This is a genomic window from Anaerotruncus sp., assembly GCF_057433415.1.
Window position 1 is genome coordinate 1 of the sequence record NZ_DBMDHH010000008.1, and the last position, 55,583, is coordinate 55,583.

General features: G+C 62.8%; 56 protein-coding genes and 1 pseudogene (1 of these 57 running past the window's edge). 46 read left to right on the plus strand and 11 right to left on the minus strand.

Annotation, left to right across the window (positions count from 1 at the left end):
* Positions 1–163 precede the first annotated feature (163 nt).
* Positions 164–2,503: a diguanylate cyclase domain-containing protein gene (locus ACZO3G_RS03625; RefSeq protein ID WP_276870674.1), complete on the minus strand. Its 2,340-nt coding sequence runs from the start codon at positions 2,501–2,503 to the stop codon at positions 164–166.
* A gap of 209 nt (positions 2,504–2,712) precedes the next feature.
* Here ACZO3G_RS03625 and ACZO3G_RS03630 point away from each other — a divergent pair, with 209 nt between their 5' ends.
* The 9 genes from ACZO3G_RS03630 to ACZO3G_RS03670 all read left to right on the plus strand — a co-directional run bounded on the left by ACZO3G_RS03630 (position 2,713) and on the right by ACZO3G_RS03670 (position 11,051).
* The gene (locus ACZO3G_RS03630) at positions 2,713–3,105 is read left to right on the plus strand and encodes a competence protein CoiA family protein (protein ID WP_276870676.1); all 393 of its coding nucleotides are present in this window, start codon (positions 2,713–2,715) and stop codon (positions 3,103–3,105) included.
* Positions 3,106–3,185: 80 nt separating this feature from the next.
* The gene (locus tag ACZO3G_RS03635; protein ID WP_276870678.1) at positions 3,186–4,454 is read left to right on the plus strand and encodes a DUF1576 domain-containing protein; all 1,269 of its coding nucleotides are present in this window, start codon (positions 3,186–3,188) and stop codon (positions 4,452–4,454) included.
* Between the two features lie 35 nt (positions 4,455–4,489).
* Positions 4,490–4,822, plus strand: a complete 333-nt coding sequence (locus tag ACZO3G_RS03640) for a hypothetical protein (RefSeq protein ID WP_276870681.1) — start codon at positions 4,490–4,492, stop codon at positions 4,820–4,822.
* Positions 4,823–5,048: 226 nt separating this feature from the next.
* On the plus strand, positions 5,049–6,233 hold the full coding sequence (locus tag ACZO3G_RS03645) for an acetyl-CoA C-acetyltransferase (RefSeq protein ID WP_101551565.1): 1,185 nt from the start codon (positions 5,049–5,051) through the stop codon (positions 6,231–6,233).
* 88 nt (positions 6,234–6,321) lie between these two features.
* On the plus strand, positions 6,322–7,098 hold the full coding sequence (locus tag ACZO3G_RS03650) for an enoyl-CoA hydratase-related protein (protein WP_276870684.1): 777 nt from the start codon (positions 6,322–6,324) through the stop codon (positions 7,096–7,098).
* Positions 7,099–7,133: 35 nt separating this feature from the next.
* Positions 7,134–7,973, plus strand: coding sequence for a 3-hydroxybutyryl-CoA dehydrogenase (locus tag ACZO3G_RS03655; protein WP_121586494.1), 840 nt, complete (start codon positions 7,134–7,136; stop codon positions 7,971–7,973).
* Positions 7,974–8,075: 102 nt separating this feature from the next.
* On the plus strand, positions 8,076–9,215 hold the full coding sequence (locus ACZO3G_RS03660; protein ID WP_101551559.1) for an acyl-CoA dehydrogenase: 1,140 nt from the start codon (positions 8,076–8,078) through the stop codon (positions 9,213–9,215).
* Between the two features lie 16 nt (positions 9,216–9,231).
* Complete coding sequence (locus ACZO3G_RS03665) at positions 9,232–10,014, plus strand: electron transfer flavoprotein subunit beta/FixA family protein (protein ID WP_101551557.1); 783 nt, start codon at positions 9,232–9,234, stop codon at positions 10,012–10,014.
* Between the two features lie 17 nt (positions 10,015–10,031).
* Positions 10,032–11,051: an electron transfer flavoprotein subunit alpha/FixB family protein gene (locus ACZO3G_RS03670; protein WP_101551555.1), complete on the plus strand. Its 1,020-nt coding sequence runs from the start codon at positions 10,032–10,034 to the stop codon at positions 11,049–11,051.
* 156 nt (positions 11,052–11,207) lie between these two features.
* Here the strand turns inward: ACZO3G_RS03670 and ACZO3G_RS03675 are convergent, their stop codons facing one another.
* On the minus strand, positions 11,208–11,936 hold the full coding sequence (locus ACZO3G_RS03675; RefSeq protein WP_276870700.1) for a GntR family transcriptional regulator: 729 nt from the start codon (positions 11,934–11,936) through the stop codon (positions 11,208–11,210).
* Positions 11,937–12,171: 235 nt separating this feature from the next.
* Between ACZO3G_RS03675 and ACZO3G_RS03680 the strand changes: the two genes are divergently transcribed.
* The 9 genes from ACZO3G_RS03680 to ACZO3G_RS03720 all read left to right on the plus strand — a co-directional run bounded on the left by ACZO3G_RS03680 (position 12,172) and on the right by ACZO3G_RS03720 (position 21,953).
* Positions 12,172–13,131, plus strand: a complete 960-nt coding sequence (locus tag ACZO3G_RS03680; RefSeq protein ID WP_101551551.1) for an SIS domain-containing protein — start codon at positions 12,172–12,174, stop codon at positions 13,129–13,131.
* A 53-nt stretch (positions 13,132–13,184) separates the two neighbouring features.
* Entirely contained in the window at positions 13,185–14,036 is an 852-nt protein-coding gene (locus tag ACZO3G_RS03685) for a PfkB family carbohydrate kinase (RefSeq protein WP_101551548.1), read from the plus strand.
* Positions 14,037–14,082: 46 nt separating this feature from the next.
* Positions 14,083–15,423 (plus strand): ABC transporter substrate-binding protein, encoded by a 1,341-nt coding sequence (locus ACZO3G_RS03690; RefSeq protein ID WP_101551547.1) that lies wholly within the window; start codon positions 14,083–14,085, stop codon positions 15,421–15,423.
* 77 nt (positions 15,424–15,500) lie between these two features.
* Positions 15,501–16,385 carry a carbohydrate ABC transporter permease gene (locus ACZO3G_RS03695; RefSeq protein ID WP_172439243.1) on the plus strand — a complete coding sequence of 295 codons (885 nt, stop codon included), beginning with the start codon at positions 15,501–15,503 and terminating at the stop codon, positions 16,383–16,385.
* Between the two features lie 10 nt (positions 16,386–16,395).
* Complete coding sequence (locus tag ACZO3G_RS03700; protein WP_101551543.1) at positions 16,396–17,226, plus strand: carbohydrate ABC transporter permease; 831 nt, start codon at positions 16,396–16,398, stop codon at positions 17,224–17,226.
* A 10-nt stretch (positions 17,227–17,236) separates the two neighbouring features.
* Positions 17,237–18,073, plus strand: coding sequence for a sugar phosphate isomerase/epimerase family protein (locus ACZO3G_RS03705; protein ID WP_101551541.1), 837 nt, complete (start codon positions 17,237–17,239; stop codon positions 18,071–18,073).
* A 20-nt stretch (positions 18,074–18,093) separates the two neighbouring features.
* Entirely contained in the window at positions 18,094–19,125 is a 1,032-nt protein-coding gene (locus ACZO3G_RS03710) for an alcohol dehydrogenase catalytic domain-containing protein (protein WP_101551539.1), read from the plus strand.
* A 78-nt stretch (positions 19,126–19,203) separates the two neighbouring features.
* Entirely contained in the window at positions 19,204–20,190 is a 987-nt protein-coding gene (locus ACZO3G_RS03715) for an aldo/keto reductase (RefSeq protein ID WP_172439242.1), read from the plus strand.
* Positions 20,191–20,360: 170 nt separating this feature from the next.
* On the plus strand, positions 20,361–21,953 hold the full coding sequence (locus ACZO3G_RS03720; RefSeq protein WP_101551535.1) for a peptide chain release factor 3: 1,593 nt from the start codon (positions 20,361–20,363) through the stop codon (positions 21,951–21,953).
* A 132-nt stretch (positions 21,954–22,085) separates the two neighbouring features.
* Here the strand turns inward: ACZO3G_RS03720 and ACZO3G_RS03725 are convergent, their stop codons facing one another.
* The gene (locus ACZO3G_RS03725; protein WP_101551533.1) at positions 22,086–22,511 is read right to left on the minus strand and encodes an RrF2 family transcriptional regulator; all 426 of its coding nucleotides are present in this window, start codon (positions 22,509–22,511) and stop codon (positions 22,086–22,088) included.
* Between the two features lie 168 nt (positions 22,512–22,679).
* On the opposite strand from ACZO3G_RS03725, the gene ACZO3G_RS03730 reads away from it, so the two are divergent.
* The 3 genes from ACZO3G_RS03730 (at position 22,680) to ACZO3G_RS03740 (ending at position 24,407) form a co-directional block, all read left to right on the plus strand.
* A complete protein-coding gene (locus ACZO3G_RS03730) occupies positions 22,680–23,183 on the plus strand; it encodes a nitroreductase family protein (RefSeq protein ID WP_353939240.1) in 504 nt (167 codons plus the stop codon).
* Between the two features lie 339 nt (positions 23,184–23,522).
* The gene (locus tag ACZO3G_RS03735) at positions 23,523–24,008 is read left to right on the plus strand and encodes a sigma factor-like helix-turn-helix DNA-binding protein (RefSeq protein ID WP_276872735.1); all 486 of its coding nucleotides are present in this window, start codon (positions 23,523–23,525) and stop codon (positions 24,006–24,008) included.
* A gap of 123 nt (positions 24,009–24,131) precedes the next feature.
* Positions 24,132–24,407, plus strand: a complete 276-nt coding sequence (locus ACZO3G_RS03740; RefSeq protein ID WP_101551527.1) for a hypothetical protein — start codon at positions 24,132–24,134, stop codon at positions 24,405–24,407.
* Between the two features lie 81 nt (positions 24,408–24,488).
* On the opposite strand, the gene ACZO3G_RS03745 is transcribed toward ACZO3G_RS03740, so the two are convergent.
* Positions 24,489–25,787 carry a sensor histidine kinase gene (locus tag ACZO3G_RS03745; protein ID WP_276872734.1) on the minus strand — a complete coding sequence of 433 codons (1,299 nt, stop codon included), beginning with the start codon at positions 25,785–25,787 and terminating at the stop codon, positions 24,489–24,491.
* Positions 25,780–26,460 carry a response regulator transcription factor gene (locus tag ACZO3G_RS03750; RefSeq protein WP_101551523.1) on the minus strand — a complete coding sequence of 227 codons (681 nt, stop codon included), beginning with the start codon at positions 26,458–26,460 and terminating at the stop codon, positions 25,780–25,782. Before ACZO3G_RS03750 ends, ACZO3G_RS03745 begins: the two co-directional genes overlap by 8 nt.
* A 159-nt stretch (positions 26,461–26,619) precedes the next feature.
* Between ACZO3G_RS03750 and ACZO3G_RS03755 the strand changes: the two genes are divergently transcribed.
* From ACZO3G_RS03755 to ACZO3G_RS03795, 9 genes are all read left to right on the plus strand, one after another.
* Complete coding sequence (locus tag ACZO3G_RS03755) at positions 26,620–29,115, plus strand: extracellular solute-binding protein (RefSeq protein WP_276872732.1); 2,496 nt, start codon at positions 26,620–26,622, stop codon at positions 29,113–29,115.
* Positions 29,116–29,119: 4 nt separating this feature from the next.
* Complete coding sequence (locus ACZO3G_RS03760) at positions 29,120–29,713, plus strand: carbohydrate ABC transporter permease (protein ID WP_486846819.1); 594 nt, start codon at positions 29,120–29,122, stop codon at positions 29,711–29,713.
* Entirely contained in the window at positions 29,626–29,964 is a 339-nt protein-coding gene (locus ACZO3G_RS03765; RefSeq protein ID WP_486846821.1) for a carbohydrate ABC transporter permease, read from the plus strand. Before ACZO3G_RS03760 ends, ACZO3G_RS03765 begins: the two co-directional genes overlap by 88 nt.
* Before the next feature lie 144 nt (positions 29,965–30,108).
* Positions 30,109–30,957 carry a carbohydrate ABC transporter permease gene (locus tag ACZO3G_RS03770; RefSeq protein WP_101551517.1) on the plus strand — a complete coding sequence of 283 codons (849 nt, stop codon included), beginning with the start codon at positions 30,109–30,111 and terminating at the stop codon, positions 30,955–30,957.
* Positions 30,958–30,962: 5 nt separating this feature from the next.
* Positions 30,963–32,354 (plus strand): efflux RND transporter periplasmic adaptor subunit, encoded by a 1,392-nt coding sequence (locus ACZO3G_RS03775; RefSeq protein ID WP_276874850.1) that lies wholly within the window; start codon positions 30,963–30,965, stop codon positions 32,352–32,354.
* A complete protein-coding gene (locus ACZO3G_RS03780; protein ID WP_277138624.1) occupies positions 32,351–33,532 on the plus strand; it encodes an ABC transporter permease in 1,182 nt (393 codons plus the stop codon). Before ACZO3G_RS03775 ends, ACZO3G_RS03780 begins: the two co-directional genes overlap by 4 nt.
* A 146-nt stretch (positions 33,533–33,678) precedes the next feature.
* Positions 33,679–34,350, plus strand: a complete 672-nt coding sequence (locus tag ACZO3G_RS03785; RefSeq protein WP_101551510.1) for an HAD family hydrolase — start codon at positions 33,679–33,681, stop codon at positions 34,348–34,350.
* Positions 34,351–34,457: 107 nt separating this feature from the next.
* On the plus strand, positions 34,458–35,018 hold the full coding sequence (locus ACZO3G_RS03790) for a GNAT family N-acetyltransferase (RefSeq protein WP_277138625.1): 561 nt from the start codon (positions 34,458–34,460) through the stop codon (positions 35,016–35,018).
* Positions 35,019–35,269: 251 nt separating this feature from the next.
* Positions 35,270–37,132: a putative bifunctional diguanylate cyclase/phosphodiesterase gene (locus ACZO3G_RS03795; protein WP_276872646.1), complete on the plus strand. Its 1,863-nt coding sequence runs from the start codon at positions 35,270–35,272 to the stop codon at positions 37,130–37,132.
* A 76-nt stretch (positions 37,133–37,208) separates the two neighbouring features.
* Here ACZO3G_RS03795 and ACZO3G_RS03800 read toward each other — a convergent pair whose 3' ends face one another.
* Positions 37,209–37,361 (minus strand): hypothetical protein, encoded by a 153-nt coding sequence (locus ACZO3G_RS03800; RefSeq protein WP_172439239.1) that lies wholly within the window; start codon positions 37,359–37,361, stop codon positions 37,209–37,211.
* A 59-nt stretch (positions 37,362–37,420) separates the two neighbouring features.
* Positions 37,421–37,624: a hypothetical protein gene (locus ACZO3G_RS03805; protein ID WP_101551506.1), complete on the minus strand. Its 204-nt coding sequence runs from the start codon at positions 37,622–37,624 to the stop codon at positions 37,421–37,423.
* A 64-nt stretch (positions 37,625–37,688) separates the two neighbouring features.
* On the opposite strand from ACZO3G_RS03805, the gene ACZO3G_RS03810 reads away from it, so the two are divergent.
* Entirely contained in the window at positions 37,689–37,901 is a 213-nt protein-coding gene (locus ACZO3G_RS03810; protein ID WP_101551504.1) for a hypothetical protein, read from the plus strand.
* Between the two features lie 34 nt (positions 37,902–37,935).
* Here ACZO3G_RS03810 and ACZO3G_RS03815 read toward each other — a convergent pair whose 3' ends face one another.
* The 3 genes from ACZO3G_RS03815 to ACZO3G_RS03825 form a co-directional block, all read right to left on the minus strand.
* Positions 37,936–38,118 (minus strand): hypothetical protein, encoded by a 183-nt coding sequence (locus ACZO3G_RS03815; protein ID WP_101551502.1) that lies wholly within the window; start codon positions 38,116–38,118, stop codon positions 37,936–37,938.
* Between the two features lie 17 nt (positions 38,119–38,135).
* Positions 38,136–38,519, minus strand: a complete 384-nt coding sequence (locus ACZO3G_RS03820) for a desulfoferrodoxin family protein (protein WP_276872637.1) — start codon at positions 38,517–38,519, stop codon at positions 38,136–38,138.
* 104 nt (positions 38,520–38,623) lie between these two features.
* On the minus strand, positions 38,624–39,532 hold the full coding sequence (locus tag ACZO3G_RS03825; RefSeq protein ID WP_101551498.1) for an SDR family oxidoreductase: 909 nt from the start codon (positions 39,530–39,532) through the stop codon (positions 38,624–38,626).
* A 160-nt stretch (positions 39,533–39,692) separates the two neighbouring features.
* On the opposite strand from ACZO3G_RS03825, the pseudogene trxA reads away from it, so the two are divergent.
* The 8 genes and pseudogenes from trxA to ACZO3G_RS03865 all read left to right on the plus strand — a co-directional run.
* Positions 39,693–40,007: pseudogene (gene trxA / locus ACZO3G_RS03830) on the plus strand (thioredoxin); the annotation flags it as partial.
* Positions 40,008–40,026: 19 nt separating this feature from the next.
* The gene (locus ACZO3G_RS03835; RefSeq protein WP_276872635.1) at positions 40,027–41,730 is read left to right on the plus strand and encodes an FAD-dependent oxidoreductase; all 1,704 of its coding nucleotides are present in this window, start codon (positions 40,027–40,029) and stop codon (positions 41,728–41,730) included.
* A gap of 136 nt (positions 41,731–41,866) precedes the next feature.
* A complete protein-coding gene (locus ACZO3G_RS03840; RefSeq protein WP_101551492.1) occupies positions 41,867–42,544 on the plus strand; it encodes a peroxiredoxin in 678 nt (225 codons plus the stop codon).
* A 186-nt stretch (positions 42,545–42,730) separates the two neighbouring features.
* Positions 42,731–43,414 carry a Crp/Fnr family transcriptional regulator gene (locus ACZO3G_RS03845; RefSeq protein WP_276872633.1) on the plus strand — a complete coding sequence of 228 codons (684 nt, stop codon included), beginning with the start codon at positions 42,731–42,733 and terminating at the stop codon, positions 43,412–43,414.
* A 176-nt stretch (positions 43,415–43,590) separates the two neighbouring features.
* Positions 43,591–44,313: an RICIN domain-containing protein gene (locus tag ACZO3G_RS03850; RefSeq protein WP_276872631.1), complete on the plus strand. Its 723-nt coding sequence runs from the start codon at positions 43,591–43,593 to the stop codon at positions 44,311–44,313.
* A 219-nt stretch (positions 44,314–44,532) separates the two neighbouring features.
* Positions 44,533–45,705: a UDP-galactopyranose mutase gene (gene glf, locus ACZO3G_RS03855; RefSeq protein WP_276872629.1), complete on the plus strand. Its 1,173-nt coding sequence runs from the start codon at positions 44,533–44,535 to the stop codon at positions 45,703–45,705.
* A complete protein-coding gene (locus ACZO3G_RS03860) occupies positions 45,702–46,724 on the plus strand; it encodes a glycosyltransferase family 2 protein (protein WP_276872624.1) in 1,023 nt (340 codons plus the stop codon). The genes glf and ACZO3G_RS03860 overlap by 4 nt, the downstream gene beginning before the upstream one ends.
* 40 nt (positions 46,725–46,764) lie before the next feature.
* A complete protein-coding gene (locus ACZO3G_RS03865) occupies positions 46,765–47,451 on the plus strand; it encodes a phosphatase PAP2 family protein (RefSeq protein WP_256153195.1) in 687 nt (228 codons plus the stop codon).
* 145 nt (positions 47,452–47,596) lie between these two features.
* Here ACZO3G_RS03865 and ACZO3G_RS03870 read toward each other — a convergent pair whose 3' ends face one another.
* Complete coding sequence (locus ACZO3G_RS03870) at positions 47,597–47,893, minus strand: Dabb family protein (RefSeq protein WP_101551481.1); 297 nt, start codon at positions 47,891–47,893, stop codon at positions 47,597–47,599.
* 233 nt (positions 47,894–48,126) lie between these two features.
* On the opposite strand from ACZO3G_RS03870, the gene ACZO3G_RS03875 reads away from it, so the two are divergent.
* The 7 genes from ACZO3G_RS03875 to ACZO3G_RS03905 all read left to right on the plus strand — a co-directional run.
* Positions 48,127–49,209 carry a hypothetical protein gene (locus ACZO3G_RS03875; RefSeq protein WP_276872623.1) on the plus strand — a complete coding sequence of 361 codons (1,083 nt, stop codon included), beginning with the start codon at positions 48,127–48,129 and terminating at the stop codon, positions 49,207–49,209.
* Between the two features lie 736 nt (positions 49,210–49,945).
* Positions 49,946–50,254, plus strand: coding sequence for an acylphosphatase (locus ACZO3G_RS03880; protein WP_101551478.1), 309 nt, complete (start codon positions 49,946–49,948; stop codon positions 50,252–50,254).
* 11 nt (positions 50,255–50,265) lie between these two features.
* Positions 50,266–50,802: a M48 family metallopeptidase gene (locus tag ACZO3G_RS03885; RefSeq protein WP_276871303.1), complete on the plus strand. Its 537-nt coding sequence runs from the start codon at positions 50,266–50,268 to the stop codon at positions 50,800–50,802.
* Positions 50,803–50,981: 179 nt separating this feature from the next.
* Positions 50,982–51,233: a (2Fe-2S) ferredoxin domain-containing protein gene (locus ACZO3G_RS03890; RefSeq protein ID WP_121586520.1), complete on the plus strand. Its 252-nt coding sequence runs from the start codon at positions 50,982–50,984 to the stop codon at positions 51,231–51,233.
* Entirely contained in the window at positions 51,230–52,924 is a 1,695-nt protein-coding gene (locus ACZO3G_RS03895; protein ID WP_276871298.1) for a [Fe-Fe] hydrogenase large subunit C-terminal domain-containing protein, read from the plus strand. Before ACZO3G_RS03890 ends, ACZO3G_RS03895 begins: the two co-directional genes overlap by 4 nt.
* Positions 52,925–52,926: 2 nt before the next feature.
* Positions 52,927–54,096 (plus strand): SpoIIE family protein phosphatase, encoded by a 1,170-nt coding sequence (locus ACZO3G_RS03900; protein WP_276871295.1) that lies wholly within the window; start codon positions 52,927–52,929, stop codon positions 54,094–54,096.
* A gap of 42 nt (positions 54,097–54,138) precedes the next feature.
* A protein-coding gene (locus ACZO3G_RS03905; protein ID WP_101551467.1) for a 4Fe-4S dicluster domain-containing protein crosses the window boundary here: on the plus strand, positions 54,139–55,583 show its 5' portion. Its footprint extends 1 nt past the window's final position; 1,445 of the gene's 1,446 nt are visible here — the first part of the coding sequence; the start codon lies at positions 54,139–54,141; its stop codon straddles the right edge of the window (only 2 of its three bases are visible, at positions 55,582–55,583).

Genomic DNA, 55,583 nt, shown 5'->3' on the forward strand with positions numbered 1-55,583 from the left:
CGTTCGTGATCGTGGGGGACGCGGGAGAGATTTCGGGGGAGGGCTTCCGGGAGCACGCGCCGTCCGACCTGACGCTGGCCGACCTGCTCCGCCGGGCGCGCAAAAAACAGGCATGACAGAAAAGGGACGCCCGCGGGCGTCCCTTTTTGATACCGGTTTCCGCTCAGGAGCGGCCGGGCTCCTTGTAGGCGGTGATGTCCACGCAGGACATGAGGCAGACGCTCTGCCCGTCGACCCAGGTCATGCGGGAGGCGGTGGCGCTCGTCCAGACGGACAGCTGGGTGTTGTGGAGCTCCATCGTGCAGCTTCCCGCGCCGGTGCGGTCCATCTCGCGCATCGGGCATTGCGGGCAGGGCGCGCGGTTTCCCCAGAAGGCCTCGTAGCAGCACGCGCCGACCTTTGCCCCGGGCACCAGCTCGAGGGTCTTCCGGTTGATGTAGAGCAGCCGGTGGTCCCCGCCGATGACGTAGGTCCACAGGTTCTGATGGTCGAGCACCGCGCGGGTGACCCGGAAGGACTCGGCCAGCTTTTCCTGCGTGCGCCATTTGATCAGGAAGGTGCTGAGGATTTTGGAGATGAAGGTGAGGGTGTCGATCTCCTCCTGCGTCCAGAATCGCTGGGCGCTGCATTCGTCGAAGCCGACGTACCCCGAAAACACGCCGTCGTTTTTGAGGGCGCATTGGAGCATCGAATGGATATTCTGGACAGCGAGAGCGTCGTGGAGCCCCTTCACGGTCAGCCGGGAGATGTCGTCGCAGTAGAAGACCCCGTCCTCATTGAAGTTGGCGGCATAGTCGCCGATCAGGGAATAGGGGACCCGCTGGAGATTGTCGATCTGGGGGGAGACGCCCTCGTTGCACCATTCAAAGGTGTTGTTGCAGGCGAGCCCGTCCTCGGTGTTCTCGAATATGTAGGCGCGGCTCACGTCGAAATGCCGCCCCACGATCGCGAGGATCGCGTTTACCGCCTTGTTGATGTCGTCCGAATCGTAGAGGATTTGGAAGATGTATTCCGCGATATGCTCTGTGAAGGATTTGCGCCCGACGTCCGGTTCCTCCCCGCGCCGCGTGCCGGGCGGGAGGAAGGGGTCGCCGCCGCCGTCGTAGAACTGGCAGCGGTCCTTGCCGAGCTTTTTGGCGCTGTAAAGGGCGCTGTCCGCCTTCTCGAAGAGGGCGCGGTAGTCACCGCCGTCGCGCGGGCAGAGGGCGATGCCGATGCTGCCCGAGATCGCGTGCCCGGCGTTGTGCCCGGCGAGGGTGCTGCGGAAGGCGTTGAGGACCGCCCCGGCCTTTTCGCCGATGACCTCCTCGTCGTCCGCGCCCTTGAGGAAGACGACGAACTCGTCCCCGCCGATCCGCCCGACGATGTCGGTGGATCGGAACAGCTGGGTGATCCGCTCCGAGACGTCGCGCAGCACGGCGTCGCCGAGCAGGTGGCCGAGGTGGTCGTTGACCGCCTTGAAGTCGTCGATGTCGATGATGAAGAGGGCGCCCGAGGCGGCGGGGCCGCTCTTTTCGAGGAAGCGGTTGACCATGACCTCGGTGTAGCGCCTGTTGTAGAGCCCGGTCAGCGGATCGCGCCGCGACTGGTCCTTGAACTCCTGCTCCCGGCGCTTGTCCCGGTCGATGTCCTTGATGCTGCCGATCAGCCGCCGGTACTTCCCGTCGGAGCCGCGGATGGGGACGAGGGTGATGCGCACCCAGGTGTAGTGCCCTTCGCCGTCGAGGGTGCGGTATTCGGCCGAGAGGGCGGTCTCTCCATCGTCGAAGGCCTGGCGGACCCGCTCGGACGACAGGCTTTCGCGGAGGCGGTCGCGGTCCTCAGGATACACGTGGGGGAAATCGTCGTCCGGCAGGAACCCCGCCGGGTCCTTGCCGCCGAGGTAAAGGGCGCTGTTGGCGGTGACCAGCCCGTTGGAGGCGTTGTATTCAAACACAAGGTCGCTCGTGGCCTCGAGCGCAAAGCGGTAGCGGGTCTCGTCGGCCCTGCGCTCGTCGTTGAGCCGTTCGAGCTCGGCGGTTTTTTCCGCGATCTTCTTCTTGAGCAGGGCATTGCTCTGCTCGGTGAGGCTCTTGGCGAAGAACTCGCCCTCCCGCTGGTAGCGGTCGGGCGCCGAGTGGTGCAGGTGCAGCACGGAGAAATTTCCGTCCCGCAGGCGGCAGACCCCCGAAAACCGGGTGTTGAGGTCCGCGACGACGCGGTCCTGCCCGCCGCTCTCCTCCCGCGCGCGGATGGTGCCGAAGGTGAGGAAGAGATCGTCGGAGAGCTGCCGGGCGCGGTAATCCTCGCCGACGATGGAAAAATGCCCGCTCCACTCCTGGGACTCCGCGCCGAGCATCCGCACGGCGTCGCCGAGGCTGAGGCAGAGCTCCCCCTCGCCGGTGCCGATCCAGGTGACCTCCTCGTCAAAAGACCGGATGATCCCGGAATAATCGCGGGCCTCCAGGTAGTCGTGCCAGACGCCGCGCACGAATTCGGCGGCGCGCGTCTCCAGATCGTTCATCGGATTTCCTCCCTTCCAGGAAAACGTCCGGACCGCGGTCCGGACAAAACAGCTGTCATAATATTACCATATCTTTATAAAAAAGGCCAGAGTTTATGATCGAAATTCTGGAAAGGACGCATTTTTTCATCGCCCGGGCGGTCCTTGCAACGAAAGCCGGGACATGTTACACTGCAAAATAGGATTACTTCGGAAAGGATGATCACCGGATGGACTGGTTTCGGCGGATGATGCCGGGCAGGCGGGGGCTTGACGGGCTGGGCTGGGCGCTGCTGGCCGGCGCGGCGGTTTCGATGGCCCTGCGCCGCGCGACGGGGTATCGGCTCTTCTGGACGCTGGCGTTTGTGCTGCTGGCGGTCTTTTTCCTGCGTTTTTTCTCGCGGGACGCGGGGCGCCGCTATGAGGAGAACCGACGTTTTATGGCGCTGTGGCGGCCGCTGGCGCGCCGCTTTTCCTCCTGGGCGGACGCCCTGCGGGACGCGCGGACCCACCGGCGTTTCCGCTGCCCCTCCTGCGGGCAGAAGGTACGGGTGCCGCGCGGGAAGGGGAGGATCTGCATCACCTGCCCGCGATGCCGGGTGGAATTCGTCCGGCGGACGTGAAAATTTACAGAATATTCGCCTTTCCACCGGCACGCGTATGTTAAAATGAGCTGAGACACCGGAGATGGAGGGAGAAGGGTTTGGACCGATTGCTGACCTATCGCCCGGAGCGGCAGGGACGCTATCTCTTTTGGGCGATGACCGCCTTCGCGCTGGCGCTGATCGGCTTCGGGCTGCTGTGGGACACGCCCGCGGGCGTCGTTTCGGGCATCTGGAAGATCATCCGCACCCAGGCGGGGCTGATCACCGACTCGATCAGCGTCGGCGGCATGGGGGCCGCGTTTGTCAATGCGGGCCTGGTGACGCTGCTGTCGATCGGCATCCTGCGCGCCGTCCGGATGAACTTTTCGGGCATCAGCGTGGCGAGCCTCTTTTTGATGGCCGGGTTCTCCCTCTTCGGCAAGGACGTCTGGAACATCTTCCCGATCATTTTCGGCGGATGGCTCTATTCCCGCTATAAGCGGGAGCATTTCGGCCGCTACGTCTACATCTCCCTCTTCGGCACGGCGCTCGCGCCCGTGGTCTCGGAGATCGTCACCGTCGGCCGCGAACGGGACAAGCTGCTCTGGTACCTGCTCGGGGTCGGCATCGGCGTGGCCGTCGGCTTTCTGCTGCCCGCCGTCGCCTCCTTCACACTGCGGGTGCACCAGGGCTACAACCTCTATAACGTCGGCTTTACGGCGGGGCTGATCGGCATGGTGCTCGCCTCCTTTTTCAAATCCTTCGGGCACACCTTCGAGGCGCGCCTCGCGTGGAGCACCGGCAACAACCTGCCGCTCGCCGCCTTCCTGTTCGGTCTGTTCGCCCTGATGGCGCTGGCGGGCTTCTGGTGGAACGGGCGCAGCTTCCGGAACGTCGCGCGCATCACCCGCCATTCGGGCCGCCTCGTGGCCGACTTCGTCCAGCTAGACGGACTGCCCGTGACGCTCATCAACATGGGGATCATCGGCGCGGCCGCCACCGTCTACGTGCTGGTGGTGGGCGGCGACCTCAACGGGCCGACCATCGGCGGCGTCTTTACGATCTGCGGGTTCGGCGCGTTCGGCAAGCATCTCAAGAACATCATCCCCGTCGTGCTCGGCGTGGTGATCAGCTCCTTTTTCATGGTGTGGTCGCTGAGCGAGCCCAACGTTTTGCTGGCGGCCCTCTTTGCGACGGGGCTCGCCCCCATCGCGGGGCAGTTCGGCTGGAAATGGGGGATCGCCGCGGGCGTGATCCACGCCTCGGTGGTGCTCAACACCGGCTTCCTGCACGGGGGCCTCAATCTCTACAACAACGGTTTTTCGGCGGGGCTCGTGTGCATTGTGCTGGTGCCGCTCATCGAGGCGCTGCGCCGGGACCGGGAATAACAGGGGGAATCGATACGGAAGCTACAGCCAGAAAGATGACGAAAGTGATCGACGAGCTGATCGTGTTCTTTTTCAGCGTCGGCTCGGACGGGGTGCGGATGGATTTGCGCAAGCTGGAGGACGGCTACGAGCTCTCGCTCAAAAGCCGGTACGACCCGGCGGAGAGCAAGAAGGTGAACGACCTCGACCGGTTCCTCAACCAGGCGGAGAAAAACGAGGGGCTCGAGGAGTTCTTCTGGCAGCTCGCGGGAGTGAGCGGGCTGGGGCAGGACAGCGAACTGCACCTGATCGGGCAGATGGTCGACTGCCGCAGGCTGGAGATCGGCGCCGACACGGTGGAGCTCACGCTTTTTAAGCGCAGGGAATGACCTGAAATTCCCTTTCAAACCCGCATGAACAGGGGCCTTTGGAGCGTTTGTTTCAAAAGTGCATAAAAGCGGTTTCGGGCGAGGGGGGAGATTTAGACAAACTCATAAAAATCGTGAAAAGTTTGTTAAAAATATAGCAATTTCAAAACCCTTGTAGTATACTGATAATCGAAGGGCCGGTCCGGCCCGAAACCTGAGAATTTCAAGAAAAATCGGAGGCGTCAACATGTCAAAGGAAATCGTATTGGCCGGTGCCTGCCGCACCGCAATCGGCAAAATGGGCGGTTCCCTCACGGGTGTCCCCGCCGCGCAGCTCGGTGCTATCGTGATTAAGGAAGCCCTCAACCGCGCGGGCGTGAAACCCGAGCAGGTTGACGAAGTCTTTATGGGCTGCGTGCTCCAGGCCGCGCAGGGCCAGAACGTCGCGCGCCAGGCCGCCCTCAAGGCCGGCCTTCCCATCGAGGTCCCCGCGCAGACGCTGAACATCGTCTGCGGCTCCGGCCTCAAGTGCGTCAACCTCGCGGCAGCGATGATCGCTTCGGGCGAGGCGGACATCATCGTCGCCGGCGGCATGGAGAACATGTCCGCGACCCCCTTCGCGCTCGACAAGGCGCGCTACGGCTACCGCATGAACGACGGCAAGCTGATCGACTGCATGATCAAGGATTCCCTCTGGGACGCTTTCAATAACTATCATATGGGCATCACCGCGGAGAACGTCGCCGAGAAATACGGCGTCACCCGCGAGATGCAGGACGAGTTCGCCGCGTCCAGCCAGCAGAAATGCGAGGCCGCCCGCAAGGCCGGCAGGTTCAAGGACGAGATCGTCCCGGTCCCCATCAAGGTCAAGAAGGAGACCGTCCTCTTCGATACCGACGAGTTCCCCCGCGACGGCGTGACCGCCGAGGGCATCGCCAAGCTGCGCCCGGCCTTTAAGGAGGGCGGCACGGTGACCGCCGCGAACGCCTCGGGTATCAACGACGGCGCCGCCGCGATCGTCGTCATGAGCGCCGACAAGGCCAAGGAGCTCGGCATCAAACCGATGGCCAAATGGGTCGCCGGCGCGACCGCGGGCGTCGATCCCTCCATCATGGGCATCGGACCCGCCTTCTCCACCAAGAAGCTGTTTGACAAGACCGGCCTCACGATCGACCAGATGGACCTCATCGAGGCGAACGAGGCGTTTGCCGCGCAGTCGCTGGCCGTGGGCATCGAGCTCGGCTGGGACGCCTCCAAGGTCAACGTCAACGGCGGCGCGCTCGCGCTGGGCCACCCGGTGGGCGCCTCCGGCTGCCGCATCCTCGTCACCCTGCTGCACGAGATGAAGAAGCGCGGCTCCAAGCTGGGACTCGCGACCCTCTGCATCGGCGGCGGCATGGGCTGCTCGACGGTTGTCGAAAATATCCAGTAACAGGGAAAATCAGTTTCAGGCATCCGGGTCTCCGGGTGCCTGAAAGCTGTACAAAAGCGAAAATACACACAGGAACGGAGGCAAAAACTTGAGTTACGTCACCTACGAACAGAGGGGCTTCGTCGGCGTAATCACCATCGACAAGCCCAAGGCGCTCAACGCGCTGAACAGCGAGGTGCTCGGCGATCTCGAGAAGGTCGTCGACGCGATCGACGTGGACGCGACCCGCTGCGTCATCATCACCGGCGCGGGGGAGAAGGCGTTCGTCGCGGGCGCGGACATCGCCGAGATGTCCGGGCTCACCAAGGCCGAGGGCAAGGCGTTCGGCAAGAAGGGCAACGACATCTTCCGCAAGATTGAGACGCTGCCCGTGCCGGTCATCGCGGCGGTCAACGGCTTCGCGCTCGGCGGCGGCTGCGAGCTGGCCATGAGCTGCGACATCCGCATCGCTTCGGAAAACGCGGTGTTCGCGCAGCCGGAGGTTTCGCTCGGCATCACCGCCGGCTTCGGCGGCACCCAGCGGCTGGCCCGCACGATCGGCGTGGGCAAGGCCAAGGAGCTCCTCTACACCACGAGCAAGGTGAAGGCTCCCGAGGCGCTCGCGCTCGGGCTCGTCAACGCCGTCGTCCCGCTGGAAAACCTGATGGACGAGGCGATGAAGCTGGCCGAGAAGATCGCCCGCAACGCGCCGATCGCGGTGCGCGCCACCAAGAAGGCGATCAACGACGGCCTGCAGGTCTCGATCGACGAGGGCGTCGCGATCGAGGAGGAGCTGTTCGGCAGCTGCTTCGAGACGCTGGACCAGCAGAACGCGATGAAGGCGTTTGTGGCGAAGGAGAAGCCCGCCCCGTTCGAAAACAGGTAATGCGATCCTGATATTTACATATGGAGGTAACTGAAATGAAAGTTGGCGTTATCGGCGCGGGAACGATGGGTTCCGGCATCGCGCAGGCATTCGCGGTCACTGACGGCTACGAGGTCGTGCTCTGCGACATCACCGAGGAATTTGCCGCGGGCGGCAAGAAGAAGATCGAGAAATCCCTCACCAAGCTCGTCTCCAAGGGCAAGATGGAGCAGGAGAAGGCGGACGCGATCCTGGCGAAGATCACCACCGGGCTCAACGACAAGGTGGCCGACTGCGACCTGGTTGTCGAGGCGGCGCTCGAGAAGATGGACCTCAAGAAGGAGCTCTTCGCGAAGCTGCAGACGATCTGCAAGAAGGACGCGATCTTCGCGTCCAACACCTCCTCCCTCTCCCTGACCGAGATGTCCCAGGGGCTTGACCGCGCGATCGTGGGCATGCACTTCTTCAACCCCGCGCCCGTCATGAAGCTGGTCGAGGTCACCGCCGGCCTGCACACCGCTCCCGAGACGGTCGAAAAGATCGTCGCCATCTCAAAGGAGATCGGCAAGACCCCGGTTGAAGTCAAGGAGGCCCCCGGCTTCGTCGTCAACCGCATCCTCATCCCGATGATCAACGAGGCGATCGGCATCTACGCCGAGGGCGTCGCGTCGGTCGAGGGCATCGACTCCGCCATGCAGCTCGGCGCGAACCACCCGATGGGCCCGCTCGCGCTCGGCGACCTGATCGGCCTGGACGTCTGCCTCGCGATCATGGAAGTGCTCTACAACGAGTTCGGCGATCCGAAATACCGCCCGCATCCGCTGCTCCGCAAGATGGTCCGCGGCGGCACGCTCGGCCGCAAGACCGGCAAGGGCTTCTACGACTACTCCAGGTAAATCCGCTCCCGCTCCGCAGGCCGCGCGGCGCATCCGATGTGCCGCGCGGCTTGGCGCGGGCAGCTTTCGCAGGAAATATAAACATATTAGGGAGGAACTTGCATGGACTTTGTACTCAGCAAAGAGCAGGAGATGGCAAGACAGCTTTTCCGTGACTTCGCGGAAAAGGAAGTGAAGCCCCTTGCTCAGGAAGTGGATGAGGAAGAGCGCTTCCCGGCCGAGACGGTCGCGAAGATGCAGAAATTCGGTTTTATGGGCATCCCGTTCCCGAAGGAGTTGGGCGGTCAGGGCTGCGACACGCTGACCTACGCGATGTGCGTCGAGGAGCTGTCGAAGGTCTGCGCCACGACGGGCGTCATCGTGTCGGCGCACACCTCGCTCGGCTGCGACCCGATCAAAAAGTACGGCACCCCCGAGCAGATCGAAAAATACCTCGTCCCGATGGCGCAGGGCAAAAAGCTCGGCGCGTTCGGCCTCACCGAGCCGGGCGCCGGCACCGACGCCTCCGGCCAGCAGACCAAGGCGGTGCTCGACGGCGACCACTATGTGCTCAACGGCTCCAAGATCTTCATCACCAACGCCGGCCAGGCGGACGTATACGTCATCTTCGCGATGACCGATAAATCCAAGGGCAACCGCGGCATTTCGGCGTTCATCGTCGAAAAGGAGTTCCCCGGCTTCTCGATCGGCAAGAAGGAGCTCAAGATGGGTATCCGCGGCTCCTCCACCTGCGAACTGATCTTTGAAAACTGCATCGTCCCGAAGGAGAACCTCCTCGGACAGGAGGGCAAGGGCTTCGGCATCGCGATGGGCACCCTTGACGGCGGCCGCATCGGCATCGCCGCGCAGGCGCTGGGCATCGCGCAGGGCGCGTTTGACGAGACGGTCAAATACGTCAAGGAGCGCAAACAGTTCGGCCGCCCGATCTCGGCGTTCCAGAACACCCAGTTCCAGCTTGCGGACATGAAGGCCAAGATCGAGGCCGCCCGCCTGCTCGTCTACAGCGCCGCGGTGGCCAAGGACACCAAAAAGCGCTTCTCGGTCGACGCCGCGATGGCCAAGCTGTTCGCCGCCGAGACCGCGATGGAAGTCACCACCAAGTGCGTGCAGCTCTTCGGCGGTTACGGCTATACGAGGGATTACCCCGTGGAGCGCATGATGCGCGACGCGAAGATCACGGAGATCTACGAGGGCACCAGCGAGGTCCAGCGTATGGTCATTTCCGGATCGTTCTTGAAGTAGAAGGGAGTTGCAGGAATTGAAAGTAGTCGTTTGCATTAAGCAGGTCCCGGATACCAACGAGGTCAAGCTCGATCCGGTGACCGGAACGCTGATCCGTGAAGGCGTCCCCAGCATCATCAACCCGGACGACAAGGCGGGCCTCGAGGCCGCGCTGCGTCTTAAGGACCAGTACGGCGCGCATGTCACCGTCATTTCGATGGGCCCGCCGCAGGCCGACCTGGCGCTGCGCGAGGCGCTGGCGATGGGCGCGGACGAGGCGATCCTCGTCACCGACCGCGCGTTCGGCGGCGCGGACACCTGGGCGACCTCGTCGACCATCGCGTCCGCCATCGAGAACCTCGAGTACGACCTCATCATCACCGGCCGCCAGGCGATCGACGGCGACACCGCCCAGGTCGGCCCGCAGATCGCGGAGCATCTGGGCCTGGCCAACATCAGCTATGCCGAGGACCTCAAGGTCGAGGACGGCTATGTGATCGTCAAGCGGCAGTACGAGGACCGCTACCACATCCTCAAGGCGAAAATGCCCTGCCTGATCACCGCGCTCAGCGAGCTGAACGAGCCCCGTTACATGACCCCGGGCGGCATCTTCGACGCCTACCGTGAGAAAGAGGTCAAGGTGTGGACCCGTCCCGACCTCAAGGTCGACGACGGCAACATCGGCCTCAAGGGTTCCCCGACGCGGGTCTTCAAGTCGTTCACCAAGGCCGTCAAGGGCAAGGGCACCGTCGTGACCCTCGACCCGCAGGAGTCGGCCAACTGGCTGGTCGACAGGCTCAAAGAAAAATTCATTCTGTGAGGAAAGTGGTGAACGAAATGGCTGTTTCTGATTATAAAGGCGTATTTATCTTCGCACAGCAGGTCGACAACAAGATCACCGGCGTTTCCTATGAGCTGATCGGCAAGGGCAAGCAGCTCGCCGCCGACCTCGGCGACGAGGTGACCGCGGTCCTGCTGGGCCATCAGGTGACCGACCTTGCCAAAAAGCTCGCGCGCTACGGCGCCGACCGCGTGATTGTCGTGGACGATCCCGCGCTTGAGACCTATATGACCGAGCCGTACGTCGAGGCGATGTACGAGGTCATCCAGGCGAAAAAGCCCGCCGTCGTCCTCTACGGCGCGACCGCGATCGGCCGCGACATGGCCCCGCGCGTCTCCGCGCGCGTGCACACCGGCCTGACCGCCGACTGCACCGGGCTGGAGATCGACCCCGAGACCAAGAACCTCATGATGACCCGTCCGGCGTTCGGCGGCAACATCATGGCGACGATCCTCTGCCCCGACCACCGTCCGCAGATGGCGACGGTCCGCCCGGGCGTGATGCAGCGCATCTCCCCGATCGACGGCGCCGAGTGCCCGGTCGAGAAGTTCGAGGTCCCGAACCTCGACTCCCGCAAGAACGTCGAGATCCTCGAGGTGATCAAGAAGGTCAGCGAGAAGATGGACATCCAGGACGCGAAGGTGCTCGTTTCGGGCGGCCGCGGCATGGGCTGCCCCGACAACTTCAAGCTGCTTGAGGAACTCGCCGACGAGCTCGGTGGCACCATCTCCTCCTCCCGCGCCTGCGTCGACGCCGGCTGGGTCGAGAAGGACCGCCAGGTCGGCCAGACGGGCAAGACCGTCCGCCCGAACCTGTACATCGCCTGCGGCATCTCCGGCGCCATCCAGCATCTCGCCGGCATGGAGGAGAGCGACATCATCATCGCCATCAACAAGGACCCCTCCGCCCCGATCTTCGAGGTCGCGGATTACGGCGTGGTCGGCGACGTCTGCAAGATCGTGCCCCTCTTCACCGAGGAGATTCGCCGCGTGCGCACCCAGAAGGCGAACGCCTGATTTTTCCCGCGAATCAAAGGGAGCCCCTTCCGTTCGGAAGGGGCTCCCTTTTTTGCGCGGCGGCGGAAAACCGCGCGGCCGCGGCCGCGCACGCGCGAATGCCCGGTTCGGGCGTTTTTTTTTCGCCGGGCGGTTTTCCTCTGCGTGGAAGGGTCGTCAGGTCGCTGAAACGGAGCTATAGATCGAGTATTTAAACCGATCCGTGACGACAAGGTCCTTGCTGACATAGATGGGCTTCTTTTTCTTATTGAAGTAGCGCCCGTCGAGAAGAAGCAGAGGTTCCCCGACGGGGATCTGCAGGTGGGACGCCTCCTCTTGATTGGACATGCACACCTCAAGCACGGACGTCCAGGCGTGGATCGCGGCGCCGTTTTTTCGCAGGATTTCGTGGAGGGACCCCTTCAGGTCCTCATAAAAGAGGAAGCTGCTTTTGACGGGAAAATAGTTGGTTTCTATCATAACGGGAACGTTATCGGCGTACCGGATCCGCTTCATGACAATCCCTTTGGAATTGTTTGGAAGCTCCAGGGATGCCGCCACACGCGCAGGCAGGTCGACGATCTCAAGCCCCAGCACTTTCGTGGACGGTTCGATTCCGCTGCTGCGGCATATTTCCGTAAAGCTGGAGAGGCCTTCCTTCATATTTCGCTGCATCGGCATCATGGAGGCGACAAACGTCCCCTTGCCTTGCTGCTTTACGACGATGTTGTCCGAGGATAACAGCTCCAGGGCCTTTCGCACCGTGATCCGGCTGACACCGTAGGTATCGCTCAGCTCCTTTTCGGAGGGCAGACGCTGCCCCGGGTTCAAGCTGTGCTCGTGGATGTAAAGCATAAGCTGCTCGGCCACCTGTTGATAGAGCGGCGTTCCATCGTTGATATCCACCTGATTCAAAAAGATCCCTCCGCGTATTTTTTTCGGCTTATCTGATCACTATTCATACAAGTTAGCACAAAAAGGAAAAATTATCAAGACGCCAAATTCTTTTAAACTTTTGAAAAAAAAACTATTGCAATTACCCAACAAACTTATTATAATACGTTATAGATGTTACAATACATCTTACACAAAAAGCACCCCTTTTGTCAACGCGATTACAGAGATGGAAGGATGAAAGAACATGGAAAAAATGGTCCGAATGCTGCTGGAGAAAAGAAAAATCGACAAGGTCTTTTTTGTTGCGTGCGGCGGTTCGCTGGCGGCTTTTTATCCGGCAAAATATTTTCTGGAGAGGGAGAGCAAGGCGCTTGTACGCATTGGATGGCACCCCGCCAATGAGTTTGTCCACGATACCCCCAAAGCTCTGGACCAAAACAGCCTGGTGATCTTGTGCTCCCATCAGGGCACGACTCCGGAAACCGTGGAGGCGGGCCGCCTGGCCAGGGAAGCCGGAGCCGCCACGGTGGTTTTTACATATGCTCCGGGATCGGCCATCACAACGCTGGGGGACCATGTGGTGGTCTATAGCTGGGGGGAGCGGCAGGTCTACTCGCGGAAAAAGGAGAGCCTCTGTCTGCGCCTGGTGATGGAATTTTTACACCAGTCTGAGGGGTGGAGCCATTACCAAGAAAGCATGGCCGCATTTGATCTCTATGACGAGATCGTGGCGAAAGCCAAAGAGGGCTGCCTGGCGGATGCGCAGCGGTTCGCGCAGTCGAACAGGGATGAAAGGATGATCTACACCGTTGGCTGCGGCGCGAGTTGGGGCGCGGCCTATATGGAAAGCATCTGCATCCTGATGGAGATGCAATGGATTCATTCCGCCTGCATCCATTCCGGCGAATTTTTCCACGGCCCGTTGGAGATCACGGACCAGCATACGCCGTTCCTGCTCTTTCTCAGCGACGGACCTTGCAGGGAGCTGGATGAGCGCGTGCTGAGATTCCTGGAACAATACGGACGCAAAATCTACACGATCGACGCGAGGCGGATGGGATTGGACGCGATCGACCCGGCGGCCGTGGAATATTTCTGCCCCCTGCTGCAATCCGCGGTGGTGGACGTCTATAACCAGGCGCTTGCCGAGGTGAGGGAGCATCCCCTGAGCATGCGCCGGTATATGTGGAAGGTCGCATATTGAGCCGCTGCTTGTAATTTCATCTGAGCGGCGCCCGAGAACTGGGGGAGTGTGCCATGCTAAACGTGATCGGTGTCGGCGACAACGTTGTGGACATCTATCTGCACAAAAACATTATGTATCCCGGCGGAAACGCCTTGAATTTTTGCGCCTACGCGAAAAAACTGGGGCATAACGCGGCATACATCGGCGTGTTCGGCGACGACCGGGCGGCTCGCCATGTGATGGATACAGCCAGGCTGCTGGGGATCGATCTTTCACGCGCCCGGCGCGTCCACGGCGAAAACGGGTATGCGAAGGTGGACCTCGTGGATGGGGACCGCACCTTCATAGAAAGCAACAAAGGAGGTGTCGCAAAAACCCACCCGTTAATGCTGGGGGCGTCCGATCTCGAGTTTATCCGCCGATTCGACCTGGTGCACACAAGCTGCTTCAGCTACATGGACGGCGAGCTTGAAAAGCTCTATCGGACGGGGGTCCCGGTCAGCTACGATTTTTCCGCCGACTTGAGCGACGACCGTCTGCGAAGCGTCTGCCCCTACCTGTTTTTAGGCGTGGGCTCCTGCAGTCATCTGGACGACCAGCAGGTTTCTGATCTGGCGCGCAGGATGCACCGCATGGGAAGCCGGATGGCCTTACTGAGCATGGGACGGCGCGGCGCGGTCCTCTTTGACGGGGAAACGCTCTACCGGCAGGCGTCGGGAAAGGAGAAGGCCGCCGACTCCATGGGAGCGGGCGATTCGTTCCTAACCAGCTTTGCGACCTCCTATCTCTCCCTGACGCGGGAACATGCGGCGCCGGACGCCGCCATTCGGAAAAGCCTGGAATCCGCGGCGGCCTTTGCTACGGAAACCTGCATGATAGACGGCGCGTTCGGATATGGCGCGACCTATGCGGATGAACTGTAAACAGGTTCGTAACAAAACGCGGTGAAAATGATTAAGGAGGTAAAAAATGAAAAAGCTACTATCTTTGCTACTGGCGCTGACGATGGTGAGCATGCTGCTCGCGGCCTGCGCGGGCGGCGCGAATCCACCGCCTGCGGAGCAGGCGAGCGCCTCCGCCCAACCGGTCGGTGGCACGCGGCAGGCTGGGGATGGCGGCGACGGGGAGATTGTACTGTCCCTGTATCATCGGTATGCAACCGAAAATCAGACAGCATTCATGTCCAAGATCATCGCGCTTTTTGAGGAACAGAATCCCGGCGTCAAGGTGGAGGTTTCCACGAGCGGCCGCGACGAGTACCGCGACAAGCTGAAGGTCGTGCTGGGGTCCAACAACATTCCCGATGTGTTCTTCAGCTACGCCTATGAAAACGCCAATGAAATCATCCGCGAGGGCAAGTGCCTGGATATCACGGGTTATTATGAGGCGGACGACGAGTGGAAGGGTTACTACATCGACGGGGTCCTCGACGGATATACCTATGAGGACGCCCTCTATGGCGCGCCGTATCGGGTTTCCATCTCCGTCATCCTTTATAACAAGGAGATCTACAGCGATCTCGGACTCTCCGTTCCCTCCACCATGGACGAGCTGCTGTCGAATTGCAAGGCGATACAGGCGGCCGGAATTCAGCCGTTTACCTTTGCGAACTCCGAGCAGTGGCCCGCGCCTCAGTGGATCGGGGCGTTCAACCAGAAGCTGGTTGCTCCGGAGGTGATGGCCGCCGATTATTCCCTGAAGGGAGACTTCAGCGATCCCGGCTATCTGAAAGCCTTCGACGTTTGGAGCCAACTGCTTGCCTATGCCAGTCCCGACGCGAATTCAAAAACCTACTCGATTTCCGAAGAGGAATTCGCCAGCGGTTCCGTGGCGATGATGTGGGGAGAATCCGTCTCAGTGGGCGACATCAATCTCCTGAACCCCGATTGCAGCTTCGGCTGCTTTGCCGTTCCCGCGATCGTGGGCGGCGCGGGGGACAACACCGGCATCCAGGGCGGCCCGGAGGGGTTCGTTGTGTCGTCCGGCACCGCGCATCCCGAGGAAGCCGCAAAATTGGTGAAGTTCCTGTCCAGCCCCGAGGTGGGCAAGCTGATGATGGCGGACCTGCAATGGTTTAATGGCTGCGCGGACGTGGTGAACGCCTCCGCGGAGGGGTTGACCCCGATCGAGGAGGCCTATACCTTCCTCAACAATTCCACCGGGCTACTGCCCTTCATGGACACGGCGATGAATTCCAGCGTCGCGAGCGTCTACATCGCGAGCATGCAGTCCTATGTTGACGGCGGAATCACGGCCGAGGGCGTGATGGAAGCGGTGCGCACGGAAGCGGAATTCTGTGCCGCGGAATAACACAGAGGCATAACGGCAAATGGGTAAGGTGGCGATGTGAAACCATCGCCGCCTTACCCGAAATGTGGAGGCTGAACATGAAAAAGGCACGGTATGAGCCGTACTTCTATATTGCTCCTGCTTTTTTCCTTGTTGCTGTGTTATTGTATTATCCCATTGTTATGAATTTCCTATACAGCTTTCATAGCTTCAAGGCTTATTCCAGCGATATGACGTTTGTAGGGCTGAAAAATTACCTGACGCTGCTTACGGATTCGCGCTTCCTTACGGCGATTTCCAACAACCTCATTTTTCTCGTGCTCAATTTGATTTTTCAGGTCGGCGTCGCCTTACTGCTCGCGATCCTTGTGGAGAACGTCGCCCAAAACAGATTTGGGAAGCTCTGCAGAACGATTTATTACATTCCGTCGCTCTTTTCCATTACGGCGATCGCGATTATGTGGCAGTTCATCTTTGAGCCCAGCGTTGGACTGGTGAACAACTTGTTCCGCGCAGTCGGATGGGATTCCCTTGTGTCGATCAAAGGACTCTTGGGACAGGAATCGACGGCGATTTATACGGTGGCGGCAATGCCGCAATGGCAGTTTACCGGATATTTTATGATGCTGCTGGTCGTGGCGATACAGAAAATCCCCGATGAATACTATGAGGCGGCCGAAATAGACGGAGCGTCGAAATTTCGCCAGGCGCTGATGATTACGATCCCGATGGTCAAGGAGATGCTGCTGGTCACCGTTGTGATGACCGTGATCTCCACCTTCAAATCCTTTGCCGAGGTGTACCAATTGACGATGGGCGGGCCCGGTTATTCGACCCTGGTGGTGGGGATGTATTCGTACCAGAGCGCCTTCAAATTTGACCGGATGGGGTATTCATCCGCCATGGGCGTCGTGATTTTTATCATCACCTTCGCGTTTTCTGTGATTCAGCTCAAGGTGTCAAGATCCGGAGAAGAATTGTAGGAGGGCTCAGATGCACAAGAAAAAAATATGCTGGAGGCGCCTGCCGATACAGCTTTTCCTCCTGCTGCTGAACGTGATTGTCCTATATCCGATCTTTTGGATTCTGATCAATTCCTTTAAATCAACCTCTGAATTTTTGCAAAATTCCTTTAATCTCCCGTCGGTCCTGCATTTTGAAAACTATTTGAAGGCGTGGAGCAGCGGACTGAACAGATACTTCCTGAACAGCGTCTTTATTTCGGTGGTTTCCATTTTTTTCACGACCCTTTTGTCGTCGCTCGCCGCATACGGACTGACCAGGTTCCGGTTCAAATTCCGCGGCGCCCTCTTTACCTTTATCCTGTGCGGCCTGTCGCTTTCCATTGAATCCTCCTTCGTGCCGCTCTTTAAGCTGTTTCAATCCATCCACCTGTATAATACGCAGTTCGGCGTCATTCTCCTATATATCGCCTTTCGCATCCCGTTGACGGTTTTTTTGATGCGGTCCTACTTCATCTCCTTCCCAAAGGACATCGAGGAGGCCGCGCGGATGGATGGGTGCAGCTCCTTTGCGATCTATTGGCGGATGATCCTGCCCATTGGAAAACCAATCCTCGCGTCCAGCGCGCTGATGAATCTGATCTTTACCTGGAATGAGTTCCTGACGGCGCTGATCTTCCTGGAAGACCAGGATTTAATGACGATCCCCGTCGGACTGAACGCGCTGAAGGGAGAGATGCTGCAGGAATGGAATATTCAGCTTGCCGCCGTCGTAATCGCGTCCATCCCGCTGATCATCATGTTCCTGTGTATGCAGAAGCAGTTTGTCAAAGGCCTTACGGCCGGAAGCGTAAAAGGATAGGAGGACCGACATGTTCGAGCTGAAACGATCACAGATCGCCGGGATGAATTTGAGTTACCGGTACTTTTCCTTCGATTATTTTCTCGACTCGATGGAGCGGATCGGATTTCAAAGTGTGGAGATTTGGGGCGCAAGCCCACATTTTTACGTCCCGGATTTGACCCCGTCCGACATCCGGGCGGCCGCGAAAAAGATTAAGGACCACGGCCTGCGGATCGTCTGCTTCACGCCGGAACAGTGCTGCTATCCGGAAAACATTGCGGAAAAGGATTCTGTGGCGCGCAAACGCAGCGTCGCGTTCTATGAAAAGACGATCGAAGCGTGCGCGGAACTGGGCTCCCCGCAAATCCTGATGACCTCCGGCTGGGGCTATTTCGACGAGCCGCCCGAGGAGGCGTGGAAGCGGTCGGCGGACGGCCTCGCGCAGCTCTCCCGGGCCGCCGAACGGGTTGGCGTCACCATCGTTCTTGAGCCTCTGCGGGCTGAGGAGACGAATCTGGTGACGACGCTGCCCCAACTGAAAAGGATGCTTGACGAGGTCGGATCGCCGGCGCTGAAAGCGATGATCGACACCAGTCCCATGTATCTTTCCGGGGAGACGATCACCGACTACTTCCGGACGCTGGGCGGTGATCTGCGCCACATCCACTTTGTCGACGGCGACCCGGCCGGCCATCTGGCGTGGGGGACCGGGATTTTCCCGCTGGAAAGGTACATCGCGGAGCTCAAATCGTATGAGTACCAAAACGCTCTTACGCTGGAGCTTACCGCGGCCAAATACTTTTCCGACCCCAATGCCTCCATGGCGGCGGCGTTCCAATATCTGCAAGGCTATTTTACAGAGTAAATGATGAAAAGAGGAGAACGATGAAAGCACTGATCGTAGAGCGGCCCGGCAAGCTGGCCGTCAGAGAGATCCCGGAGCCGCCGATGGGAGAATATGAGGTCCGGTGCAGAATGCTGTACGGGGCGACCTGCACGGGGACCGACCTGCATGTCATTGACGGCACGTTCGCGGAACATGTGGACTATCCGTCGGTCATCGGCCATGAAAGCATCGGAGAGGTGATCGAGGCCGGCGCCAAGGTGCGGAACTTTAAGCTCGGAGATTTGATTACCCGCGTCGGGACCCGGGCGCAGGCCGACGGTTCGGTCAAGCTGAGCTGGGGAGGCATGTGCGAATACGGGCTGGCGGTCGACCATCGGGCGGCGCGGCTGGACGGCGTGGACCCCGCGAAATGGCGCTATTTCTGTATCAACGAGGTGCTCCCGAGGGGGATTATTCCGCTGGAATACGCCCCCATGGTCATCACATGGCGGGAAACCCTCTCCTACATCAAGCGAATCGGCGTGAAGCCGGGCGACAAGGTCGTCGTCTCGGGTTCCGGCGCGAACGGTATTTCACTGGCGGCGATGGCGGCCGTCTGCGGCGCGGCCGATGTGACCATGGTAGGCAGCCTCAGCCGAAAGGACAACGCCATGCGCGCGGGCGTGACCCGGTTCCTCGACTATAAGGACGCGGACGCGGTGTCCGCGTTTGCCGCGGAACACAAGGGCACGTTCCGGTTCCTGCTGGACGTAACCGGAAAGTCCGGCAGTCTGAACAGGCTGCTTCCCGTGATTCGCGACGGCGCGACGGTCGGCGTCTATGGGATGGACGATTTCCACACCTATGCGCTGAACCCGCTGCTGGGTCCGTCCTTCCGAATCTATAACGGCGGTTACTACGAGCCCGAAACGCATGAGGAGGTCGTGGACCTCATCCGCGCGGGCAGGCTTGACGCCTCCGCGTGGATCGACACGAGCACCGTCTTTACCTGGGACAACGCGCCGCTGGCTTACGAGCACGTCCGCGCGAAAAAGGCCATCAAGGCAGTCATCAAGCTGAGCGGAGATTGAACCCGCCCGTTCCGCGCGAAGGTCCGGCGCTTGCCGATGGAACCGATAAATAGACTGATTGAAAGGAATGGTCGTTACATGGAAAAGGTCATTTTGGGCAGAACAGGATTGGAAGTCACAAAGCTGGCGCTTGGAGGGCTCTTCCTTTCCGAGCTGGGCGGCGCCTTTGAAGATTCCAAACACGCGACCTTGAAGGCTCTGGAACTGGGGATCAACTACATCGATACGGCGCCTGCCTACTATGACAGCGAAAAAGTGCTGGGCAAAATTCTTCAGGAGTGGGAAGGCCCGCTGGTGATTTCCACCAAGCTGGGCGGGAGGCCGCAGCCGTTTGATCCGCAGTCCAAAAAGGCGCTGATTCAGTCCGTGGAAATGAGCCTTGAATACCTGCACCGGGATTCGATCGATATTTTGATGATTCACGAACCGGACCGGGTCAGGGAGTACAATTGGTGGACCGACGAGTTAAATTATGAGGGGCCGGTGCTGGAAGCGATCGATGAGATGAAAAAAGCCGGAATGATCAAGTTCAGCGGCCTCGGCGGGACCACGGCGCATGAGCTTGCCCGCGTGTGTGACAGCGGAAAGTTCGATGTCGTGTTGACCGCGTATAACTACAGCCTGCTCTGGAGGGAAGCGCAGTACGAGATTTTCCAGGCGGCGAAGCGGCACCATATGGGCGTGGTCTGTGGTTCGCCGCTCCAGCAGGGCGCTTTGGCCGTCCGTTACGACGACGCGATCAACCACGGCGCGCCGTGGATCAGCGAACCCCGGCGCGAACAGTTTCGGGCGCTCTACCGCCTTTTGGACGAGACGGGCATGGGGATTGTGGAGATGGCGATTCGGTTCGTGATCTCCAATCCCAGCGTGGACTGCGTCCTCACCGGTTCCAGTAATGAGGCCCAGTTTATGGAAAACTATCTTGCGGTGGAGAAGGGACCTTTGCCCGCGGATATCCTTCAGGAATTGGACAAAATCTATGCGATGGTGCCCTTCCGTCCGTCACTGGAGTACTTTACGCTGCCGTTTGACAATAACTGCAAGGGGCAGCAGAAGTTCTACTAAACGTTGTTGCCCGTCAGGGGCGGGGCCGTACCACTGGTACGGCCCCGCCCCTGCGTTTTTTCGCCGTGTGTGGGCGGGTGTCCGTGAATTTCCCGGTATGTCTTGCGCGCGGCGGGCAAAAATGGTAATATAACAAGGTTAGAGCATACGGAGATTTTGGAGGAATTCGATTGGCAGACATCAGAAACGAAATTGAACGGCGGCGGACCTTTGCGATCATCTCGCACCCGGACGCCGGTAAGACCACGCTGACGGAAAAGTTCCTGCTGTACGGCGGGGCGATCCAGCTCGCGGGCGCGGTCAAGGGAAAGAAAAACGCCCGCCACGCGGTGAGCGACTGGATGGAGATCGAAAAGCAGCGCGGCATCTCGGTGACCTCGTCGGTCATGCAGTTCAACTACGAGGGCTACTGCATCAACATCCTCGACACGCCGGGACATCAGGACTTCTCGGAGGACACCTACCGCACGCTGATGGCGGCGGACAGCGCGGTGATGGTGATCGACGCGGCCAAGGGCGTCGAGGCGCAGACGCGCAAGCTCTTCAAGGTCTGCCTGCTGCGGGATATCCCGATCTTCACCTTTGTCAACAAGATGGACCGGGAGGCGCGCAACCCGTTCGACCTGATGGAGCAGATCGAACAGGAGCTGGGCATCCGCACCTACCCGGTCAACTGGCCGATCGGCTGCGGCAGGGAATTCAAAGGGGTCTACGACCGCCACAAGCGGGAGATCATCTCCTTTTTGGGGGACGGCACCGCCAACGGGGTGCGTCAGGTGGAAAAGGTCGAGCTCTCGATGTCGGACGCGCGTCTGGGCGAGATGCTCGGCGAGAGCCTGCGGGAAACGCTGGTGGACGACGTGGAGCTGCTTGACGGCGCCTCCTACGAATTCGATATGGACGAGGTGCGCCACGGAAAGCTCTCGCCCGTGTTTTTCGGTTCCGCGCTCACCAATTTCGGCGTCGAGCCGTTTTTGGAGGACTTCCTCAAGATGACCACGCCGCCCCTGCCGCGCGGAAGCAGCGAGGGGGAGATCGATCCGTTCGATCCCGGCTTCTCGGCGTTCGTCTTCAAAATCCAGGCGAACATGAACAAGGCCCACCGCGACCGCGTGGCGTTCATGCGGATCTGCTCGGGGGAGTTCGACAAGACGCAGGAGTATTACCACGTCCAGGGGGAGCGGAAGATCAAGCTCTCCCAGCCCCAGCAGCTGATGGCGCAGGACCGCGAGATCATCGACAGGGCCTACGCGGGGGACATCATCGGCGTGTTCGACCCGGGCGTTTTTTCGATCGGGGACACGATCTGCACGGCGAACCGCAAGTTTGAGTTCGCGGGCATCCCGACCTTCGCGCCCGAGCACTTCGCGCGCATCCGCCAGACCGACACCCTCAAGCGCAAGCAGTTCGTCAAGGGTACGACGCAGATCGCCCAGGAGGGCGCCATCCAGATCTTCCACGAGCCGAACACCGGCATGGAGGAGGTCATCGTCGGCGTGGTCGGCGTGCTCCAGTTCGAGGTGCTCGAGTACCGCCTCAAAAACGAGTACGGCGTGGACATCCGCCGCGACGGGCTCTCCTACCAGTATATCCGCTGGATCGAAAACGAGGAGTTCGACCCCAAACAGCTCGACATCTCCTCCGACACCAAGCTGGTCCAGGATTTTAAGGACCGCTACCTGCTCCTCTTCACCGACGAGTGGAACATCCGCTGGGCGCAGGAGCACAACAAATGGCTCGAGCTCTCCGAGTTCGGGCGCTGACGGAACCAACCGCGCCCCTTTTCGCCTCCCGGCCGGTTCCCGCCGCCGGTGCACATCAAAACGACGGCCGCCTCCACGGAGGCGGCCGTCGTTTTCTCCCTCCCAATGGAGGGCGTTTGCAAACGGCGGGATCTATTTGATTGCGTCCCATTCCCGCAGGAGCTGCTCCAAGGACACGGCCGACAGTTCGTCCTTCATCGCCCGGAGGGCTTTGTCGACATGGGGATTCAAAATCTCCTTGAAGGAGCACCCGACCCGGCATTCCTTGGAGATGTTCTGGTGAAAGGTAAACAGCTCGTCCGCGTGGTCTCCCTCCACGGCCGTATAGACGTCCCACAGGTTGATTTCATCGGGGGCCTTTGCCAGTTTGGTTATGCCGCGCCCCGTGGAAATCTGCAGCAGGCCGGCGGTCTTCAGCTTCCCGAAAATCTGGCGGATGAGAACGGGGTTGGCGCCGGTGCTCTCCGAGATCATTTCGCTCGTCATTTTCCGGTCCGGGTTTATCATGATGAGCATCATGGTGTGGATCGCCACGGTAAACTGCGTATTCATCTTCATGCTTCCCGGCCCCCTTGCGCCCGACTAAAAACAGTATACCGCCACAGCCCGCGGAAGTCAATCGTAGCTATTGACACTACAAAATAAAGGTGCTATATTGATTGTTGTCAGATCAGCTGTAATTCAATCTGCAAAGGAGCGTCTGCCATGAAAAAAGAAGCTTTGGAAGTGTTAAAAAATCGCCGTTCGATCCGTAAATTCCAGTCCCGGCAGATTTCGGCGGAAGAGCTGGACACGGTTCTGGAAGCCGGCACCTACGCGCCTACCGCCGGCGGCAGGCAGGCCCCGGTGATCGTCGCCGTTCAGGACGCGGAGACGGTTGCGGCACTGGACGCCATGAACGCAAAGGTTATGGGAAACGCATCCGCGCATCCCTATTACGGCGCGCCGACCATTCTGCTCGTGATGGCGCCGGAAGAGGACGCGCAGGGGGAGCTGGACTGCTCGGCGATCGGCGGCAACCTGCTGAACGCCGCCTATGCCGTCGGGCTCGGGTCCTGCTGGATCCACCGCAGCAAGGAGATGTTCGAATCGGAGGAGGGCAAGGCGCTCCTCAAAAAATGGGGCCTGCCCGAAACCATGCGGGGCGTCTGCTCGATTGCGCTCGGCTATGCCGACTGCCCGCACCCGGACGCCGCGCCCAGGAAATCCGGCTACATCATCAAAGTCTGACCCGCCCAAGCCGGAACCGAAGCATCGAAAAAAGGAGACTGCCGCGATCTCTGCGGCAGTCTCCTTTTTCTGTCTGATCCGCAAGGAGCGGAGGGGAATTTTGTGCGTCCGGCTTGACAGCCGGGAAATTATGGTGTATCATAGTACTAATATCACTAGTACAGCGGTACAGTATTTCCCGGGAAGCCGGGGAAGCCGCGCAAACCGGGCGCAGGCCCGCCCCGGGATTGCGTCCGCTTTGAAAAATTTCCCTCTGAGGAGTGTCCCATATCCATGGGAAATATGGTTAAAGAGATAGAACCATTTACCAGGCGGGAAAACCGGAAGGAGGGACGCAAAATGAAGCGGCAGCCGATGGGCAAACAGCAGTTCGACCGGCTTTACGGGCGTTTTCTGCCCCAGCTTTACCGCGCGGCCCTCTACCTGCTTGGAGACGGCAAGGCCGCCGCTCGCGCGGCGGGGGAGGCGTTCACCCGGACGGCCGCGGCGGCCTGCACGGCGGACGAGCGGGCCTTCGCGGTTGAGGCGGTGCGCCGCCTGTGCAAGATGTGCGAGCGGGCCGACCGGGGACTTGGCGGCTATTCCTCCGCGCTGGCGGAGGAGGTGGACGCGCGCGGCGCCGCGCTGCTCGAACAGCTGGGCGGGCTCTGCTTCGAGGACCGGGAGCTGGTCGTCCTGTCGGCGGTGCAGAACTTTTCGGTCTGCGAGATCGCGCGTATCCTGGGGATGTCCGAGTGGGCGGCCGGCATGCGACTGCGCCGCGCAGTGGAAAAGGTCTGTGCCTGCGTTGGGCAGCCGGTCGCGGCGGGCCAGCAGATTTCATAAAATATTGATAAAAAGTTTGTGCGGTTTTTCGGAAGGTTTTTTTACAAAAACTGTCCGAATTTGGCCGCGCGGATCGTTATGATAGGTAGAAAGGCCACAGTGACTGGAAAGGAGGTCGCCGGAATGAAAAAACTGCTTGCAGATCATGTCCTCTCCTGGTGCTCGCTGATCCTCGGATGTCTCGCCCTGCTGATCGCGGGGGGACTGCTCCTCGGCGGGTGCGGCGCGGACCGTTCGGAATACCAGGACGTCGTCGACCAGGTGAACGCCAAATACCACGAACAGCTTTCGGTCGACCTCGACCACGTCGACATCACGCCCGAGCAGCTGCGCGCGCACCTCGAAGCGGTCGCGCAGAGCCGCCGGGAGGCCATTCCCGCGGCGGACGCCGCCGTCTGATTGCTTTCTCCTCCCTTTCCTGGGTAAATAATCTCCTAATTCTCCAAAACAAAGGGCGCACCGGAAGGTGCGCCCTTTGTTTTATTCCGGATTCCCGCCCGGCAGCGAAAGGGTGAAGGTCGCGCCGCCGCCCGGCGTGTCGCCGGCTGTGAGCCTGCCCCGGTGGAGCGCGGCGATCTCCCGCGCGATCGACAGCCCCAGCCCGTAGTGCTCGCGGCCGCTGCGGGCCTTGTCGGCGCGGTAGAAGCGGTCGAAGACGCGCGCCTTTTCCGCGTCGGGGATGCCGGGACCGTTGTCGGCCACGCGGATGGAAAACCACCCGCGTTTCCACCCGGCGGAGAGCACGACCCTGCCGCCCTCCCCGGCGTAGCTGACGGCGTTGTCCACCAGGATCGAGAGCACCTGCCGGATGCGCTGCTGGTCGCAGCGGCAGCGGGGGAGGGTCTCCTCGGGCAGCGAGACGGAGATGCGGATCTGCTTTTCCGCGGCGGCGGGCTCGAACCATTCGGCCGCGTCGAGCAGGAGGGTTTCGAGGTCCGTCTCCTCCTTCTGGACCGACCAGCTGCTGTTGTCGGCGCTGGCGAGCATGAGCATGTCGTCGACCAGCCGGGACATGCGGGAGCACTCCTGCGAGATCGTCTGGGCAAAGCGGTCGGCCTGCTCGGGGGAGGCGCGCCGCATGACCGACGCGCTCGTGCCGATGACCGCGAGGGGGGCGCGCAGCTCGTGGGAGGCCGCCGAGACGAACTCCATCTGCCTTCGGCGGCTCTCCTCGACCGGACGGATGGCGAACTTGACGAAAAACCACCAGAAGATGGAGAGCAGCAGCACAGCGGCGGCCGAAAGCCCGGTGAACGCCCAGCTCAGGCGGGCGGTCTGGGCCTGCTCGGGCGCCTTGGGCTTGACGAGGGCGAGGGAGACCCACCCGCCGGGGATCGGCACCGACGCGACGGCGGCGTGACAGGCGCCGAGGGAGGGGTCGGCGTAGGAGAAGGAGAGGGTGCGGGGGTGCAGCTGGGTGTCGGGGGGCTTGTTTGCGTCGAAGCCGAAGCGGTCGAGCGCCGCCTGCTTGACCCGGTCGGAGACCTCCTGGCGGAATGGCGCGGTCCAGCTTCCACGGTAGAGTAGCGGCCTGCCCGCGTCCTCGATGCAGAGCAGCAGGCCGCCCGCCTCCGTCTGGGAAAGCCAGGTGTGGTCGAGGACGCGCTGGCTGCCCAGGTGGCTGAGGACGGCAGAGAGGTCGCTCGCAAAGGACTCGTCCGCCCGCTGGCGGAGCTGGTAGGCGGAGATCTGGAAGGAGGAGACCGCCATGCCGATGAGGATGACGCTGGTGATGAGGGCGCACACGACGGTGAGCCGGACGCGCAGCCGCTTAAACATCGCCTTCCTCCAACCGGTAGCCGACGCCGCGCACCGTCTGGATGAGGATGCGGCTGCCGACCGAGCGGAGCCTGCGGCGCAGGAAGTGGATATAGTTGTCGAGGTTGCCGTCCTCCACGCCTGCGTCCGGCCCCCACACCCGGGTGAGCAGCACGGCGCGCGGCAGGGTTTGGCCGGGGTTCTTGAGCAGGGTTTCGAGCAGGGCGGCCTCCCGCTTGGAGAGGGCGCAGCCGCCCGACGAACCGCGCAGGGATTTTTTGGCGGCGTCGAAGACGACGTCGCCGTATTCGGTCACGTCGGAGCTCTCCCAGCGGCGGGGGCGGCGGCACATGGCGCGCACCCGCGCGAGCAGCTCCTCCACGGCGAACGGCTTGACGAGGTAGTCGTCCGCGCCCGCGTCGAGCCCCTCGACCCGCTGGCCGATGTTGCCCAGCGCGGTGACGAGCAGGACGGGGGTGGAAATCCCGCCGGAGCGGAGCTTGCGCAGGACGGTGACGCCGTCCATGACCGGGAGCATCCGGTCGAGCAGGATGAGGTCGTGCGCGCCCTCCCGGGCCCAGCGCAGGCCGTCGTCGCCGTCGTGGCAGACGTCGACCTCGAACCCCTCCTCGTTCAGCGCGAAGGCGACCGCCTCGCACAGCTTCACATCGTCCTCTACGAGCAGAATCCGCATATCGATATCCTCCGTGCGGCGGGTTCCCCCACCGTTACTGTTTGTAGTATAGCACGCGAATCTGGAAAATTCCTTTAAATCTTTGGAGAAAATTTAGAGATTCGGGTGATAGAGTAGCGGTAGGCAAAAACCAACAACCAGTTTGGAGGATACGATCATATGAGAAAGCGACTGAAACGGCTGGGCGCGCTGGCGCTCGCGGGCATGATGCTGGCGCTCTCCGCCTGCGGGGACAATTCCCCCTCCGCGCCGGGCGGCGACGCCCCGGGCGGGCAGGCGGCGATGGGCCGCTATATCGAAGAGGAATACACGCTCCCCGAAGGGGTGGGCTATGTGGCGGCCGTCCACCGCGCCGAGGACGGCTCGATTAAGCTGCTATGCAACCTCGACAAGGAGATGATGCTCGGCAAGTGGTACGTCTATGCCTCGACGGACGGCGGCAGGCGCTGGATGCAGGAGGAGACCCCCTGGCTCGACGGCCTGGGCGAGCTGCTCACCGTCGAAGCGGCGGCATGGGACAGGGCGGGCAACCTCTACATGCAGTACATGCCGATGACGCAGGCGGAGTTTGATGCGCTGATGGCGCAGATGGAAGCCGCCAAAGGAGGCGGCGCGTCCGCCGCGGCCGCCGAATCCGCGGAGACCTCCGCGTCCTCGGACGCCCCCGCGCCCGAAGGGGACGCCGCCGGGACGGACGGGGAGGACGCCGGGGATAACGGGGACGAGGGGTTGACCTCGGGCCCGCAGATGCCAAGCTCCAAGCTGGTCAAGGTGGACCCGGCGGGGAACGTGGAGGAGCTCGGCTTCACGCTGGAGGCGCAGATGGACTACGGGACGCTGGGCGCGCGCGGGTTGCAGGTCGCGGAAAACGGCGACCTCATCGCGGAGTGTGCCTTCGTCCTCGCGCAGTTTGACCCGGCCACCGGCGAATGCAAGCACCTCTATGACCCGGAGGCCTTTGCCAATTCGATTTCCTATACGACCCTCCAGGACACGCTGGCGATGACCGACGGCGACCTCGTCACCTTCTACGACCTCACGACGGGGGAGCAGACAGGCTCCTTCTCCACGGCCGGGCAGCAGCCTGAGGATGGCGGCCCGAAAGTCGCGACGATGGCCGAATCGGCGTCGTACGAGCGGGTGCTCGCCTCCGATCCGGAGAACGGGGCGGTCTACTTCGCGGACAGCACGGGCGTCTACCGGCACCTGCTTGACGGCGCGGTGACCGAGCGGCTGATCGACGGCGAACTCTGTTCCCTCAATATGCCGGCGCTTCGGCTGACCGACCTGATCGTGAAAGAGGACGGCAGTCTGCTGCTGCTCTACGCGGACGGCATGGACCGGACGCTCATGAACTACACCTATTCGGCGGACACCCCGACGGTGCCCGACAAGGAGTTGCGGGTGTTCTCCCTGCGGGACAACAAGACCATCCGCCAGGCGATGGGCCTCTTCCAGCGGCAGAACCCCGACGTGCACGTGGTCTATGACGTGGCGCTGACGGGCGCCGACGCTGTGACCGCGTCGGACGCACTGCGCACGCTGGCCAACGAGCTGCTCGCCGGCAAGGGCCCCGACCTGCTCGTGCTCGACGGCATGCCGATCGACAGCTATGTTGAAAAGGGCGTCCTGCTCGACCTCTCCGAGCCGGTCGGCGGCAAGACCGCCTCGGGCGAATGGCTGAAGGCCGAGGCGGAGAGCTTCAAGACCGCCGACGGCAGGATCTACGCGGTGCCAGCGCGTTTCTCGGTGCCGGTCATCCTGGCCGATGAGGAAGCCGCGCGGGCGAAGGATCTGACCGCGCTCACCGACTGGCTGGTTGCGCAGAAGGGGCGGTTCCCCAGCATCCACGGCGGCACGCTCAGCATTGTCCATCCCGCCGCGATGATCGACCTTTTCTACCCGGTCTGCTCCCCCGCTTGGTTCCAGGCGGACGGCTCGATGGACGAGGAGGCGTTCCGCGCCTTCCTGACCGACCTCAAGCGGATTTGCGACAGCGCCACCGGCGAGCAGGCGGAGGAGAGCAAGGCCGCCTATGAATATACCGGCGGCGCCTCCTACGATCTGCTGTGGGACGGCCTGCGCTGGACCTATGATATGCTCGGCGCGGCGGCCGGAAGCCTCGACTCGGTGAAGGCGCTCGCGGCGCCGGACGCCTGCATCGCCAAGCGCGGCAGCGGAGAGCTCGCCCCGCTGCCCGGCCAGACCTCGGGCGTGTTCGTGCCGCGCACCATCCTCGGCGTCAACGCGGCGAGCAAGCAGACGGATATGGCGCGTGCCTTCCTCGGGCTGGTCCTGTCCGAGCAGGTGCAGAAAAACAACTTTGATGACGGGATGCCGGTCAACGCGGCGGCCTTCTCAAACGGCTTCGTCAACCCGAATCCGGGCGATCCGGATGGGATGTATTACGGCTCCTCCTGGACCGGCGAGGACGGGGAGGAGATTTCGATGGAGCTGCAGGTGACCTGGCCCTCCGACGCGTTCATGGAGAACGCCGAGAACTGGATCACCGCGCTCGACACCCCCTCCGCCTCCGACGAGGTGGTCAAACAGATGGTGCTCGACGAGACGGCGGGCTATTTCGACGGGACGCGGACCCTTGACGAAGCGGTGACCGCCCTGCGCGAGAAGCTCAACATCTATCTTGCGGAGTAGGGCCGTGAACAGCCGCACGGCCGGCCGTATGCGGGGGCTGCTCTTCATCCTGCCGAGTCTTCTGGGGGTGGGCGTCTTCGTGCTCGCCCCCTTCCTCGAGGTGGTCCGGCGCTCCTTCACCGGGGCGATGAACGGCGCCTTCGTGGGCCTCAAAAACTATGCCGACGTCTTTTCCAACGGGGCGTTCCGCCTCGCGGCGGGCAACACGCTGCGGTTCGTGGCGTTCTGCATGCCGCTGCTCATCTCCCTCTCGCTGCTCGTGGCGGTCATCCTCTACGGCAACCCCCGCCGCGCCGGCTTCTTCAAGACCACCTTCCTCATCCCGATGGCGATCCCCGTCGCGTCGATCGTCCTGATCTGGAAAGCGCTCTTCCACGCGGACGGGCTCGTCAACTCCTGGATCACGGCGCTCGGCGGGCAGGGGACCGACTGGATGCAGAGCTCCGCCGCCTTCTGGGTGCTGTGGGCAGCTACATCTGGAAGAACCTCGGCTACGACGTCATCCTCTGGATGGCCGGGCTCGCGAACATCTCGACCGACATCTACGAGGCGGCCGCGATCGACGGGGCGGGCGCATGGACGACCTTCACGCGGGTGACGCTCCCCAACTTGCTGCCCTCCCTCTACACGATCACGGTGCTGAGTTTTCTCAATTCCTTCAAGGTTTTCCGCGAGGCCTACCTTGTGGCGGGGGATTATCCCCACAGCAGCATGTACCTGCTCCAGCACCTCTTCAGCAACTGGTTCCGCGAGCTGTCGATGGATAAGCTCGCGGCGGCCGCGGTGCTCGTGGCGGCCGTGATCCTGCTGCTCATCCTGCTTTTGCGGCGCGCGTGGGAGACGGAATAGCCGCCCGCCGCGCGCCCATCGCCGCGGGGGCGGGAAACCAAACGGCAAAGCCGTTTTCGGGCCGCTTCGCGGCCCGCGCGCCCGGCGGGGCCGGGCGCGGTTTCCCGCCCCGCCCCAACTTTTCATCCGCGCAAGGAGGCTGTGATGCGTAAAATCCGACAAAGCCTGCCGCTTCTCCTCCCGCTGGTTTTATCGGCGGCGGTGTGGCTGCCGATCGTCTTTCTGGTTGGCGGCTCCTTCATGGGGGAGGCGGAACTCACCGCGAGCCTCGCGCCCGTGCTTTCGGGCGGGGAGGGGTTCGCGCGGTGGGACCTCATCCCCCTCTACCCGACGCTGCGCCCCTATGTGGAGCTGCTGCTCGATTCGCCCGGGTTCTTCGTCATGTTCTGGAACTCGGTGAAGATCACCCTCGGGACGCTGGCCGGGCAGCTCCTGGTGGGCGTGCCCGCCGCGTGGGGGTTCGCCCGGCATGAGTTCCCCTGCAAAAACCTGCTGTTCACCCTCTATATCGTGCTGATGCTCATGCCCTTCCAGGTGACGATGATGCCCACCTATCTGGTCCTCGACCGGCTGAACCTGCTCGACACGCTGACGGGCATCATCCTGCCCGCCGCGTTTTCCACCTTTCCGGTGTTCATCATGTACCGGTTTTTCAGGGGGATTCCGCAGGCGCTCATCGAGTCGGCCGAGCTGGACGGCGCGGGGAGCTTCCGCATCTTCTGGTCGATCGGCCTGCCGCTCGGCGCGGGGGGCGTGATGTCGGCGGTGGTGCTGGGCTTCCTCGACTGCTGGAACCTCATCGAACCGCCGATGACCTATCTCAAGACCAAAGCGCTCTGGCCGCTCTCCCTCTATCTGCCGCAGGTCGTGACGGGCCGCGCGGGCTTGGCGCTGGCCGCCTCGGTGGTGGCGCTCATCCCGGCGATCCTCGTCTTCCTCTACGGGCAGAGCTACCTTGAACAGGGAATTATTGCCGCGGGCATAAAGGAATGAAACCGATGAATCTGAAAACGATCTTTACATACAAAACCGACCGCTCCCGTCCGGTCACCATCCAGCGGCGCGCCCTGCGGCTGCTGGCGGGCTTTCTCGTATTCATGCTGGCCTGCACGCTGCTTTCCCGCGCGGCCGATTCGCTGACCGTCGCGCAGGTGACGACCGAAAAGCCCGCGCGCGCGGCCATCCCGCACACGGTGGAGAAGGACGGCCGGCTCGAACCGGCGCAGGAGCGCCCGGTCACGGCGGAAGGCGGGATCCTCGTGGGGAGCGTTGCCGTCGGCGAGGGGCAGCAGGTGAAAGCGGGAGACCTGCTGTTCACCCTCGACGCGGACGATCTCGCGCGGCAGGTGCTGGAAAAGCAGCTTGAGCTCCAGCGCGCCCAGCTCCAGCTCCAGGAGGCGCAGCAGAAGGCCGCGCTGGGGGAGGAGAAGGACGAACTGTCCGCCCTGCGCGCGCAGGAGGACTACGACATGGCGATGGAGCGCAGCCGCCTCAAGCTGCAGCAGGCGGGGGAGGACCGCCGCCGGGCGCGGCAGGCGCTGCGCGACTACAAAAACGACAACGACGTGGATGAGGACGAGGACGACGAGGACCTCGATTCGACCTATATCGCGCTGCGGGACGACTACCGCGCCAAGCAGCGCGCCTATGAGGAGGCGCTGAGCGACCAGGACCGGGCGAAGGTGGACGCGGAGCGCGTGCTGGAGGATTTGGAGCTGGAGGACCCGGACAACAGCGCGGCGACGCTCGGGATCGACGTGCGGCTCCGGCAGCTCGAGCTCTCCCGGCTCCAGGCGCTCTCCGAGGCGGGCGGCGAAATCTACGCGCCCATCGACGGCGCGGTGACGGCGCTCTCCGTCGCGCCCGGAAAGCGGACGGCGGACGAAGCGGCGCTGCTGCTGGCGGGTGCGGAAGCGGGGTTCCGCTTCACCTGTGAGATCACCGACGACGAGCGGGAGTACCTCTCGCCGGGCGACAAGGTGAAGCTCGAGCTCCCGGGCCACAAACGCGCGGACGGCACGGTGGAGAGCATCGCCGCGCTGGCGGACAAGAACGGCTTCGCCAAAGTGACGGTCTCCCTCCCCGCCGGGAAGGGGGAGGCCGGGATGTCGGCGGTACTGTCCGCCACCACCCGTTCGGAGCAGTACCGCACGACGGTGCCGGTATCGGCGCTGCATAAGGAGGGGGAGCGGTATTACGTCCTGGCGGTGCGGGAGACCGAGTCGGTGCTCGGCGTGGAGCAGAGCGCCGAGCGGCTCGACGTGACGCTGCTCGACCGCAACGAGACGACCGCGGCGGTCGAGGGGCCGCTCACGACCGACGATTGGATCATCACGGGCGGCAACAAGACGGTGCGTGAAAACGACCGCGTCCGCCCGGAGGCCACATGACCACCGCCCTGCGCCGTCTGGAGGGGCCGCTGGCGCTCCTGCTGGCGCTGGCCCTCTGGGCGGGCGCCTGCCTTTTCTCGGGGGCGGCCGCGCCGCTCGGGGAGCGCGCCGCGCTCCAAATCGGCGGCGCGCCGGCGGGAGTCCCCGCAGCCCGGGAGATGGCCGCCGCCGAGGCGCGCACGGAGCATCCGCTCGCCTTCACCCTCTGGCGGCAGGAGGACGGGCAGACGGTCGAAAGCCCCGCGCTCGGCCGGGAACGCACCGTGTCCGTTCTCACGCTGTGGGGGGAGAGCGCCCTGCTCCTGCCGGACGCGCGCCCCTCCCTCGCGCCCGCGGCGGGGAACGGCTGTCTCATCGACCGGACGACGGCGCTCTCCCTCTTCGGGGACGCGCGCGCCGAGGGGCAGAAGGTGCGCTGGAACGGCCGGGACTACACCGTCCGGGGCGTCTTCGACGCGCCGGAGGCCACCCTCGCCGTGGAGGCGGACCCCGCGTCGGAGGTCCTCTTCGACCGCGTCACCCTCGACCTTTCGGGGGAGGAAAACCCGCGCGGGCGCGCGGAGGAATTCGCCATGCGCCACGGCCTGCCCGGGGAACGCATCGTGCAGTACGGCGGCCTCGCGGCGCTCGCCCGCTTCTTCTGCCTGCTGCCCGCGCTGGCGGCGGCCTGCTCGCTCGCCGTGCGCTTTTTCGGCCGTGCCCGCGCCCGCCGCGACTGGCCGGTCCAGCGGGCGCTGCTCTGGATTGCAGCGGTCGCCGCGGCCGCGGCCGTCCTCTGGCTGGCGGGCGTGCGCCCCGCGGTCCCGCAGGATTTGATCCCGACCCGCTGGTCGGATTTTTCCTTCTGGGAGACCCTCTTCACCGAGCGGCGCGCCGAGTGGACGGATTACCTCTGGATGAAGAAGGAACGCCCCGACGTGCTGCTGCTGACCGCGCTCCTCAAGGCGGCTGCCTGCTCGCTCGCCGCGCTCCTCTTGGCGGCGCGCCCGGCGCTGCGCCGCCCGGCGGCGGGCCCCCGGGCTTTCGCGTTCCTGCTCGCGGCCTGCCTCTGCGGGAGCTTCGCGGGAGTGGCGCTGGTCGGCGGGGGGGAGCTGCTCGCGCGCGATCTGCCGATGCTCTGGCTGACGGCGCCCCTCTGGCTGGCGGCGTGCCGCGCGGCGGAAAAAATACCGGATTGAAAAGGGCGGAGCGGGCTGCTCCGCCCTTTTCTTCCGGATATGGTAACAAAACGCTGGAATTTTTCGGCCGAGAGCATTATACTGGAACGGAACATTACAATCGGCCGGCGGGAAGGGAATCCCCCGGCCTGGGAGGAACCGGCATTATGATGGGAGTCATTTTCGATTTTAACGGGACGCTCTTTTTCGACGGGGAGCAGCAGGAGCGGGCGTGGCGGCTCTTCGCGCGGGAGGCGTTCGGAAAGGAGATTTCCGACGGGGAGTTCCGGGAGTGCGTGCACGGGCGCAACAACGATTTTACCATGCAGCATCTCGCCGGGAAGGCTCTGAGCGCGCGGCAGGTCGACGAATACGTCGAGGAAAAGGAGACGATCTACCGGCGGCTCTGCCGGGAGGACCCGGCGCGCTTCCACCTCGCGCTGGGCGCGGAGGAGCTTCTGGACGAGCTCCGCGAGCGCGGGATCCCCCGGACGATCGCGACCGCGTCCCGCAGGGGCAACGTGGATTTTTATATCGAGAGCTTCCGCCTGGAGCGGTGGTTCGACGTTGAAAAGCTCGTCTACGACGACGGCACCATCCTCGGGAAGCCGGCGCCGGACTTCTACCTGCGGGCCGCCGAGACGCTCGGGCTCGAGCCGAAGAACTGCATCGTCTTCGAGGACGCGGTCTCGGGGCTTCGCGCGGCAGCGGCGGCGGGCGCGGGGAAGGTGATCGCGGTCGCCCCGGAGGAGCGGCGGGAGGCGTTTGAGCGGATGCCGGAGGTGTATGAGGTCATCCCGAACTTCCACGAATTCGACCGTCTCCTGCTGCGGGAATAAAGAGACGTCCGTCCGCGCCGTACGGATGAGGCACGGACCGAGAAATTGAAAATCCGAGGTGATGTGGTTTGCGTACTGTAAACACCCCCGCGTTGGAGACAGAACGGTTGGCCCTGAGAAGATTTGCGGAAGACGACTTGCCCGCTTTGTTTGCCATTTTCAGCGACGAGGAGGTAAACCGTTTTCTGCCATGGTTTCCATTACGGTCCATGGATGAAGCACGGGCCTTCTGGCAGGAGCGGTACGCGGAACGCTACAGGCAGGAGCGGGCCTATCAATACGCCGTTTGTCTGAAAAGTGACAACATTCCGATCGGTTATGTGAACGTCAGCATGGAAGAACACCATGATTTGGGTTATGGGCTGCGCAAAGAGTTCTGGCACGGGGGTATTGTGACCGAGGCGTGCGGGGCTGTCATCGAGCGTGTAAAGGCGGACGGGCTTCCATACGTTACCGCTACGCACGACCGGAACAATCCGCGCAGCGGCGCGGTCATGGTCCGGTTGGGGATGCGCTATCAATATTCCTACGAGGAGCAGTGGCAGCCGAAAAATATTCCGGTGACATTCCGGATGTACCAGTTGAATTTTCATGGAAAACAAGATGAAGTCGTTTACCGAAAGTATTGGGATCATTCCGCCGTGCATTTTGTAGAAACGGCCGTATGACCGGGCTCACGGGATTAAAACAGCCGCCCATCCGGGCGGCTGTTTTATCGTATTGTTTGCGCGTGGGTGCCGTTTTTCCGCAGGATCCATGATGTTGTCACAAAAAACTTGCTTATTCCCGCCGATTACAGTATAATGTTGCTTAACTGTAACAACGATAGCCGGATCGGCAGCGATCTGTTCTGGGCGGCCGGCGGAAGCGGTGGGGGATGAGCGTCGTGAGGCGATACGCAAAGGGCGGCCTTATTTCTTTGTTCATTTCTTTGCTGCTGCTGGGCGGCATAACGGTCCACGCGGTCACACAGGTGCAGTGCTACGGCAGGCTGATCAACTATGTGGGCATTGTGCGGGGCGCCACGCAGCGGCTGGTGAAGCTGGAGCTGATGGACCAACCAGGCGACGGCCTTGTGGAATATCTGGACGGCATCCTGGCGGACCTGTCCGGAGAGGGCGGGGAATACGGCCTGCCGAACCCCAAGGACGCGGCGTACCGGCGGGAGCTGGAGGAACTCAAGGGCATGTGGGTCCAGGTGAAGGACCACATCGACGCGTACCGGGCGGGAGCGGAGGACAGCGGGCCGCTGCTCACGCTGAGCGAACGCTATTTCGAGCAGGCCAACGACACGGTCTTTGCCGCCGAGGCCTATACCACCCGCCAGTCGAAAACCCTGCTGGCGGCGTGCGCCGTCATGCTGGGCATCATGCTGGCGACCTGGTTGTTCATCTTCTGGGCGGCCTCGAAAAAGCTGCTCCTGCTGGAGAGCACCAACCAGCGGCTGAGCGATCTGGCGCAGCGGGATCCGCTGACCGGGGCCTACCAGATCGACGCCTTCAAGGAGAAGGCCCAGACCCTGCTGGACCGGGCGGGGAATGAGCGGTACGCCGTGATCTGTACGGATTTCGTGGATTTCAAGTATATCAACGACATGTTCGGGTACGCCTACGGCGACGAGGTGCTGGCCCGGTATGGGGAGATCCTTCGCGCCGGGCTGCGGGAGCGGGAATTGTGCGGCCGGGTCTCGGCCGACAATTTCGTGCTGCTGCTGCGGTATGACCGGAAGGAGGAGGCGGCCGCGCGCCAGCGGGAGGCCGACCGGAAGATCACCGCGTATATGCGCAGCTCGCCCGGACGGCAGAGCCTGTCCACCTGCTGCGGAATCTGCTGCGTGGGGGACGTGGTCGAAAAGCTCGGCGTCGGGGGGCTCATGGACCGGGCGGGCTTTGCGCGCAAGATGGTCAAAACCAAAACCAGCCCCAACTATGTCTATTACGACGACAGCATCCGCCGCAAGCTGTGGGAGGAGAAGGACATCGAGAGCCGGATGGCTTCCGCCCTCGAGCGCCGGGAGTTCGTCGTCTATTACCAGCCGAAGGTGGACCTGCGCACGGGGAGGATCGCCTCCTCCGAGGCGCTGGTCCGCTGGAAGCTCAGCGGGGGGCGGGTCATCCCGCCCGATCAGTTCATCCCGGTCTTTGAGCGGAAGTTCATGATCGGGCAATTGGACCAGTACGTCATGGAGGAGGTCTGCCGCTGGCTGCGCGGCCGGCTGGACGCGGGGGAGTCCGCGCTGCCGGTATCCGTCAACGTGTCCCGGCTGCAGTTCTATGACGAGGGGTTCGTGGACCGCTATGTGGGGATCCGGGACAGGTTCCAAATCCCCCCGGAGCTGTTGGAGATCGAGTTCACCGAGTCCATCGTCCTCGACAACGCCGGCCTGCTCCTCCGGACGGTCAACGCGCTGAAGCAGGCGGGATTTGCCTGCTCGATCGACGATTTCGGCAAGGGCTACTCCTCCCTGAGCCTGCTGAAGGACCTGCCGGCGGACACGCTGAAGATCGACCGCTTTTTCTTCGAGGACGGGACGGACGAGGAGCGGGAGTGGGCCATCATCCAGGGCGTCGTCGATTTGGTGCACAGGTTTCACATCCACACGGTGGCGGAGGGGATCGAGACGCCGGAGCAGGTGCGGCGGCTGCGGGAAGTGGGCTGCGACTATGTCCAGGGCTTCGTCTTCTACCACCCCATGACACAGGAGGACTATGAACGGGAGCTGCGGCGCCAGGAGGAGGCCCCCGCGCCCTCCCGCTGCGGAAAAGAGCAAGCCCCGGGTTGACGGCACGCGTTATTCGGCGTGCCGGCCGGCCCGGAAAAAGCGAAGGCCCCCCGCTTCAGCGGGGGGCCTTCGGGCTTTATCCGTTGCTCTGCATCAGGTTTTCCGCGAACTTGCGGAGCTCGTCCTCGTTGGTAATCTTGGGCGCGCTCTGCTTGATCGTCTCCTGAACATAGACGGGCAGGGAGGAAAAATACTGCTGCATCTGCGGATTTTCAAAACATTCGGGCATGTTTGCCACCTCCGGTAATAGTATGGACGGGGGAAAGCCCCCTAAACTGGAAAGTTCTCCTAATAAAAGGAGGGCGGCTGCTCCACAAGGCTGCGGACGTAGGCCTGCATCTCCTTTTTGGAGCGGATCTGGTGGGTGTGCGCGATGACGGCCTGCTGCTGCTCGTGGCTCAGCGAGGCGAAATACTCCATGGCGGGCATGTTTTCGGCGAGCGCCATGCCGAACCCCATGGGGATCTCGGGACCGTTGGCATAGTTTTGCATGGTGGGAACTCCTTTCCGCCGCGCGGCATACAATGGGCTATCCCCCAAACGGGGAGGTGAAGCAATGGATTTGAGAAACGGGCGCATCACGATCGGCGAGATCCTCGCCAATCCGAACGCGCGCGCGATGATACAGCGCGCCTACCCAAAGGTGCTGGCCAGCCCGATGGCGGCGCGGTTCCGCGGCATGCAGCTGGGCACGGCGATGCAGTACGCGGGGCGCTTCGTCCCGCGGGCGCAGCTCGACCGGGTGGTCGCGCGGCTCAAAGAACTGTAGCTTTTTCGGCGGAGGGCGCACCCTCCGCCGTTTTTTATTTGTCGCCGGCCATGAGGTTTTCGGCGTAGCGGTGCAGCTCGTCGATGCTGTGGACGTTGCCGCAGCGCTGCTGAATCATCCCCTGCACGTAGTCGGGCAGGGACATGAAATAGGATTTGGCGGTATCGTCGCAGCTGAGCATTTCGTTCAGCCCGCCGGGATAGTTGGATCTGGGCATACTCTCACCTCGCAGAATTAATGGAAGTCGGCCTTCCACAGGCCGTGCAGGTTGCACCAGGCGTAGGCCGCCTCGGGCGCGTCGCCTTCGGAGAGGGCGAACTTTGCGACCGGGTCGCGGTCGACGGGCAGCTTTTTGAGCTGCCAGCCCTCCTTCGTGACGAGGCAGACCCAGCCGATGCTGTGCTCCCTGCTCATCGGATGCGGCACGTCGCCGACGCAGACTTCAACGGTGCTTCCCTGCTTTTTGACGACGGGGACATGCTTTTCGGCGGCGCCGTCCGACGTGTTGGCGCGCAGCGCCTTCATCGGGTCGCCGCAGCAGGCGAGCGTCGGGCTGCCCTCGATGACGGTGGCGATTTTTTTACAGTCCTCACAGTAGAGGAAGGTTGGATGTTCCATAGCGTGACCTCCCGGATTTTTGATGGGATTATTGTTTGCGCGCGGCAGGAAAATATGCAAAAAAACGCCCGTTGTCAAACGGGCGTTTTCGATTTTGCGCGTCTTCAGGACCCGACGATCTTCCCGCCGTTGGGGTGCAGGACCTGGCCGCTCATATAGCTCGCGTCGTCCGACGCGAGGAAGACGTAGCTGGAGGCAACCTCGAACGGCTGTCCGGCGCGCAGCATGGGCACGCGGGAGGTATCGGTGCCGAAGGTCTGGACCTCCCGCGCGGAGTAGGAGGCGGGGATGAGCGGGGTCCAGATGGGGCCAGGGGCGACGGCGTTGACGCGCACGCCCTGTCCCTCGAGCGAGAGGGAGAGGGAACGGGTGAGCGCCATGACCGCGCCCTTGGTGGCGCTGTAATCGATGAGCAGCGGCTCGCCCGCGTAGGCGGTGACGGAGGTGGTGTTGATGATCGAGCTGCCGCGGCCGAGATGGGGGAGCGCGGCCTGGATGAGATAGAAATAGGAGAGGATATTCGTTTCAAAGGTGGCGAGAAGCTGCTCTCGGGTGATGTCCAGGATGCTCCGGCGGATGAATTGGACGGCGTGGTTGTTGACGAGAACGTTCAGCTTGCCGTAGCACCCCACCGTCCGCTCGACGGCGGCGCGGCAGCAGGCGGGGTCGCGCAGGTCGCCGGGCAGCAGCAGGCACCGCCGCCCGAGCTCCTCGACATGGGCCTTCGTCTCGGCGGCGTCCTGCTCCTCGCAGAGGTAGGCGACCGCCACGTCCGCGCCCTCCTTCGCGAAGGCGTAGGCGACGGCGCGCCCGATGCCGCTGTCGCCCCCGGTGATGAGCGCGACCCGGTCGCACAGGCGGCCGCCCCCGGCGGCGCAGGCGTTCTCCGAGATCGGCCGGGGCTGCATGACGGCCTCCATGCCCGGCTGGCGGTCCTGCTGCTGGGGCGGGAAGGCGACGGGCACCTCCTCGCATTTCGTTTCGGTTTTGAGATAGTCGTAGACGGGATACATCTTGCCACCCCTTGTGATAAAGTTGGGTACCATGCTGAATCATATGCCGCGGGCCCGCTTTCCATGCGCCCCCGGGGGAAGTGTGACCTAGTCACCGTAACAACACCAAAAAGGTATATAATAGAGCCATACCAAACAACCGCAAAACAAGGAGGCAGATGATATGTCAGTCAAAACTTTGACCAAGGATAATTTCACCACAGAGGTTTTACAGTCCGACCAGGCGGTGCTCCTGGACTTCTGGGCGCCCTGGTGCGGGCCCTGCCGCATGGTTTCCCCGATCGTGGACCAGGTGGCGGCGGAGGTCGACGGGCGCGCGAAGGTCGGCAAGGTGAACGTCGACGAGCAGCCCGAGCTCGCGGCGCAGTTCGGCGTCATGAGCATCCCGACCCTCGTCGTGATGAAGCAGGGCAAGGCGGTCGCCACCCGCGTGGGCGTGCAGAGCAAGCAGGCGATCCTGAACATGCTCGGCTGAGCGGAAAGGAGGGAGCGAAATGAAGGTACTGATCGTCGGCGGCGTCGCGGGCGGCGCGTCGGCCGCGGCGCGGCTGCGCCGGCTGGACGAAGAGGCGCAGATCGTCGTTTTTGAGCGCGGCGAATACATCTCCTATGCGAACTGCGGGCTGCCCTATTATATCGGCGGCGAGATCACCGACAAGAAATCGCTGACCCTCCAGACCCCGCAGAGCTTTAAGGAGCGCTTCAACATCGACGTGCGCACCGGCTGCGAGGTCGTCTCGATCGACCGCGCGAAGAGGACGGTGACCGTCCGCGTCGCCGCGACCGGCGAAAGCTACACCGAAGCCTACGACAAGCTCCTGCTCTCGCCGGGCGCGGAACCGCTGCGGCCCCCCATCCCCGGCATCGAACACGAGCGGATCTTCACCCTGCGCACCGTTCCAGACACCTACCGCATCCGCGCCTTCGTCGAGGAGGCGCGCCCCAGGACGGCGGTGGTGGTCGGCGGCGGATACATCGGCGTCGAGATGGCGGAGAACCTCACGCGGGCGGGGCTATCGGTCACCGTCGTCGAGCTGGCGGACCATGTGATCGGCCCGCTCGACTACGACATGGCCAGCTTCGTCGAGCGCTACCTTGCCTCCAAGGGGGTGCGCCTGCTGCTGCAAAACGGCGTGAAGGCCTTTTCCCCCGCGCCGGACGGCGGCGTGACCGTCTCCCTCGAGCGGGGCGTCCTGAACGCCGACCTCGTGCTGCTGTCGATCGGGGTGCGCCCCGACGGCCGTCTTGCGAAGGAGGCGGGGCTTACGGTCAACCCGCGCGGCGCGATTGTCGTCGATCCCCACATGCGCACCTCCGATCCCGACATTTACGCGGTGGGGGACGCGGTGGAGATCACCGACTTCGTGACGGGCGCGCCCGGCTACATCCCGCTCGCGGGCCCGGCGAACAAGCAGGGCCGCATCGCGGCCGACAACCTTGCGGGCATCCCCAGCGTATACCGCGGCACCCAGGGCTCGTCGGTGCTCAAGCTCTTCGACATGGCCGTCGCGACGACCGGCCTCAACGAGCGCGCGGCGAAGGCCGCGGGGCTCGACTGTGACAAGGTGCACATCCACGGGACCTCCCACGCGGCCTATTACCCCGGCGCGCGGAACCTCGAGATGAAGGTGGTCTTCGAGCGGGGGACGGGGAAGATCCTCGGCGCCCAGCTCGTGGGCTTCGACGGCGTCGACAAGCGCTGCGACGTGCTGGCGACCGCCATCCGCGCGGGCATGACCGCCGCCGACCTGGCGGAGCTCGAGCTCTGCTACGCTCCGCCCTTCTCCTCCGCGAAGGACCCCGTCAACATCGCGGGCTTCGTGATCGAAAATCTCCTTGCCGGCAGGGTGCGGCAGTTCCACTGGGACGAGGTCGCGGCCCTCCCGCGCGACGGAAGCGTCACCCTCGTCGACACCCGTTCGCCGGAGGAATACGCGCAGGGCCGCATCGACGGCTTCAAAAACGTGCCGATCGACGGGCTGCGCGATCATCTCGACGAGTTCCCGCGGGGCAAGCCGGTCTATCTCACCTGCGGCACCGCGCTGCGCAGCTACCTCGCCTGCCGCATCCTCATGCAGCACGGCTACGAGTGCCACAACCTCTCGGGGGGCTGGACGGTCTACGAATCGGTCATGGGCAAGGCGGGATACGACTTTTCGCCGGCCCATCCCTGCGGCGTTAAAATCAAAACGGAATAAGGTGACTTTGTCACGGAAAGGATGCCGCGGATGCGGTATTCTTTAGACACAGAAACAGTAATAATTACTGTTATCACTCACTTCACTACCACTGCCCGAACATCAACAATCAGACCCGAAAAAAGGAGAATGCAATATGGAAGAAAACAGAAGCTACACCATGCCCCTCATCGGAGACAAGGCCCCCTCCTTCTCCGCCGTCACCACCCAAGGTCCCATCAACTTCCCCGAGGACTACAAGGGCAAATGGGTGATCCTCTTCTCCCACCCGGCGGACTTCACCCCCGTCTGCACGACCGAGTTCATGACCTTCGCGACGATGGCGGACGAGTTCAAGGCGCTGAACACCGAGCTGATCGGCCTGTCGGTCGATTCCCTCTACGCCCACATCGCCTGGCTGCGCAAGATCCAGGATCTCGAGTGGAACGGCATGAAGGGCGTCGAGGTCAAGTTCCCGCTCATCGAGGACATCAAGATGGAGGTTGCCAACAAGTTCGGCATGATCCAGCCCTCCTCCTCGACCACCCAGGCGGTGCGCGCGGTCTTCGTCATCGACCCCGAGGCGGTCATCCGCACGATCCTCTACTACCCGGCCTCCACCGGGCGCAACTTTGACGAGATCAAACGGATCGTCGTCGCGCTCCAGAAGGCGGACGCCGAGCAGGTCGCGACCCCGGCCAACTGGCGCCCCGGACAGGACGTCATCATCCCGACCGCCGGCTCCTGCGGCGTGGCCAAGGAGCGGATGGAGTCGCAGGACGAGGAAAAATACTGCCTTGACTGGTTCCTCTGCTTCAGGCGCGAAAAAAAGTGACCCTCCAAACATGCTGACATCTTTCATTTCTTTTACCTCCCCTGGAGGCCGGCCCCGCGCATTGCGCGGGGCCGGTCCGTTTTTTGCGGGGAAAGGGCGGAAGGCCTTTCCAAAACCATACGATTATGGTATTATATCGTCTATAGGATCATATCGTCAGAAGGAACCGGAAAGGGGGCGGCGGGATTGCTGCAGGCGGATTACGAGGCGTTCCTCGAGGGGGGTCTGCCCTTTTGGAAGAAGCTGGACGACGTCCAGCGCGCGCGGCTGCGGGAGACGGTGACGGCGCGCAGGTACGGGAAGGGCGAGACGATGCACGCGGGTTCGGAGGACTGCGCGGGGCTCTTCCTCGTGAAGGAGGGGCAGGTGCGGGTGTACATCCTCTCGGAGGGGGGCAAGGAGATCACCCTCTACCGGCTTTTCCCGTGGGATATCTGCATCTTTTCGGCCTCCTGCATGCTGCGCAACATCAGCTTCGACGTCTACGTCGAGGCGGAGAAGGAGACAGACGCGCTGCTGATCCCCACGACCGTCTACTCCACGCTGTCAAAGGAGTCGCTCGCGGTGTCCGACTACACCAACCAGCTCATGTCCTCGCGGTTCTCCGACGTGATGTGGGTGATGGAGCAGGTGCTCTTCATGAGTTTCGACAAGCGCCTCGCGCTTTTCCTGCTCGAGCAGGCGGAGATCGAGGGGACGGACCGGCTCTCCATGACCCAGGAGGTGATCGCCCGCAACCTCGGCTCGGCGCGGGAGGTCGTGACGCGGATGCTCAAGTATTTCCAGTCGGAGGGGCTGGTTTCCCTCTTCCGCGGCGGGGTGGAGATCGCCGACCGGGAGGGGATGGAAGCCCTTTCCAAGCGGGTTTAGCGGAAAAATCAGTCCGACAATCGGTGAAATGGTTTGCACGGCGGGGATGGAAAAAATCTTTTTTATGCACAATCACTATTTTTGCTTCCAGAAAATTGACAATATGACGGTGCGTGCTATAATATCAGCAGGAAACGTGGATGAATGGCGAATGATATTGCGAAAGGGCGTTACAAATGGCGAAAAAGACTGCACAGCACACGAAAATTACGAGCGGCGTTTATTACCGCATCCTCTCCGCGCGCAGCGGCAAGGCGATGGAGGCGGACGCCAACAACCGCATCCAGATGTACGACGTCACCAACGCGGCCAACCAGTTCTGGGCGTTTGAACCGGCGGACGGCGGCAGCTACCGCATCGTGAACCGCCAGTCGGGCGAGGTCGTGGACGTCATCCTGGCGGGCACCGAAAACGGCGCGCAGATCCACCAGTGGGAGGACGTCGGCGCGGAGAACCAGAAATGGCTCCTCGTCCCCGCCGCGAACGGCTGCTACAAGATCCAGTCGAAGCTCTCCGGCCGCTGCCTGGATATCGTCGGCCTCTCGGACGAGAACGGCGCGCCGATCCAGATCTGGGACGACATGGACGGGGACAACCAGCTCTGGAAGGTCGAGGACCCCAACGCGCCCAAGGAGGAGCCGGTGAAGAAGGCCGCCCCCAAGGCCCCCGCCAAAAAGCCGGCGGCAAAGAAACCGGCCGTCAAGAAGGAAACCAAGACCGCGCCGAAGGCGGAAGCCAAAGCCGCCCCGAAATCGGAAGTCAAGGCCGCGCCGAAGGCGGAAACCAAGACCGCTCCGAAATCGGAAGTCAAGGCCGCTCCGAAGGCGGAAACCAAGGCCGCGCCGAAGGCGAAGACCGCGGCGAAACCCGCCGCGAAGAAGGCCGCGGAGAAAAAATAAACTGGACAAAATCCCTCAAAATGCAACCCCGTCCATAGCGGGGTTGCATTTTTATGACAAGGTTCACAGGAAATTCACAGAAAGCTGTCCCGGAATCCCTCCGGATATGGTATACTTTGTGGGGATTTTCAAAGGGTTTGGCTCTTTAGAGGAAACTTGGAGATTTCCGCGGTATACTCTCGTTATGTCAGCAGAAGACGAAACGCAAAGGAGCGGGCTATGGAACACAACTACGACGCGGTCATTGTCGGCAGCGGGTTTGCCGGGGCGGTCACGGCGCGGCGGCTGGCCGAGGCGGGCAAGCGGGTGCTCGTGCTGGAAAAGCGGTCCCACATCGGCGGCAACGCCTACGACAGCCTCGACGGCGCGGGCGTCCTCGTCCACCGCTACGGGCCGCACATCTTCCATACGAACAGCGAGGCCGCCTGGCGGTTCCTCAGCCGGTTCACCGAGTGGCACCCCTACCGGCATGAGGTGGTCGGCAGCATCCGCGGGAAATTCGTGCCCATCCCCTTCAACCTCCATTCGGTCGACCTCTGCTTCGCGCCCGGCAAGGCGGCGCGCCTGCGGGAGCGGCTGATCGCCGGCTACGGGCCGGGCAGCCGGGTCCCGATCGCGGAGCTGCGCCGCCAGAGCGATCCCGAGCTCCGGGAGCTCGCGGAATACATCTTTGAAAACGTCTTCTGCCACTATACCGAAAAGCAGTGGGGCACCCCGCCCGACGCGGTGGACCCCTCGGTGCTGAAACGGGTGCCGGTGCTCGTCTCGGAGGACGACCGCTATTTCCAGGACACCTGGCAGGGCATCCCGGCAAAGGGCTATACCGCCCTCTTCGAGCGGATGCTCGATTATCCGGGCGTCGAGGTGCGGCTGGGGACCGAGGCGTCTGAGCGGCTGCGCGTGGGGGAGGACCGGGTCTATCTGGACGGGGAGCCGTTCGGCGGCGTGACCGTCTACACGGGCGCGCTCGACGAGCTCTGCGGCTGTTCGCTCGGGCGGCTGCCCTACCGCACCCTCGATTTCCAGTTCGAGACGCTGCCGGTCACCTGGTTCCAGCCGAAGGGCACCGTCAACTATACGGTCGACATGCCCTTTACGCGGATCACCGAGTTCAAATACTTTCTCGGGCAGGACCTGCCGGGCCGGACGACGATCGTCAGGGAGTTCGCGCGGGACTACGCCGGCAAAGCGGGGGAGATCCCCTACTACGCGGTGAAAAACCCCGGGAGCGACCGGCTCTACGCGGCCTATCTCGAAAAAATCTCCGCGGTGCCCCGGTTTTACCTGTTGGGGCGGCTCGCGGAGTACCAATACTACAATATGGACGCGATCGTCGCGCGGGCGCTCGAACGCGCCGACGAGATCCTCGCGGGATGGGAGGCGACGGCATGAAGCTCATGACCTATGTGGTGCCCTGCTACAATTCCGAGGCGTACATGCGCAACTGCATCTCGACGCTGCTGGCGAGCGGCGGGGAGGAGCTGGAGATCATTCTGGTGGACGACGGCTCGATGGACGGGACCGGCCGCATCGCGGACGAGTACGCGGCGCGGTATCCGGAGATCGTTCGCGCGATCCATCAGGAGAACGGCGGCCACGGCGAGGGGGTCAACCAGGGCATCCGCAACGCGCGGGGACTCTATTTCAAGGTGGTCGATTCGGACGACTGGCTCGACGTGCCGAGCGCGAAGGAGCTGCTGGCGACCATCCGCCGCCATCTGGAGAACGGCAGCCCCGCCGACCTCTACATCTGCAACTACGTCTACGAGCACGAGACGCAGGGCAGCCGGGTGATGCGCTACCGCAGCACCCTGCCGGTGGGGCGCATCTTCGGCTGGAGCGAGATCAGATCCTTCAAGCCCTGGCAGTACCTGCTCATGCACTCGCTCGTCTACCGCACCGCCCTGCTGCGGGAATGCGGGCTCGAGCTGCCCAAGCACACCTTCTACGTCGACAACCTCTTCGCCTACATCCCGCTGCCCTATGTGAAGACCCTCTGCTATCTCGACCTCGACCTCTACCGCTACTACATCGGCCGGGAGGACCAGTCGGTGAACGAGGCGGTGATGATCCGGCGGATCGACCAGCAGCTCCGGGTGACCCGGCTCATGGCGCAGGCCTACCGGGGGGAGCGGCTCGCGGCGATGGACCGCAAGCTGGTGAAATACCTGCTCAACTATGTGACGATGATGATGACGATCTCCTCCGTCCTGCTGACGGTGGACGGAAGCCCCGAGGCGCTGGAAAAGCGCGCGGCGCTCTGGAGCTGGCTGAAGGCGGAGAACCCCGGATGGTATTCGGCCATCCGCTACCGGTCGATCGCGACGTTCGTCAACCTGCCCGGCGCGTTCGGGCGGCGGCTGAGCGTCCAGAACTACCGCCTCGCCCGGCGGATCTATAAATTCAACTAGGTCCGGCGCCCGGACCCCGTGAGGAAACAGGTGATCTGATATGATAAGGAACTGGAAGACAACCCTCTACAATTACCGGCATGCGGCGCTCCTGCTCTATTTTGTGCCCTATATGCTCTGGTTCGGCTGGCTGCAGGGCAACGCCCGCCCCGAACACTGGGCGGGTTCGTGGATCGACACGCTGATCCCCTTCCAGGAGGTCTTCGTCATCCCCTACCTGCTGTGGTTTTTCTACGTCGCGGCGGCGGTGGGCTATTTCCTCGTTCGCTCCAAGCCCGACTATTTCCGGCTGTGCGCCTTCCTCTTCGGCGGCATGACCGTCTGTCTCGCGATCTATACGGTTTTCCCCAACGGCCAGATCCTGCGGCCGCTCGTCTTCCCGCGCGACAACCTACTCACCGACGCGGTACGCACGATCTACCTGGCGGACCCGCCGATCAACGTCTGCCCGAGCATCCACTGCTTCAATTCGATCGGCGTGAACATCGCGATCCGCCGCAGCGAGCTCGGCCGGCGGCATAAGGCCGTCCGCTGGGGCTCGGAGGTCCTGATGGTGCTCATCTGCATGTCCACCGTCTTTATCAAGCAGCATTCGATCGCGGACGTCTTCGCGGCGATCCTGCTGGCGGTGCCCTTCTACTTCGTGGTCTACCGCGGCGCCGAGCTCGCGAGAGCCTTCCGTCCCGCGCCCATCCGGACCCGCAAGGTCAAATTTGAAAATCCGTGACGGCGCTGCCGCACACGCATCACCGCCCCGGCCCGCAGAAGCGGGCCGGGGCGGTTTTTCGCGCGGCGGGCCGGGATTTCGGCATTGTCCGCCGGAGGCGGACAAAAAAACGGCCGCAGCGCGGCCGTTTTTGAAATCCCGGGGGTTATGCCTCGTAGTCCGCGACGACCCGCTCGGTGATGACCTTGCGGATGAATTCGCGCATTTTGAGGTGTTCAGGATGCTGGTCGTAGGCCTTGAGGGCCTCCTGCGAAACGAATTCGGAGTAGAGGACGAGATCGAAGCCCTTGGGGTTGATGTTTTTCCCCACCTCAAGGGTCAGGATGCCGTCGATGACGCCGTTCAGTGCTTCGAGCCCCTGCTTGATGAGCCGGGCGTTGTCCTCGCGGGTGTTGCCTTCTGCGACCTCTTCCAGTTTCCACATGACGATGTGCTTGACCATGATGTGTTGGACTCCTTTGTCCGGCGCGCGGCCGGTTTGTTGATGCCATTATCCTAGCATAAATGCGTTCCGGGTACAATCATTTTTATGCTTCTTTATACAATCTTAATATACTCCCGCGCGCCCCGCGGCTATGCGTGCCAAAAACTTCCGGGAGGGCGGCGCGCGGAATTTGACATACTAAGGAAAACAAAAATTCTGCCGGCCGACAGAGGCCGCAAGGAGGAAGAAGTATGAAACGATTGACCGCATGGACGCTCTGCGCCCTGCTCTTGACGGGCCTGTTGGCGGGCTGCCGGACGGCGGGACAGGACGGGGGCGAAAGCCGGGGCAGCCAGCCGTCCGCCTCGCTCGAGCCGAACACCGCCTCCCGGGAGAGCGCCCCGCAGGCGGACGTGCTGAAGACGGGGCTCGCGGTGATCACCTCGGCCGCCGACTCCACGTCCGCGGCCGGCGAAGAGGGGCTGGCGGATATCGGCTCGACGGCGGTCGCCCTGCTGGTGGACGACGACGGACGGATTGCGGCCTGCGCGATCGACGCGGTGCAGAGCAGGATTCCCTTTACGGCGGACGGCGCGCTCGCGCTCAACGCGGGCACGGTGTTCCCCTCCAAGCGGGAGCTCGGGAAGGACTACGGGCTCGCGGAGGCGTCGGGCATCGGCAGGGAGTGGTATGAGCAGACGGCGGCGTTTGCCTCCTATGTCACCGGCAAGACGGTCGCGGAGGTAAAGGGCATGGCGCTTGACGAGCGTACCGCCCCCACGGAGGCGGAGCTCTCCTCCTCGGTGACGATCGCGGTGGGCGGCTTTATCGACGGCATCGAGAAGGCGGCGCGGAACGCGCAGGCGCTCGGCGCGCGCGAGGGGGATTCCCTCGGGCTCGGGATCGCCACCAACATGCGGAACTCCAAGGGCGCGGGGGAATCGGAGGGGACCGCGCAGGCGGATTCCACCTACGCAGCCGTTTCCTTCGCACCGGACGGCACGATCACGAGCTGCGTGCTCGACGGCTCGCAGGGCGCCGTGCGCTTTGACGGTTCGGGCGCCATCACCTCCGACCTGAACGGCCCCTTCCGCACAAAGAACGAGATGGGCGACAGCTACGGCATGCGCGAGGCGTCGGGCATCGGCAAGGAGTGGTACGAGCAGGCCGCGGCCTACGCGCGGTACGCCGCGGGCCGCACGGTCGGCGAGCTGGAGGAGCTCTCCGTCACCGAGAAGGGCGCGCCGGCGGGCGGGGAACTGGCCTCGTCCGTCACGATCTCGGTCGGCCCCTTCAACGAGGCGCTGCGCAAGGCCGCCGCCTACGCGGAGTAGGAAGAGAAACGGAAAAAAGCGAAAGCCCGGCGCAAGCCGGGCTTTTGTTTTTGCGCTTCGCGCCTGTTCCGCGCTTTCTGAAGAAAGCGCCCAAAGACTTTAATCAGGCCCGCCGCCGTCCGGCCTATCTTTTGCGGCCCATGCCCAAGGCGAACATCCGCTGAGGCCCCCCGACACTGGGCCCGCGGGTCGCCGCAGCAATGTGCATGCGCCTCACGGCAGGCGCTTTGCACTCTCTGTTCCCGCCCGTTGGGAGCGCCCGCAACCTGAATTGAGCCCTCAGCTGGTGTACCCGTGGGGAGCGGCTGTAACCTGCGGGTCATGGCAAGGTGCTCCCGGGGGATACCGCTTAAAGTTCCGTCCCGCAGGGCCGGGTCCGCGTAGCGGACTCAAGCCGGGGTCGCGGGGCGGAGCGCCCGCGACTGCGGTCCGCAGACCGCGTTTCGGAGGCCAACCGCCGAAGGCGGCTCTTAGGCCGGAGATCGGCCGTCGCGCGTAGCGCGCTCCGGGCGCAGCCCGGGCAGGCCGCCCAAGGCGGAAGTCCCTTAGGCGGACTTTTGGTTCCTTTTCGTCCGTTCGAAAAGGAACCCGTGCCGCGCGGCGGAACGCGCTCGTGATTCTTGCCGCTTGGAAAGCGGCAATTCCCGTAAAGCGCCCGCCGCCCGCGGGGCAAAAAATCCAAAACCGCCGGCGGCCGCCAGACTCTCGACAATATTGTCCGTTTGCGGTAAAATCGATGGAGATCACCGGAAAGGGGGAGACGCCCGTGGCGAAAAAGATGAGGCTTTACCTGCTGGCCGAGGGCTACGTGCAGGGGGTGGGCTTCCGCTACTATGTCAGCTATACGGCGCGGGGGCTGGGGCTCACCGGTTGGGTGCGCAACCGGGAGGACGGCGCGGTGGACATGGAGGTGCAGGGCGCGCCCGACGCGGTGGAGGCGTTTACGGCGGCGGTGCGGCGCGGCAGCCACTACAGCGAGGTGCAAAACCTGACGGTGCAAAAGCTCGATCCGATCGAGGAGTACGGCTTCCGCACGCTGAATTAGGAGGGGAAGGGATGACGCGGACGGCGGGCGGCGTGGAATACGAGCTGACCCGGAAGGCGGTCAAAAACCTCAATCTGCGGGTGCGCGCCGACGGGACGGTGCATGTTTCCGCGCCCCGGCGCACGCCGCTTTCCGAGGTGGACGGGTTTGTCGCGGGCCGCGCGGCGTGGATCGCGTGGGCGCGGGAACGCCTGGCGGCGCATGCGGGGGAGGCCGAGGCGGCGCGGGAGGCGTACACCGACGCGGAATGTCTCGAGGCGTTCACGGAGGTGAGCGACCGGATCTATCCGCTCTTCGCGCGCCTGCTGCCGGAAAAGCCCGAGCTGCGGGTGCGGTGGATGAAGAGCCGCTGGGGGGTGTGCTGCCCGGCGAAGAACCGCATCACCCTCAACAAGCAGCTGATGGGAAAGCCGCGCGCGGCGGTGGAATACGTGGTGCTGCACGAATACGTGCACTTCCTGCACCCCGACCACCAGGCGGGGTTCCACGCGGAGATGGCAAAATGGATGCCCGACTACAGGGAACGGCGCAAACTGCTGAAAACGTGAGGATTTGGATGAAATGACAAAAAGAGCGGAGGATTTTACATATTGTTAAAGAATTAACACATTGAAAAAGAAACCGAAATGTAGTATCCTTATAGAAAGAAAACGGATGGGGCCGTCGCGCGGGAAAAGGGGAACGAAACCGCGGCCCCTCCGGGAAAACAAGAACCGGAGGAAACGACATGGAAATTTACGTCTGCATCGGAAGCTCGTGCCATCTCAAAGGCTCTTACAACATCATCAACGCGTTCAAGGAGCTGATCGCGGAATACAAGCTGGAGGACCAGGTGAGCCTGAACGCGTCCTTCTGCCTCGGCCACTGCCAGCACGGCGTGACGATCAAGGTGAACGACGAAATCGTCACCGGGCTCAACACCGACAACGCCCGGGAAATTTTCATTGATAAGGTCGTGAAGGAGCTGCAGCCGCAATGACCGACGTACTGAGCCTCAAGAAGGCCAACTGTAAAAACTGCCACAAGTGCATCCGCTCCTGCCCGGTCAAATCGATCCGTTTCGCCGACAACCAGGCGAAGATCATCCCGGAGGAGTGCATCCTGTGCGGGCGGTGCGTCGTCGTCTGCCCGCAGAACGCGAAGCGCGTGCGCAGCGACCTGACCGAGGTGATCGGGGCGGTGGGCTCCGGCAAGCGGGTCATCGCGACGCTCGCCCCCTCGTTTATCAGCGAGTTCCCCGTCTCGGGGATCGGGGAGATGGAGGGATACCTCAAAAAGCTCGGGCTGTTCGCCGCGCGGGAGACCGCCGAGGGCGCCTATATCGTCAAGAGCGAATATGAAAACCTCATCCGCGATCACAAACAGGAGGTCATCATCTCCTCCTGCTGCCACACGGTCGTCACGCTCATCCAGAAGTATTTCCCGGCGGTCATCCCCTGCATCGCGCCGGTGATCTCCCCGATGATGGCCAGCGCGAAGCTCATCAAGGAGGAATACCCCGACGCCTACGTCGTCTTCATCGGCCCCTGCATCTCCAAAAAGGACGAGATGCAGAAGGTCCCCGGCTACATAGACTGCGTGCTCACCTTCGACGAGCTCGTGCAGTGGTTCCAGATGCGGCATATCGAGGTCGCGCCCGCCCCGGTGGCGGAGAGCGAGGGACGCGCCTCCCGCTTCTTCCCGCGCACGGGCGGCATCATCGAGTGCATGCACACGCGCGGCACCGGCTACAAGTACCTCGCGGTCGACGGGGTGGAAAACTGCGTGCGCGCGATCGAGGCGATCGAGCGCGGCGGCCTCAAGGGGTACTTCGTCGAGATGAGCGCCTGCGAGGGCAGCTGCATCAACGGGCCCGCGGCGCGCGCCTACCAGGAGAACCTGCTCGACAGCCGGGTGCGGGTGGACGAGTTCGCCCAGCCGGACGAGGACAAAAAGCCCGACTTCGACATCGCCTGCGATTTCGGCCTCGCGCGCCACATCCCCAACGAGTTCGTGCACGAGCCCGACCCGCCCGCGGCGGCGATCACCGACATCCTCGCGCGCATGGGCAAAACCAAGCCGGAGGACGAGCTCAACTGCGGCTCCTGCGGCTACCCGACCTGCCGCGACAAGGCCAAGGCGGTCTACAACGGCAAGGCGGACATCACGATGTGCCTGCCCTACCTGCTGGAGAACGCGGAGAGCTTCTCGAACAACGTGTTCGCGGTGTCTCCCAACGCGATCCTGGTGCTCGACGACCGGCTGACCGTCCAGCGGATGAACATGTCCGCCTGCCACCTTTTCAACATCCCCAAGTCGAAGGACGCGATCGGCAGGGACGTGATCGACCTGATCGACCCGACCGATTTCCAGGATGTGCTTGAGACGGGCAACGATGTGATCGACAAGAAGATGTACCTGGCGGACCTCGACAAGCACGTCGAGCTGACGGTGGTGCGCGACGCGGACCACCACTGCCTGTTCGGCATCTTCAAGGACATCACGGCGGAGCAGGCGCGCAGGGAGAAGTACATCGAGCGCCGCGCCCAGACGATCGACATCACCGACAAGGTGATCGAAAAGCAGATGCGCATCGTCCAGGACATCGCGTCGCTGCTGGGCGAAACGACCGCCGAGACGAAGATCGCGCTGACCAAGATCAAGAACACCGTGCTCTCGGAGGACGAGTAGCCATGGAAAAACTGTTTATGGAGAACGGCTATATCAGCCTCAACAAGTACGGCGAGCAGCTGTGCGGCGACCGCGTCGAGGTGAAGAACAACCCGAGCGGCGACTTCACGATGGTGCTGGCCGACGGGCTGGGCAGCGGCGTCAAGGCGAACATCCTCTCGACCCTCACCTCCAAGATCATCGCGACGATGATGGACAGCGACATGACTGTGGAGGACTGCGTGACGACGATCGCGCAGACGCTGCCCGTCTGCTCGGTGCGCCAGGTGGCCTACGCGACCTTCACGGTGATCAAGGTGCACGGGGACGAGGTCTCCCTCATCCAGTACGACAACCCCGACGTGATCATGCTGCGGGACGGCAGAAGCGTCGACTACGAGCGGACCGAGAAGACGATCGCGGGCAAGAAGATCTACGAATCCCGCTTCCCCGCGCGCCTGGGGGACGTGTTCGTCGCGATGAGCGACGGCGTCATCCACGCGGGGGTGGGCCAGTCGCTCAACTTCGGCTGGGAGCGGCCGAACGTCGTCGAATACCTCGAGGCCCACTACAACGCGGCCATGTCGGCCAAGGCGGTGGCGGGGCTCGTGAGCGACGCCTGCCGCGATCTCTACATGGGAAAGCCGGGCGACGACACGACGGTGGCCGCGCTGCGCATCCGCGAGCGCCAGCTCGTCAACCTGATGATCGGCCCGCCGGTCAACCCGGAGGACGACGAAAAGATCATGCGGCTCTTCTTCGGGCAGGGGGGCAAGACGATCGTCTGCGGGGGCACGACCTCCACGATCGTGGCCAAATACCTGCACACTTCCGTCAGGACCTGCCTCGACTACCTCGACCCCGAGATCCCGCCGATCGGCTTTATCGAGGGCGTGGACCTGTGCACCGAGGGGGTGCTCACGATGAAGCACGTCGTCGAGCTCGCGCGGCGGTATTCGTCGGGCACCGACACCTACAGCGAATGGATTGGCAAGAAGGACGGCGCCTCGCTGATCGCGCAGATGCTCTTTGAGAGCGCGACCGACGTGAACCTCTTCGTGGGGCGGGCGATGAACCCGGCCCACCAGAACCCGGATATGCCGATCGATCTTTCGATCAAGCTGCGGCTGATCGAAGACCTCGCCAAATACCTCGAGCTGATGGGCAAGACGGTAAAGGTGAGCTACTACTAGATGACCAAACCCGCGGCCAGCCGCGTCAATGGAGGGTAACAGATGCAAATTACCGAACGCAATTTCGACACCAACGTCCAGATGCTGAAATACAAGGTCCTCAAGGGGGTCGTCGAGCACTTCGACCAGGGGACGCTCGAGAGCGCCTACCGGGACATCCCGATGGACATCGCCCCCGGCCCCAAGCCGACGACGCGCTGCTGCGTCTACAAGGAGCGCGCGATCATCACCGAGCGGGTCCGCATGGCGATGGGCGGCGACAAGGAGAACGCTAACGTCATCGAGGTGCTGCGCATCGCCTGCGACGAGTGCACGGTCAACCGCTACCACGTGGGCTCGGCCTGCCGCGGGTGCATCGCGCACCGCTGCGAGCACGCCTGCCCGACGGGCGCGATCGAGGTGCGCGACGGCAAGGCGCGCATCAACCAGGAGAAGTGCATTGAGTGCGGCAAGTGCGCGACCGCCTGCCCCTACACCGCGATCATGAAGTACACCCGCCCGTGCGAGAACGCCTGCAAAATCGGCGCGATCAGCATGCACCGGGACAACTCCGCGAAGATCGACAACGACAAGTGCATCTCCTGCGGCGCCTGCGTCTACCAGTGTCCGTTCGGCGCGATCGTCGACAAGTCGTTTCTGCTCGACGCGCTGACGATCATGCGGGAGAGCGAGAACAACACGAAATACAAGGTCTACGCGGTCGTGGCGCCGTCGATTTCCTCCCAGTTCAGCTACGCCAAGACCGGGCAGGTCGTGACGGGGCTTCGGAAGATCGGCTTCCACAGCGTCATCGAGGCGGCGCTCGGCGCGGACATGGTGGCCTACGCGGAGGCCGCGGAGCTCGTTGAGAAGGGCTTTTTGACCAGCTCCTGCTGTCCGGCGTTCGTCGCCTACATCAAGAGCGCCTTCCCGGGGCTTGTGGACAAGATCTCCCACAACCCCTCCCCGATGGAGGCGGTCGCGCGGTTCATCAAGCGGACCGACCCCACCGCGAAGTGCGTCTTCGTCGGCCCCTGCACCGCCAAGAAGATGGAGTTCCAGCAGGAGCATATCACCGGCATCGACTGCGTCATCACCTTTGAGGAGCTCCAGGCCCTCTTCGACGCGCGCGAGGTGAACGTCGAGAACCTCGAGGAGAGCCTGCTCGACAACGCCTCCTACTACGGGCGCATCTTCGCGCGCAGCGGCGGCCTCTCCGACGCGGTGGCCGAGGCGCTCAAGGAGCACGGCATCCCGGAGGACCAGTTCAAGGCGAACCCGATCGCCTGCGACGGCATCGAGGAGTGCAGGATCGCGCTGCTCAAGGCGAACAAAAACCTGCTGCCCAACAACTTCATCGAGGGCATGGCCTGCGTGGGCGGCTGCATCGGCGGCGCGGCCTGCGTGACCCACGGCCCCAAGGACAAGACCGAGGTCAACAAGTACGGCCAGCTCGCCAAGGAAAAAACGATCCTCGACGCCATCGCCGTTACACAAATTGCCAAATA

Excerpts from the sequence above, each read along its gene's own strand:
- ACZO3G_RS03695 (WP_172439243.1), top strand. The coding sequence starts at position 15,501 with ATGAAAAAGGCACGGTATGAGCCGTACTTCTATATTGCTCCTGCTTTT.
- ACZO3G_RS03825 (WP_101551498.1), bottom strand. The coding sequence starts at position 39,532 with ATGTATCCCGTCTACGACTATCTCAAAACCGAAACGAAATGCGAGGAG.
- ACZO3G_RS03685 (WP_101551548.1), top strand. The coding sequence starts at position 13,185 with ATGCTAAACGTGATCGGTGTCGGCGACAACGTTGTGGACATCTATCTG.
- ACZO3G_RS03835 (WP_276872635.1), top strand. The coding sequence starts at position 40,027 with ATGAAGGTACTGATCGTCGGCGGCGTCGCGGGCGGCGCGTCGGCCGCG.
- ACZO3G_RS03865 (WP_256153195.1), top strand. The coding sequence starts at position 46,765 with ATGATAAGGAACTGGAAGACAACCCTCTACAATTACCGGCATGCGGCG.
- ACZO3G_RS03875 (WP_276872623.1), top strand. The coding sequence starts at position 48,127 with ATGAAACGATTGACCGCATGGACGCTCTGCGCCCTGCTCTTGACGGGC.
- ACZO3G_RS03780 (WP_277138624.1), top strand. The coding sequence starts at position 32,351 with ATGACCACCGCCCTGCGCCGTCTGGAGGGGCCGCTGGCGCTCCTGCTG.
- glf (WP_276872629.1), top strand. The coding sequence starts at position 44,533 with ATGGAACACAACTACGACGCGGTCATTGTCGGCAGCGGGTTTGCCGGG.
- ACZO3G_RS03860 (WP_276872624.1), top strand. The coding sequence starts at position 45,702 with ATGAAGCTCATGACCTATGTGGTGCCCTGCTACAATTCCGAGGCGTAC.
- ACZO3G_RS03900 (WP_276871295.1), top strand. The coding sequence starts at position 52,927 with ATGGAAAAACTGTTTATGGAGAACGGCTATATCAGCCTCAACAAGTAC.
- ACZO3G_RS03810 (WP_101551504.1), top strand. The coding sequence starts at position 37,689 with ATGGATTTGAGAAACGGGCGCATCACGATCGGCGAGATCCTCGCCAAT.
- ACZO3G_RS03850 (WP_276872631.1), top strand. The coding sequence starts at position 43,591 with ATGGCGAAAAAGACTGCACAGCACACGAAAATTACGAGCGGCGTTTAT.
- ACZO3G_RS03710 (WP_101551539.1), top strand. The coding sequence starts at position 18,094 with ATGAAAGCACTGATCGTAGAGCGGCCCGGCAAGCTGGCCGTCAGAGAG.
- ACZO3G_RS03815 (WP_101551502.1), bottom strand. The coding sequence starts at position 38,118 with ATGCCCAGATCCAACTATCCCGGCGGGCTGAACGAAATGCTCAGCTGC.
- ACZO3G_RS03700 (WP_101551543.1), top strand. The coding sequence starts at position 16,396 with ATGCACAAGAAAAAAATATGCTGGAGGCGCCTGCCGATACAGCTTTTC.
- ACZO3G_RS03715 (WP_172439242.1), top strand. The coding sequence starts at position 19,204 with ATGGAAAAGGTCATTTTGGGCAGAACAGGATTGGAAGTCACAAAGCTG.
- ACZO3G_RS03680 (WP_101551551.1), top strand. The coding sequence starts at position 12,172 with ATGGAAAAAATGGTCCGAATGCTGCTGGAGAAAAGAAAAATCGACAAG.
- ACZO3G_RS03670 (WP_101551555.1), top strand. The coding sequence starts at position 10,032 with ATGGCTGTTTCTGATTATAAAGGCGTATTTATCTTCGCACAGCAGGTC.
- ACZO3G_RS03740 (WP_101551527.1), top strand. The coding sequence starts at position 24,132 with ATGAAAAAACTGCTTGCAGATCATGTCCTCTCCTGGTGCTCGCTGATC.
- ACZO3G_RS03655 (WP_121586494.1), top strand. The coding sequence starts at position 7,134 with ATGAAAGTTGGCGTTATCGGCGCGGGAACGATGGGTTCCGGCATCGCG.
- ACZO3G_RS03775 (WP_276874850.1), top strand. The coding sequence starts at position 30,963 with ATGAATCTGAAAACGATCTTTACATACAAAACCGACCGCTCCCGTCCG.
- ACZO3G_RS03630 (WP_276870676.1), top strand. The coding sequence starts at position 2,713 with ATGGACTGGTTTCGGCGGATGATGCCGGGCAGGCGGGGGCTTGACGGG.
- ACZO3G_RS03785 (WP_101551510.1), top strand. The coding sequence starts at position 33,679 with ATGATGGGAGTCATTTTCGATTTTAACGGGACGCTCTTTTTCGACGGG.
- ACZO3G_RS03895 (WP_276871298.1), top strand. The coding sequence starts at position 51,230 with ATGACCGACGTACTGAGCCTCAAGAAGGCCAACTGTAAAAACTGCCAC.
- ACZO3G_RS03625 (WP_276870674.1), bottom strand. The coding sequence starts at position 2,503 with ATGAACGATCTGGAGACGCGCGCCGCCGAATTCGTGCGCGGCGTCTGG.
- ACZO3G_RS03645 (WP_101551565.1), top strand. The coding sequence starts at position 5,049 with ATGTCAAAGGAAATCGTATTGGCCGGTGCCTGCCGCACCGCAATCGGC.
- ACZO3G_RS03770 (WP_101551517.1), top strand. The coding sequence starts at position 30,109 with ATGCGTAAAATCCGACAAAGCCTGCCGCTTCTCCTCCCGCTGGTTTTA.
- ACZO3G_RS03660 (WP_101551559.1), top strand. The coding sequence starts at position 8,076 with ATGGACTTTGTACTCAGCAAAGAGCAGGAGATGGCAAGACAGCTTTTC.
- ACZO3G_RS03750 (WP_101551523.1), bottom strand. The coding sequence starts at position 26,460 with ATGCGGATTCTGCTCGTAGAGGACGATGTGAAGCTGTGCGAGGCGGTC.
- ACZO3G_RS03755 (WP_276872732.1), top strand. The coding sequence starts at position 26,620 with ATGAGAAAGCGACTGAAACGGCTGGGCGCGCTGGCGCTCGCGGGCATG.
- ACZO3G_RS03640 (WP_276870681.1), top strand. The coding sequence starts at position 4,490 with ATGACGAAAGTGATCGACGAGCTGATCGTGTTCTTTTTCAGCGTCGGC.
- ACZO3G_RS03800 (WP_172439239.1), bottom strand. The coding sequence starts at position 37,361 with ATGCCCGAATGTTTTGAAAATCCGCAGATGCAGCAGTATTTTTCCTCC.
- ACZO3G_RS03870 (WP_101551481.1), bottom strand. The coding sequence starts at position 47,893 with ATGGTCAAGCACATCGTCATGTGGAAACTGGAAGAGGTCGCAGAAGGC.
- ACZO3G_RS03745 (WP_276872734.1), bottom strand. The coding sequence starts at position 25,787 with ATGTTTAAGCGGCTGCGCGTCCGGCTCACCGTCGTGTGCGCCCTCATC.
- ACZO3G_RS03735 (WP_276872735.1), top strand. The coding sequence starts at position 23,523 with ATGAAGCGGCAGCCGATGGGCAAACAGCAGTTCGACCGGCTTTACGGG.
- ACZO3G_RS03690 (WP_101551547.1), top strand. The coding sequence starts at position 14,083 with ATGAAAAAGCTACTATCTTTGCTACTGGCGCTGACGATGGTGAGCATG.
- ACZO3G_RS03890 (WP_121586520.1), top strand. The coding sequence starts at position 50,982 with ATGGAAATTTACGTCTGCATCGGAAGCTCGTGCCATCTCAAAGGCTCT.
- ACZO3G_RS03885 (WP_276871303.1), top strand. The coding sequence starts at position 50,266 with ATGACGCGGACGGCGGGCGGCGTGGAATACGAGCTGACCCGGAAGGCG.
- ACZO3G_RS03725 (WP_101551533.1), bottom strand. The coding sequence starts at position 22,511 with ATGAAGATGAATACGCAGTTTACCGTGGCGATCCACACCATGATGCTC.
- ACZO3G_RS03805 (WP_101551506.1), bottom strand. The coding sequence starts at position 37,624 with ATGCAAAACTATGCCAACGGTCCCGAGATCCCCATGGGGTTCGGCATG.
- ACZO3G_RS03705 (WP_101551541.1), top strand. The coding sequence starts at position 17,237 with ATGTTCGAGCTGAAACGATCACAGATCGCCGGGATGAATTTGAGTTAC.
- ACZO3G_RS03765 (WP_486846821.1), top strand. The coding sequence starts at position 29,626 with ATGGCCGGGCTCGCGAACATCTCGACCGACATCTACGAGGCGGCCGCG.
- ACZO3G_RS03840 (WP_101551492.1), top strand. The coding sequence starts at position 41,867 with ATGGAAGAAAACAGAAGCTACACCATGCCCCTCATCGGAGACAAGGCC.
- ACZO3G_RS03820 (WP_276872637.1), bottom strand. The coding sequence starts at position 38,519 with ATGGAACATCCAACCTTCCTCTACTGTGAGGACTGTAAAAAAATCGCC.
- ACZO3G_RS03880 (WP_101551478.1), top strand. The coding sequence starts at position 49,946 with ATGGAGATCACCGGAAAGGGGGAGACGCCCGTGGCGAAAAAGATGAGG.